Here is a 57671-nt window from a genome sequence, read left to right as displayed (position 1 = left end):
GGCGGATTCCAACCTGTTCATGTTCACGCCCGGCGCCCGCCAGGTGCTGTTCGCCCGAACGGTGACGACCGCGGACGGCAAGGCCGGACACCGGCTGTCGCTCTGGGATGGCGCGGCCGTGTCCGACGTGGCGGTGCTGGAGGGGCCACCCTACTCAAACCCGCTGTCTCCCAAGGTGCGGGACAACCCGCTGGCGCTGTACCTGACCGTGAGCCAGGGCCCGGGCGGCGCCCCGGCCGTCATCCGGGCAGCGCTGCCGTAATCCAGCGGGGCCCGACAGCGCGGAGCCATCCCCGCGGCTCCCTCTTCCGGAGGGAGCCGCCCGCGCTCTACCTGAACGGGATCGAGGGGCGGTTGAAGGGCTGAATCGCATCGACTGTCATTCAGCGCTTCGTGTGCTGAGAAGTGATGCGGTTCCCTGGTCAGGCACTGGCGTGTCTGTCATTGTGTGCGGTAGCTGGAGATTCTCTCCTATGGAACTGCTGTCCATTCCGCGGAGCCGGCCGTGGGTGTTCGCCTTTTATGGCAGAGAGGGTGCGTATGGTATTGCCTGAATGCCGTTCATTTGCCGGAAACAGCTGGAAGATGCTGGGGTTGCTGTTGCTGGGGCTGAGCCTGGCCGCATGCCGGCCGGGGCCGGGAGGGGGTGGAGACGCGGGCCCGGAGGTGGACGCAGGCACGGAAGAGGACGCGGGCACGGAGGTGGATGGGGGCACGGAGGAGGACGCGGGAACGCAGGCGGACGCGGGGGCCGTGTTTTCGACGGTGACGCAGGATGCGCGGCTGCTGGCGGTGGATGCGCGGCAGACCTACCTCATCTCGCTCCGGGCGGATGGCACCTACGCGCAGGCGCTGCCGGAAGGCGAAGCCGTGCGCATCGCGGACCGGGCGGAGGCCGTGCACGTCGCGAGCGACGGAAGCGCCGCGCTGCTGTGGAGTCAGGCGGCGGAGGGGCTGCGAAGCGTCTGGTTGTGGCGGCCCGGGACGTCCAGCGCCATCCCCCTCACGCTCCGCTCGCGGGGGGCCGTGGTCCATGACGCGGCGTTGAGCTACGCCGCCTTCCTCGAAGAGGAGGGCGCGGGCGTGACGTCCCTGTTCGTGGTGCGGACGGCGACGTGCCGGCCCGGCAACTGCGCGCCAATCCGGCCAGTCCAGGTCGAGGGCGGAGCGCCGGAGCTGCACGCGGGTGGGCCGACCCTGTTGCTCGCGGACGGGACGAAGACCTGGCTGGTGGATGCGGCGACAGGCGGGGTCACGGACCTGGGGGAGCTGCCCGGCAAGCCTTTCATCTCGCCGCAGGGCACGCGCTATGGCTGGTCCGCGGAGGGGAAGGTCCTGCTTTTTGACACGGCCACGGGCACGCTGCTGTGGGAGCAGACCTGGCAGGACGCCAAGCTGCCTCCGTGGAAACTCATCTCCACGCCCATCATGATGGATGAGGTGCACGTCTTCGTGAACATCGAGGGCCCGTATTCGGAATCGCAGCCCCCGCAGGTGCCGCTCGGACATGATCTTCATGCTTGCACCGAGCAGGGCTGCCAGCTGAAGGCAAACATCAGCACCTGCTGGGAGGCCCGGATGGGGGAGCAGCCCGTTCTCTTCTGCCGCGTGGACCCCTGCCCCGCCGTCGTGTGCCCCCCGAGCAGGGCCAACTCGTTCCGGGACGCCTCGGGCGACCTGATCACCGAAGTGCCTCCGTATGTGGGCCCCGCCTACTATACCGATCCGCCGGTCCTCACGCTGGGCCCTGCCTTCTCTGAAGGCTTCACGGATACGGCGGTCTTGATTCAGGATCCGCGGCCGCTGCCGTATCTCCATCTGGAGTGGGCTCAAAGGGGCGTCCGCCCAGGGTGGTCGCTCCTCCAGCAGGGCCCGTCTCCCGCCGCGCCAATGGTGTTCGTCCCGGGGCCCCGCCTGCTGTATCGCCTGCAGGATCATCTGGTGACGTGGGACCGCATGCAGGTCGTGGACCTGGGCGCGCTGGACGGAGTCCCGGTGGAGCATGGCGCCGCCATCGTGCGCGACCATCCGCCCGCGCTCTACCTGGACATGATGAAGCAGAACGCCGACAGGACGGTGTCGAACTCCATTCTCCGCGTTCGGCTGTAGCGCGGCCGGCCTCCCTGCCGGAAGACCCGGACGGTGGAGAGGCCGGAAGATGGACATTCGGCGGGGGCCCGCATGGCTGGCCCCTGTCGTCCCATGTCACGCTTCCACGTGCATGCGAAGCCACCGCGCAGTCCTCCTGCTGTCGGGTGCCGTCGTCGCGCTCACGGGCTGCCGGAGCGCGACGCGGACGCCTGAAGCCGAAGTCCCCGTGGCCCCGGACGCGCTGTGGCCCGTGGCGTCGTTCACGCGCATCGAGGATCCGCAGGCGCGCTCCGTGGCGCTCTTCCTGGAGGCGGGGCGGGTGATGGTCCATCCGCGCCGCACCAACGGCCACCCACCGGACGGGCGGCCCCGGCAGGGCATGGCCCAGCACGCGCACGTCCCGGCGGTGGTGGGCGGCGAGGACGGCCACGGCGCGCCCGGGCTGCCCTGCACGGCCTGTCACCAGGCGGAGAACACGCCCACGGTAGGCGCCACCGTGGCCAGCATCCCGGGCAATCCTAAGTGGGCCCTGGCTCCCGTGGAGATGGCGTGGATTGGGCGCTCGCTGGGCGAAATCTGCGAGCAGCTCAAGGACCCGAAGCGCAACGGCGGCAAGGACCTGGCGGCCATCCAGCACCACACGGCGGAGGACGTGCTCGTGGGCTGGGGTTGGAACCCGGGCCCGGGCCGTCAGCCGTTGCCCGGGACGCGGGCGGAGTTCGGCGCAATCATCCAGGCCTGGGTGGACACCGGCGCCCACTGCCCGAAGCCGTGAGCTTCAGCGCAGGGCCTTCAGCCGCTCGGCGGTGAGCGGCAGGTCCCTCGCGCGCAGGCCCGTGGCGTCGAACACCGCGTTGGCGAGCGCCGCCGCCGAGGGGCCCTGGCTCGCTTCTCCCGCGCCCAGGAATGGCTCCCCCGGCCGGTCAATGAGTTGCACGGCCACGGGCGGCGCTTCGGAGAAGGTGAGGATGGGATAGCCCTCCCGTTCACGTTCAGCGTGAAGGCCATCCGCGGGCTCCTCCACGGGAGGAGGGGAGGCTAGCAGTCCCGTCCGAGGGCTCCGGCGAAGGCGGACCGCGAACGTCCGACTCCCATCAGCACCGCGTGGACCTAGCGCACCGGCGCCACGAACTCGGAGACGCGCAGCGCCCACGCTTCCGCGGAGTCCAGCTCGGAGCGGGCATCCGCGTAGCGGTCGAACGATGCCGCTGAACCGTCCCGCGCGAAGAGGGCCGCGTTGAAGTCCTTCTGTGCCGTGGTGAGCCACTGGCTCGCGCGCAGGCGCAGCCAGTTCGCCACCTGCGGCGTGAGCTCGACCTGGTTCAGATCCAGCGAGGTGGGGTGGATTTCCGCGGCAGCTCCATCCTTCTCAAACTCTGGCGTTCCGTTCATGGACCGGATGGTTGCCACGCCCCCAGGGATGAGCACCCGGCCCGCTTGGACGAGACAAACGTCGGTCGTGAGCAGTTGCCAGCGCTGAAATCTTCGCTGATGGACGGAACGTGCGACGGGCGGGCTGCGTCAAATGACGCCTTCCCAACCGTTGTCATGGCGACGGAAGGCGTCCCGGATGGCGTGGACGGTGGGGGCCGGGAGGGGCCCCTGCTCCAGGGTGCGTGCGTTGGCGCGCAGGTTGTCCAGCCGCGTGGTGCCCACGATGCAGGTGGCCACGCCGGGCGCGAACGCGGTGAAGCGCAGCGCCAGCTCCGCCCAATCCAGGCCGTCCGTCGATAGGGCCATGCGCTGCATGCGGTCCCAGTACTCGCCCACGTCGTGCGCGTGGGGGCGGCCCGGGAAGCGCCACGGCGCGTTGGCCAGGGGGCGCTTGGCGATGACGCCCACGCCTCGCTCGCGGGCCTTCGCCACGCCGTGGTCCAGCGAGCGCTGATCAAAGAGGTTCACGGACGTCTGCACCACGGCGAACGCGCCCGTCTCCAGCGCGGCGTCCAGCCCGGCGTTGTCGCCGGAGTACGCGGCGGCGCGCACCTTGCCCGCCTCCACGGCGCGGGTGAGCGCTTCGATGAGCCCCGGGCGGTGGAGCACATCGGGTGGGCACGAGTGGAAGTGCACCACGTCCAGCACGTCCGTGCGCAGGCGCTGGAGGGCCAGGTCCACGCCGCGCGTGATGCACTCGGGCGTCCAGTCCTCCACGCCGGGCACGCCATAGCCGCACTTGGTGGACAGCACGAACTCGCGGCGGCGCGAGCCGAGGAACCGGCCGATGCGCTCCTCGGAAGCGCCGTAGCTAGGCGCGGTGTCGATGAGGGTGATGCCCGCGTCGAGCACGCCGTTCAGCAGCGCCTCCGCGGCGGCGTCGCTCAGAGATTCACTGCCCACCGGCCCCGCGCCGAAGCCGAGCGCGGACACCGTGGGGCCACTGCTTCCCAGGGGACGTTGGATCATCGGGTGGGGCCCTCTCCACGCGCGGCCAGGTCGATGAAGCCGCGGATCCAGATGAGGTTCACCGCGTCGCACGCGTCCTGCGGCGTGGGCGTGGTGGTCTCCAGCGCGGCGGCGTACGGCACGCCCTGGCGCATGTACCAGTCGGTGACGCTGCCATCGTGGAAGAAGATGAGGCCGTGCTCGTCGGCGTAGGCGTTGTCATCCACCTTGCGGCTCTTCACCACGGTGGCGTGCGCGGCGGAGGCCTCCAGCATCGGGCGGTACGCGGCCTTGTCGCCGAAGACGTACGCATACGTGGCGACGCCGCCCAGGTAGTTGTCCTGGTGGAGGTCGAGCGCGGCGTCCGGAGCAGGGAAGCGCGCCAGGTCGCCTCTCACCGCGCGCGTCTCCTTGGGGCCGCCGTCGTACAGGGCCCAGCGGAGGATGGCCGGGTCGCCCACGAGCTCGCCGCGCCACTCACCGGGGGCGACCTCGTAGCGCATGAAGTCGTTGTTGGGCTTCTCACCGCTGCGGTTGTAGCGGGTGCCGTCCTCGAAGCCGGAGGGGTTGATGCAGGGGTAGACGCGCAGGCCCACGCCCTTCGCCTTCGCGTACGCGACGATGTCCGGCAGGTGCTTCGCGAGCGTCAGCGGGCCGGCGGGCTCCTCCCCATGGAAGCCGGACGTGATGACGAGCCAGCGGTCGCCCGGGACGATGAGGCGGAAGAGGGGATAGTCGCGCCCCCCTTCGTGTACCTGGCCGTATTCAGAGAGCTCTCCCAGGGAAGCATGGGAGCGGATGGTTCGAGCGTAGTCGGTGTAATCCACCGTGCGACCATAACCGCGCGCGTCATCCCTGCCCACGAAGGTTCACGGCGATAGACGGAATGTGTCATGCGCCGCGCACCGTGGGCGGCGTTACTTCTCGCCGGAGCGTTCGCGGAAGTCGCTGACCAGCTCCTGCCGCTGGGCAGGGGTGAGCGTGCGATGGACCTCGAGCACGGCATCCACGGCCTTGTGGGCGAAGGCGCGGGCGGCGTCGACGCGCGCGTCCACCAGGGCGTGGAGCTTCGCGGCGTCGGGCGTGTCGGACGCGAGCTGGGTGACGGCCTCGGAGCGGGCGGCCTTCTGTCCCTCCATGAGCGCCTGGCCTTCGTTGAGGAGGCGGTCCTTCACGGCGTGGATGGAGGAGCGCTGGGCCTCGGTGGCGTTGAGGTCATCGAGCTTGTCGTCCAGCTTCCAGGTGATCATCTGGTTGATGCGCTCCGGGTCGGGCGAGCCGCGGTGATGGCGGCCGAAGCCGAAACCGGTGAGCAAGGTGACGGCGACGACGGCGGTACCGGCGATGACGAGCGTCTTCTTCATGGCGTGTGGCTCCAGGCGTGGGGTTGTCGTTTCCCGCTGCTTGACTGGAGCCAATATGGAAGCCGCCGGTTGCGGTGTTTTGAGCCGGCGGTGAAGAAGTGTGAAGGGCAGGGGACGGCTCAGCGCCCGTCCCAGAACTTCATGTCGCCGTACTCCCAATCCCAGGGCACACCTGCCTCGCCCAGGACGAAGCGCACCAGGTGCGGGTAGGCGGGCTCGGCGCGGACGTCGTTGCCCAGGATGAGCACACAGCGGCGTCCGCGCGGCAGGCACACGAGGGTGTTGCCGGTGCTGTCGTTATGGCCATTCTTGAAGAACCCGCGTCCCTGCGGCCCGTCGAACACCACCACGCCCAGGCCCGCCGCCAGGTCCTTGCGCCGTGACTCCGGCGGCAGTTCGTCCTGGAGGGTGGGGAACTGGCTTCGGGTGGTGATGGGCAGTTGAGGAGAGATCATCCGGGCGAAGACTTCCGGCGACAGTCCTTCACCGCTGACCAGCGCGGCCGCGAAGCGCGACAGGTCGTCGAGGGTGGTGTCCATGGACCCTGCCGCGCGCACCCTGCTGCGTTCATCGTGCGGTTCCACGCTGCCATCGGCCTTCCATCCGTCGGCCAGGTTCTGTGCGAAGTCCGGCCGCCACGTCATGCTGGTCCTGCGCATGCCGAAGCGGTCGAACACGCGCCGTTGCATCTCCGCGCCCACGTCCAGCCCGAGCCCGCGTTCGAGCACGAACTGCATCAGGATGATGCCGTCACCGGAGTAGGCGAAGCGGCTGCCCGGAGCGAAGTGGATGCGCAGCCGCTCATCGGGTTCGAGGAAGCCGAAGTTGGCGAAGCCCGCGCTGTGGGTGAGCAGCACGCGCGGAGTGATGTCCCGCCAGCGTTCGTCACCGGCCAGGTGGGACCAGGTCGAATAGCGGTCCTCGTCCGGGTAGTCCGGCAGCGGCTTGTCCAGGTACTTCGAGATGGACGTATCGAGGTCGATGCGCTTCTCGTCCGCGAGCTGCATCACGACGTAGGCGAAGACCGCCTTGGTGATGGACGCGCCATACATCACCGTGTCCGTGCGCAGCGGTTCGCCCTTCGCGTTGCGTACGCCATAGGCCCGGGTGGCCACCACGCGTCCGTTGTCGATGACCGCGATGGCCAGCCCCTTCGTGCCGGTGGCCGCCATCGCGCGCGCCGCCTCCGCGTCCAGCGCCGCCACGTCGGGAACGGGCGGTGACTCACGAACCGCTGACGTCGTGGCACAGCCGCTGACAAGCAACACACACAGGCCCCAGGTCCGCAGAGCGTTCCGCAATCGGCTCTCCTCCAGCGCGGGACGTCCGCGATGCCGGAAGCGTACTCCACGGTGTTTCGCGTGGAGGAGGGCTTCGAGTTTCCTCCGAGGGACTGCCACGGCACCAGGGTGAGCACCCACGGGGACATTCACCGCTTGAGACCTCCCAAGGTCACTCAATGGACGGCGGCTCGGGCTCCAGCAGGTGAGGGGGCTCGGACTGCCCTTCGTCTCGGAGCCTGAGCGCGCGGTCGATGCGCGCGGCGGCGCTGATGAGGCCGAGGTGGCTGAAGGCCTGTGGGAAGTTTCCCAACTGCTCACGCGTCAGCGGGTGGATCTCCTCCGCCAGCAGTCCCAGGTGGTTCGACGCCTCCGCGTGCGCGACGAAGACGTCCTCGGCCTCCTGGATGCGATTGGCCAACGCCAGCGCCTCCGCCAGCCAGAAGCCGCAGAGGATGAAGCCTCCCTCCGGACCCGCCACGCCGTCATCCATCCGGTAGCGGCGCAAGAACGGGCCCGCGCCCAGCTCCGCGCGCAGCCAGTCGAGCGTCCTCAGGATGAACGGATCCGTCCCCCGGAAGCAGCCCACGATGGGCAGCTGCAGCAGCGCGGCGTCTGGCTCGTTCCCTCCGTAGACTCCGACGAAGTGCTTGCGCGCCGGATCCACGCCGTTGCGCAGGATGTCCGCCCGGACGACGTCCGCCATGTCGGCACTGGACTGCGCCAGCGCCGTCTCCCCGAAGAGCCGTGCCATGTGCTGCCCCCGGCGCAAGGCCAGCCACCCCATGAGCTTCGAGTGGACGTTGTGCCGCATCTCCCGGCGAGGCTCCCAGATGCCGTGGTCGGGCTCGCTCCAGCGGCGGGCGGTGGTCTGGATGACCGAACGGAGCAGCCTCCAGGTACGCAGCGGCAGCCGCCCGCCGGAGCGCTCATAGAGGTACGCCGCGTCGAGCAGCGCGCCCGCGGTGTCGAACTGGAACTGGTCCCTCGCACCGTTCCCCAGCCGCACCGGCCGCGAGCCCTGGAAGCCGAACAGGTGGTCCAGCTCCCGCTCCGGTGGCACGGCGGCACCGTCCAGCGTGTACATCACCTGAAGCGTGTCACCACGCTGCAACGTGTCGCGCATGAAGTAGAAGAACTCGCGCGACTCACCCTGGAAGCCGAGGAGGTTGGTGGCGCGCACCGCCATCGCGGAGTCGCGGACCCAGCTGAAGCGGTAGTCCCAGTTGCGAGGCCCTCCAATCCACTCGGGGAGCGAGGTGGTGGGCGCGGCCACCATCGCGCCCGTGGGGCCGTACATCAGCAGCTTCAACGCCAGCGCGGAGCGCAGCACGTGGTGCCGCCACGGCCCTTCGTAGTGGAACTGGTGCGCCCACTCGCGCCAGGCCTGGCGCGTATCCCGCAGGTGGTCGAAGGGCCGGTACGCGGCGAGTGGCTCCGGCCGGTCGGAGTCCCACGACAGGATCATCCAGCGCCGCTCGCCCGGCCCCATGCGGATGCGCGTCTGGAGGCCCGTGTCTCCCCGGCAGGGTTGGCCGCGCAGCGCCTCGCAGGGCCGCCACTCCGCCTCCCCGCTGAGCACGGCGACCAGCCGCTCCCCTCCCGACCCGCGGGCGACAAGGCCGTGCTCCTCCCGCTCCACCCGCGTCCGCGACGCCCCGTAATCGAAGCGCGGGTCGAAGACGATGTTCAGCTCCACCGAGCCCTCCAGGCACTCGATGCGCCGGTGCACCTCGTGGACGGAGGAGCGCGGGTCGTTGGTCCAGGGCATGTAGTCGATGATCCGGATGGCCCCCTTGCGCTCGAAGCGGAACAGCGTCTCCAGGACGTTGGTGTCCGGGTCGTAGCGCTGCAGGCTCTCGAAGGGCCACACGACGGGAGTGATGCCGGTGATGCCCCCGTTCGCGTCATCGAGGATGCCCGCGAAGACGCTCGGGCTGTCGAAGCGGGGGAAGCAGAGCCAGTCGATGACGCCGTCCGGCCGGACGAGCGCGCAGGAGCTTCCATCGCCAATCACCCCGCGGGCGGCCAGGGAGATCTCCCGGTAGGACGCCGGGTTGGTGAACCGGAAGGGGCGGGCCATCCGCCTGGCTGCGCTGTAGAGGTCCATGGGCAGGCGTGTCGCGGGGCAGGAGCGCGACCTCCCGCCCTCGAAAGTAGCGACCCTCGCGAGGCGGCCACACCCAGCAACCCACCCACGCGGGGGGCGCCCGCCCCGCCCCCCCGTCCCGTGGACCCCTCCTGGACTCAACGGAGGGCCTGACTGCTCCCCGTAACAGCGGCCGGTGCGGCACCAGCAGCATCGGGGGACACCCCGGGCGGGGAGGGCTCCTCACCGCGTCAGAGATTGCTCTCTTCGGTGTCGGGGTCGAGGCGGACGAGATAGGGCGGGACGGTCCACTTCATGGCCTGTTCGACATCCCCCGTCCGGCTCTTGCCGAAGAGCATGACGCGGGAGAGCGCCATGCCGCTGATCAGGCCCTTGTTCTTGATGATGGCCTTGCGGAACTCGACGAGCGTGTCCTGGAGGTGGACGGTGTTGGGGCGCGACGCGATCAGCGCGTTCAGCATGCCGGCGGCGAACATCCCCTTTTCGACCAGCGCGGAGAGCGCCTCCATGTATCCGTCGTACTCCTCCTTCGTGAGGAGGGGGCGGCGGCGGAGCCGCTTGAGGAAGCGGAGCTTCGGGATCATCGGATCGGACTGATCCCGCAGGAGGCTGCCCATGAGCGGCACATTGCCGTCCGGGTCGTTGTGGAAATAGGTCTGGGTGAGGTCCATGTCTCCCAGGGAGATGTCGACATCCATGTGGATGCCTCCCACGAAGTTGAGGTACAAGAGCCGCGCGAGGTCGGAGAAGTATTTGACCTCATCCCAGTTGCGCCTCACCGCGGCGCCTCCGACGAGGGTCGCGAGCTCCGAGAGCCAGTTGCTGGAATCATCGAGCTTCTCGATGGGGACCACCCGGAAGCCCGCCAGCTCCAACCTGCGCCGTTGATTGGCGCGCGTCGGCCGCTTGTCCTCGGGCTTCGGAGGCCGCTTCGAGAAGATGAAGATGCCCTCGCTCTTCTTGAGCTCGCCTTCGAGATGACCGTCGAGCACCCGCTCGATCTCGGCGGAGTACCACAGGTAACAGGTCCAACCCGCCTTCCTGGCCCGTGCGCCGTCGGAGACCAGATCGTCGACAACCGCCGCGCTCATCGGTCCGCCGGTCCAGAAGCGGTGGATGTTCTTCGGGATCGCGTGCTTCGTCCCCATGGGCGACTTGAGGAGCTTCGAGATGATCAGCGCCTCGTCCGATTGGCTTGGATTCCAATACGTCCGGTCCTCCATGCCGCTCAGGATGCCGCGACGCGGCGTCAGCGACACCTTCGTCAGCGTGGTCGAGGAGCTGTTGGAGCGGAGCGACCGCTTGATATCGAAGATCGGAAGGGTCGTCTCGTTGACCGGCGGTCCCGAGACGCCGTGAGTCAGGCAGATCCCCATCGTGCAGAATTCACAGGTGTCGCGCACCCACTCGCGGAGGAGCGCCTCACCCCGGTGGCCGGGGTCGCAACAAATTCCCAGATCACAGAACGTACACATGGTCCGCGCCCTCGTGCGGTGGTCGAGCGGTGGACTCTCGCACTTCCCGCCCGGGATGGAAGCCCCCACGCGCAGCGGCGGTGCTGTCCTCCCGCGGCGCGGAGGCGCCCGGCGGTGCGCGCGCCCTGGAAGCGCCATCCCCCAGAAGAGGTAAAGACAGCCCGCGTCCGTCTGGACATCCTGCGCCCCGAAAACCGACCTCTTGGGGGCGTCACACAGGCATGAAGATCCATCGGATGTTGGCAGTGGTCGCGGGACTGTTCCTGGCGGGGTGCGGCGGCGGTGACGACCCGGGGGAGCCCAGCACTCCCCCGGTGACGTGCTCCGCGGCGAACTGTTCGGGCTGCTGTTTCAACAACGTCTGCCAGACAGGGAATACCGCGTCCGCGTGTGGCAGGGCCGGGGCCGCGTGCAAGGCGTGCAACGCGGCCCAGGTCTGCAAGACGGACCAGACGTGTGGCGCGGACCCGGCGGGTGTCTGGCTCGTCCAGCCCCTGTCCGCTCAGATCACGGCCAGCAACAATGGCACGGCCTGGGATGCGGATGGCTCGGCGCCGGATGTCTTCGTGGAGATGCAGTGCCCGGGGACGACGGTGGTCACCGTCACACCGGAAGTGGAGAGCTATACGCCAGCGTGGACTTCAGGCGGCTGCACCGCCACGGCGGGTCGTCTGCTCTCGGAGCCATGGGCCTTCCGCCTCTGGGACAGTGATATCAGCGTCAATGACACCATCACCGGCGTCCTCCTGTATCAGTTCAGGGAGGAGGACTTCACCGCGGGCCGCGTCACGCTCCAGCCTTCGGGGGGAATGACGTCCATCACCCTCGGAATCCGCAAGCAACCGTAGTGAAGGCAAACGCGCTTGTCGGCAGGTGAGCCGGGCAGCGGTGACGAGGTCTTTCTCCTCTCGCGGGAGCCGTGGGAGCTAACATCGTCCGCCATGGATTTCCCTTCCGAGCTGCCCTCTGCCTCCAGCCCTCCTGTTTCCGCGCCGTCCCGTCCCCGCGTATGGACGGTGCTGCTCGCATTCGTCCTTCTGCTGGTGACGTTCGTCGTCGCGAGCGCCATCATGGCCAGTATCGCGGCGGCCATTGAGATCGCGCAATCCGGCATCGACCCCAAGGACAACGCGGCCATCGCGGCGCTGGTGGAGAAGCTCAAGGTCCTTCCCTGGCTGCACGTGGTGGGCGTGATGATGTCCAGCACCCTGGCGCTCACGGTCTCACTCCTGGGGGGCTGGCTGTCTCCAACACCCCTGCGAGACCGGCTGCGCCTTCGAACCGGAGCGCCGCTGCCGACGTGGGCCTGGGGTGCCGCGCTGGTGGGCTGCTTCACGCTGGGCCAGGCGATGGAGAGTCTGACCGTGCTCACCGGTGTGTGGGATTACGCGGCGTCGCTGAAGGGGCTGCAGGCCACGAGCAAGGGTTCGTTCGCGACCTTCGCGTTGTTGCTCTTCTTCGGCGCGCTGGTGGCGGGCACGGCGGAGGAGTTCTTCTTCCGGGGTTATGTGCAGACGCGGTTGGTGGAGCGCTGGGGGCGCAATGCCGGCATCGCGGGGGCGGCGACGCTCTTCGGCCTCATGCACATGGACCCCATCCACAGCCCCATGGCCCTGGGGATGGGCCTGTTCCTGGGCTGGCTCGCGGAGCGCACGGCCAGCCTGCGTCTGCCCATCTTCGTCCACGTCTTCAACAACCTGACGTCGTTCCTGCTCTCGCGTCATGCCCCTTCCAGCGCGGAGCTACCCGCCTCCGTACATGTGACGTTGCTGGTGGTGTGCTCGCTGGCGTTCGTGGGAACAATGACGGCGCTGCGGCGGATGGATGTCCGGCCTCCAGAACCCGCTGTGCTCGCCGGGCCCTGAGACCTCATGGGCCCACGGCGCCGCGCGCATCACCGGTCGCATCCGGCAACGCCGCCGCCAGCTTCGCCCTCACGGCACGGCCTCCCAGGCCGTGCCGCCCTGGATGCCGGGTTAGAGCTGGTTCAGGATGAGCAGGCCGCGTGAGGTGTCGATGATGTACACGTAGCCGTCGCCAGGGACGCGGATGCCGATGGCGCCCTCGAAGACGTCGTCGGTGCGCTCCGGGTCCGTCTCGCGGTGCGTGTTGTAGTACGCCACCTGCCGGGGCTGCGTGGGGTTGGACACGTCCAGCACGCGCACGCCCTCCTGGTACCACGCAACGTACAGGCGCGTGCCCACCAGGAGGATGTTGTGGATGGAGGTCGTGGGCCGGAGCCTGAACTCACCAATCTTCACGATGTGCGCCGGGTCGCTGGCGTCCAGCACGCGCAGGTGCGCGCCGTGGCTCTCGCCGCCCTCGAAGACGATGGTGCGCCCGGCGAAGGTGCCCACTGCGTTGTGGTGGGCGGTGGTGTTCGGGTACGTGTAGGTCCCCAGCAGCTTCATGTCGTTCGGGTTCGCGACGTCGACGACCTTGAGGCCGCCCTCGAAGTGGCTGATGTAGAGCCTGCCCTGGTAGGCGAAGGCGTCATGGGCCCCGTCGTAGGGGCCCACCAGCGGAAACGCGAGCCGCTGGAGCAGCACGGGCTCCAGGGGCTGGGACACGTCGAACACGAGCGTGTTGCTCGCGGGCCAGAGCCCCATGCCGTAGAGCCGGTCCCCGTCCACCAGCACGGTGTGCACGGCGAGGGGGGCGCTGGATGGGACGCGGCGCACGAACTGCGGGTCCGCCGGGTTGGAGATGTCGAAGACCACGATGCCGGTGTCCTGGCTGGCGACGTACAGCGCGTCCCCCTTGGTCCACACGCTGTTCCAGAGCTGGTCGTTGGGGAGGCTGATGACCTTCTTCAGCACGGGGTGCTGGCGGTCGGTCACGTCGTAGACGGTGATGCCGCCCGGCTTGCCCGGGCGAAGGTAGGAGTTGGCGGAGACGACGTAGGCGTGGTTCTTCGCGACGTAGATGTCCAACGGGGTGCCCTGCTCGACGTACGTCTCCGACACGAGCTTCAGGCCGCCCGCGGACTCTTCCTCGCCCTCGCGCCACAGCATGCGCTGGGCATCGGCGGTGGCCCGCTCCACCACGCGGCCGTTGACGCACCGGGCGAAGCAGCCGGTGAAGTAGCGGTTGCTGGGCGCCTCGCAGCCCGCGAGCACGGTGGTGACGGTGCCCCCGTCCCGGGTCGGGGTCTGGATGTCGAGGCGCAGGCTGTCCGCGTCGCGCTCCTCGTGGGTGACCGGCGAGTAATAGAACGAGCTGGAGCCACCATCGCCGATGAGGTGCATCGTCACGGTGTAGTACGAGCCCTCCACTCCGCCGTCCGCCAGCGCTGACTCCTCCCGCAGCCGGACATGGAAGATGCCGTCCTTCGGGACGTTGGCGAGGGTGGAGGTGTTACAGGCGGACAGGTCGAAGATGGCCGGGTTGAGACAGCCTCCAGCGGGGCTCTCCCCCACGCGTGGCACGACCGCGCAGGACGAGAGCACGCCGGGGTCACCCGTGCCGTCTCCCAGTTCCTCCAGTGCGGTGTAGGTGCCGTCCCAGGGCAGCGTCCCGGAGTCGGGTGGCCCCGCGTCGGGTGTGCCCGAATCTTCGGGGACACCTGCATCGGGCGTGGGCTGGGGCGAGTCGCGGCAGCCTGGAGCGGCGGAGAGCAGCAGGCCCCAGGCGACGAAGAACAGCCAGGACGAGCGGGAGGCGGACAGCATCAGGGGACCTCAATGGGGTGACGCCACGCAGGATTGCAGGCGTCACGATCAAAGCGACTCCCCCTGTGAATGGGAATGGGGCGTGCGAGGAACGGGCCGTATTCCAAGATAGAGGATGTCGCCACGCCTCGCGCGGCAAAGACATCCAGCCCGGGACCTTTCATCAATGGTGTCGCGAGAGATACGAATTCGGGCGGGTGACGTATCGGCGGGATACCGGCGATGTCGAGGGGGGCGGGAGGGTGCGGAGGAGGGCCGCTGACGAGGCCGCGCTCGCATCAGGTGTGTGGCAGCAGACTGGGCCTCTGGGCTGTCTTGAACCTCAACGCCCCGCGGTCTGGGGTGGCCCTCGTGCCGGGGCCAACCTCGAACAGGCCGTGGGCAAGCCCTGAGCTTGCCCGGGCCGCTCCCAGTTCCACGCGCTCCTGCCGGAAAAGGCTCCATCGGGAATGCGTCATCCGGCTTGAGGGCAGGGGGAGGCGAGGGTGCCATCGCTCGGGCTTCATGCCTGGCTACGCGACGGTGCGTCGCCACGTCACATCGCACGATTCGAGGCGAAGCGAAGCGCCCTCGTGTCAATGCGTCGTGGGGAGTGTCCCTGCGAGTTCCTCCATCAGCTCGATGGTCGCGGACATGTCCTCCTGGTGGTGACGCGCTACCTCGGCGGCGCACATCTGGTCCGCCACGGCGGTGGCGGGCATGGCCACGGCGAGCCGGTGGGCGAGGGCCATGATGAGGCCGAAGTCCTTGTGCATCAGCTGGAGCGAGAAGGCCGCCGGGTACTCCTCGTGCGCAACGTTCTCCAGCTTCACGCGGTGGTTGGGCGCCACCACCGCCGTCTGCCCGAGGGCATCGAGCAGCCGTGACTTTTCGAGTCCAGCCCGCTCTCCCAGGACGATGGCCTCCGCGAGCGTCTGAAGGCTCGAGCCGAGCAATGCATTGACCACGAGCTTCATGGTGGCCCCCATGCCGTTGCCCCCCATGTGGAGGGTGGTCTTCCCAAGGACGGACAACAGGGGGCTCGCACTCTCAAGGGCTGACTCCTCGCCGCCTACGAAGATAACCAGGGAGCCGGACTCCACCTGGGGCACACTGCCGGAGACGGGGGCATCCAGCATCGCCACGTCGCGTGCCCGCAGCGCCTTCGCTATCTGTCGCGCGGTGTCGGGGGCCGCCGTGCTCAGGTCCAGGCAGAGCGTCCCCGGCGCCGCACCCTCACCCACGCCGTTGTGCCCGAGATACATACCGCGCACCGCGGCGTCGTTACTCAGGGACGAGAGGACGACGTCACTTCGCGCGGCAAGCTCTTTCGGCGTGGAGGCCCAGGTGGCGCCTTGGCTCAGAAGAGGATCGGCGCGGGCGCGGGTCCTGTTGAATACGGTGAGCGGATAGTCGGCTGCGAGCAGGCGCTGGCACATCCGGCTGCCCATCGTTCCGAGTCCGATGAATCCAAGTCGCGGCAACGCATCTCTAGGGGGCGTGGTCTCTGCTGACATGGTCTCCCTCTCCTGATGACGTGTAGGGAGCACGGTGGCCATTCGTCCTGGCAATGCAAAGGAAGGGCCCGGGAGCTGGATCTCGCTCCTGGCCGGCTGGCCGTCCCCGCAGCCACTGCGCGACCGGCTGCGCCTCCGGACAGGATCCCCGTTGCCTGCATGGTCCTGGGGCGCCGCGCTGTTGGGATGCCTCACCGTGGGCACGGCCATGGAGAGTCTCTCAATGCTTTCGGGTGTGTGGGATTGGACGGAGCCATTGAAGACGTTGCAGGCCGCGAATCAGGGCTCGTTCGCGACCTTCGCAGAGTTGCGGATCTACCCGCTTCCGTACATGTGACGTTGCTGGTGGTGCGCTCGCTGGCGTTCGTGGGAACAGTGACAGCGCTGCGCCGGGTGAACGCCCGGCGCCCGTGCTCACCGGGTCCTGAAGCCCTCATGGACGTACGGGTTCGCGAACCTCCCCCGACGCATCTGGCAACTCCGCCGCCAGCTTCGCCCTCAACGTGGCCACGACGTTTGGATTCTCGCCCGCCACGTCCCGCAGTTCCGCCGGGTCCGCCACCGTGTCGAACAACTGCACCCGAACCCCATCTGGCGTGGGCAACTCCAACAACTTCCACCGGCCCAGATAAATCCCCCGGTGCCGAGCCCGCCGCACCGGTCCCTCCCACTCCGGCTTCAGCGCAATCTCTCCCGTGTCGCTCTCCACCATCGCGATCTCATACAGCCACGGATACGGCATGCGCACCGTCTGGTACGGCTGACCATCCCGGTCGCTGAACCACACATCCGTCTCAATCAACGCCGGCAAATCCGGAAATGTCTTGGGCTCCGGTCCCGGCCGCGCGAGCGACGCCAGCGACCGCCCCCGGAATGACTCCGGCGCAGGCACGCCCAAGAGGTCCAGCACTGTCGGCGCCACGTCCAGCGACCGCGCCCGCTGCGTCACCTCCCGCCCTGACGCCACCTGCCCGGGCAGCCGCACCACGAACGGGATGCGCAGCCCCGCGCTGCCCCACAGATGGTCACCATGGCCCTGGCCCAATCCCTCGTCCTCCAGGTGCTCGCCGTGGTCCGACAGCAGCACCACCAGTGTGTCATTCCACCGGCCCCGGCGCTCCAGAGCCGCGCGCACGTTCCCCACCAGTCCGTCGAACGTGCGCACCCCCGCGTCGTAGTTCGCCCCCAGCGCCGCGATGTCTTCCGGCGTGGGCGCGGGCGCGCTCGGATCCACCTCCATCCGAGGCGTCGCCCCAAATCGCCACGGCCCCCGGTAGCCCGGCTCCACGTACTTCCCTTCCTGCGGCCACGGCGCGGCGTACGGGAAGTGCGTGGACGACGCGAACACCACCACCGCGAATGGCGCGTCCTCCGGCAGCCCATCCAGCACATACCGCACCCGCGTGTGCAGCGGGGCAGGGTCCGTCAGCTCCGGAAACTCACCCCGTTCCTTGAACAGCCCCGGCGCCAGCGCGGTCCATGGCAACAGCGCCACGTGCGTGATCAGCATCCGCTGCCGCACCAGGTCCGGGAAGCGGAAGTCCGGCGCGGACACCACGTCGAAGCCGTAGTGGAAGCGCGCGAAGTGGTCCCCCGCGTAATCCGCCACCACCGCCGTGCGGTACCCCTGCGCCTTCAGCGCCGTCGCCAGCGTGGTGAGCTTCGCCTCGCGCGCCTCGCGCCTCACCAGCGTGTGCACCACCGGATGCTCACCCGCGTACTGCGACGTGAGCAGCGTCGTCCACGACGGCGCCGTGCGCGGCACCTGCACCACCGTGTCGTTGAAGCGCGTGCCTTCCCCCATCAGCCGGTCGATGTTCGGCGACGTGGGCCGCGAATAGCCGTTGCCCGACAGATGATCCGGCCGCAGCCCGTCCGACGCCAGGATGAGCAGGTTCGGTCTCGCTCGCCCGGCCGACTCCGGCGCCGTCGCGTTCCGCGCGAGCCCCAGCCCCGTGAAGCCCACCACCGCCGCCGAGGCCGTCACACCCCCCGCCAGGCGACGCCAACGCGGTGACTCCGCCAGCCACCGCGCCACCACCGCCAGCACGCTCGACACCGGCAGCACCAGCGCCGCGAACACCCACCCCGACGGCTGCGTCCCGCTCAGCCCCCGCAGCACCGCCGCCGTCACCTCCGAGCGCGCATACAGCGTCGCCGCGTACAGGTGCGGATGGCGCGCCATGTCCCCCGCAACCAGGAACACCTCCACCACCAGGCACCCCAGGCCGCTCAGCCAGAACACCGCGCGCCGGCTCCGCTCCGCCGCCCACAGCCCGGCCCCCAACAGCGCCCCCAGCACCAGCCCCACCACGCAGTACGCGCCAATGAGCCGCGCCACCTGCCACAGCACCACGCCGCGCCATGCGCTCCAGACGTACTCCGTGACGACGCTGCTCTCATTCCCCTGGTAACCCAGTTGCATGTTCAGCAGGACACAGAGCGTGTAGAGCGCCAGGAAGACGAGCAGGCCCGCCCGGCAGCCCAGCAGGAGGGCGCGAGCGAGTGTCGGCGGTGTACGGGTGGAGGCGGGCATCCTGGGGCAGCGTGGTCACGAATCCCACGGCGGCCACCCCACGTCCGGAGGGAGTGCCCACGCCCGGACGGACGAGGGGCCGGAATTCCGCTCCCGGTGTTGTCTCCCGGGCCGGTTTTCCGGGCCCCGCACGCATCCCGAAGGCTATTCGCTGTTCTTGCTCGACCGGTTCATCCAAGGCGTGCTCGGTGCCAGCCTGGTGAAGTCCGTCTCCATCGAATTCGTCCTACAACTCGACATGTGCCACCGCTGCCGGCAGGCGGCGACGTAGTTCGAGGAGCACCACCCCTGCTCGAAAATGATGCCTGCGTCCGCGCAGAGCAAGGAGCGGATGGACGAGGACATCGTCGTCGAGGTGGCGGCCCGCTTCAAGCGGCCCCCCGTCATGAAGGCCTGGGATCCGTTCGCGCGCTGAACGCCGGGCAAACGTCACCCGCGGGCGCCCCGTGAGCACGCAGACACGGTTGAATGGAACGATGTTCGCGTCGGGAACGCGGACGCTCGACGTGGGGCCCTGGCCGCCAGGAAGCGGCACGCGCACCGTGCGGCCCAGATCCTCACTGCGCCGCAGGGGCTCGACATCACGGCGCGAGTGAGCGTTCGGCGTTCAAGGACCTGTCCTGGCTGGAGATTGGCGCCACGCACCCGCGTGCGGGGGGAAGTCACGGGCGGAGCGGACCTGCGGTTCGCTGAAGTAGACTCGCACCATCCGTGAAGAAGACAGGAGCCAACATGAAGCTGATATCGAGCAGCGCCATCGTGACGGGAGCGGGGCAGGGCATCGGATTGGGAATCGCCGCGCGTCTCATGCGGGACGGAGCCAACGTCCTCCTCTTCGGGCGGACCCCGGAGAAGGTAGAGGCGGCCGCCGGAGAGCTCAACCGGGTGATGGAGGGACACGCGCGGGCCGTGCCCTTCGCGGGAGACGTGGTTCGCGCGGAGGACGTGGCGCGAGCCATCGAAGTGGCCACGCGTGAGTTCGGCCTCCCGGGCATCCTGGTGAACAACGCCGGGTCGGCCACCCTCCGCCCGCTCCTCGAGTTGCCGGTGGAGGAGTTCGATCAGATCCTGGCCATCAACCTCAAGGGGCCCTTCCTGTTCACCCAGGCACTCGCGAAGGCGCTCGTCGCCGCGAAGCAGCCGGGCTCCATCGTCAACATCTCCTCGTTGAATCAGACGGCCGTGACGGACGGGCTCTCCCACTACTGCGCCTCCAAGGCGGGGCTCGCGAACTTCTCGAAGGTCGCGGCTTCGGAGCTGGGGCGGTATGGCATCCGTGTGAATGTCGTGGCCCCGGGAGCCATCCGCACGCCCCTGGCCGAGGGGGCCGGCCTCATGAAGGGAGCCATGGGGCGGGAGTTCCTCGCCCGCACGCCGCTCGGAAAACCGTGTGGCGAGCCGGAGGACGTGGCGAAGGTGGTGTCGTTCCTCTGCAGCGATCTCGCGTCATGGATCACCGGCGACACGCTCGCCGTCGATGGTGGCAATCACATTCGCGGGCTGCACAGCTACGCGGACACACTGGGCCTCACCCGTCCGGTGGAAGGCTGAGCCGTCCCCGGGTGCCTGCCAGCGGGTGCCCGGAAGGAGTGCCCACGCTTGGACGGACGGGGGGCTGGAATTCCGCTCCCGGTGTCTCCCAGGCCGGTTTTCCGGGCCCTGGCTCCAGCGCGGTCCAGGTGTTTGCACCTGGGCCGTCACTGGACTGGCGAGCAGGGGTTGCGGGCTCTAGTGTTCAGGCGCCTTTTTCTTCACCCGGGAGCCGGAACGCCCATGTCCTTTACCCACCTTCACCTCCACACCCTCTATTCGCTGCTGGATGGGGCCATCCGGATGAAGGACCTCATCAAGACGGTGAAGGAGAAGGGCATGTCGAGCGTGGCCGTGACGGACCACGGCAACATGTTCGGCACCATCGACTTCTACAAGAAGGCCAAGGACGCCGGCATCAAGCCCATCCTCGGCCTGGAGGCCTACGTCGCCGGGCCCAAGGGGCGCGAGGACCGCTCGGAGAAGGTGGCCCACCACCTCATCCTCCTGGCCAAGAACGCGGAGGGCTACGCGAACCTGCGCTACCTGTCCTCCACCGCGTACATGAACGGGTTCTACTACCACCCGCGCATCGACAAGCAGGTGCTCGCGGAGCACAGCAAGGGCCTCGTCGGCCTCACCGCGTGCCTGGGCGGTGAGGTGACCAGCGCGTGCTTCCGCGGCGACATGGACCACGCCCGCCGCGTGGCCGCCGAGTACAAGGGCATCTTCGAGCCGGACAGCTTCTATCTGGAAGTCCAGTCCAACGGCATGGTCGAGCAGGACAAGGCCAACGAGAACCTCAAGCAGCTCTCGCGCGACCTGGACATCCCGCTCGTCGCCACCGCGGACGCGCACTACATCAAGCGCGAGGACGCCAAGGCGCACGAGCTGCTCATGTGCATCGCCAGCGGCAAGACGCTCGCGGACAACAAGCGCCTGCGCCACTCCACCGACAAGCTCTACGTCACGAGCCCGGAGGAGATGCTCGGCTTCTTCGCGGACTCGCCGGAGGCCGTGCACAACAGCATGCGCATCTCGGAGATGTGCAACGTGGAGCTGAAGCTGGGCAAGCCCATGCTCCCCACGTTCAAGGTGCCGGACGGCCACACCCCGGACACCTTCATGTCGGAGCTGGCCTACGAAGGCCTGCGCCAGCGCTTCAAGGAGCTGGAGGGCAAGTACCCCATCGACCGCGAGCAGTACCAGGCGCGCCTCACGCTGGAGCTGGGCGTCATCCAGCGCATGGGCTTCAGCGGCTACTTCCTCATCGTCCAGGACTTCATCAACTGGGCCAAGGACCACAACATCCCGGTGGGCCCGGGCCGTGGCTCCGGCGCCGGTTCGCTGGTGGCCTACGCGCTGCGCATCACCGACCTGGACCCCATCCCGTACAACCTCCTCTTCGAGCGCTTCCTCAACCCGGAGCGCGTGTCGATGCCGGACTTCGATATCGACTTCTGCCAGGACCGGCGCGACGAGGTCATCAAGTACGTGGGCCGCAAGTACGGCGAGATGAACGTGGGGCAGATCATCACGTTCGGCTCGCTCAAGGCCAAGAGCGTGCTGCGCGACGTGTGCCGCGTCTTCGGCCTGCCCTTCAGCGAAGGCGACCGCATCGCCAAGCTGGTGCCCGAGGTCCTCAACATCACCTTGAAGGAGGCCATCGAGATGGAGCCTCGCCTCAAGGAGATGATCGAAAAGCCCCAGAACATCGGTGAGGTGGAGGGAAACCCCGTCACCACCAAGGACGTGCTCGAAATCGCGCTCGCGCTGGAGGGCCTGCACCGCCAGCCCGGCATGCACGCCGCGGGCGTGGTCATCGCGGACAAGCCGCTCTGGGAGTTCGTGCCCGTCTACCAGCCGCCGGGTGAAAAGATCCTCATCACCCAGTTCGCCAAGGACGAGGTGGAGGCCGCGGGCCTGGTGAAGTTCGACTTCCTTGGCTTGAAGACGCTCACGGTCATCCAGCACGCGCTGGACCTGGTGAACCGCAACCACGGCAAGGACATCAAGCGGCACGAGATTCCGCTGGATGACGCCGCCATGTGGAAGCTGATGGCGGACGGCGACACCGCCGGCGTCTTCCAGATGGAGTCCAGCGGCTTCACCGAAATGGTGATGAAGCTCAAGCCGACCTGCTTCGAAGACGTCATCGCCGCGGGCGCGCTCTACCGCCCGGGTCCGCTGGACTCCGGCATGGTGGACGTCTTCATCAACCGCAAGCACGGCCGGGAGAAGGTGGCCTACCCGCACCCGAAGCTGGAGCCGGTGCTCAAGGACACCTACGGCGTCATCGTCTACCAGGAACAGGTGATGCAGATCTCCCAGGTGCTGGGAGGCTACACCCTGGGCCGCGCCGACCTTCTTCGCCGCGCCATGGGCAAGAAGAAGGCCGAGGTCATGCAGGCCGAGCGCGCCGGCTTCCTCGAGGGCTGCAAGAACAACAACGTGGACCTCAAGGTCGCGGGCGAAATCTTCGACCTGATGGAGAAGTTCGCCGAGTACGGCTTCAACAAGAGCCACTCCGCGGCGTACGGCCTGGTCACCATCCACACGGCGTGGCTCAAGGCCCACTACCCGTGCGAGTTCATGGCGGCCCTTCTCACCAGCGAGAAGGACAACACCGACAAGGTGGTGAAGCACATTGGCGAGGCCCGCGAGGCGGGCACGCAGGTGCTGCCTCCGGACGTCAACCAGTCCGACCTGGCCTTCGGCGCGGTGGACGGGAAGATCCGCTTCGGGTTGGGCGCCATCAAGGGCGTGGGCGAGGGCGCCATCGAGTCCATCCTGGAGGCGCGCAAGGAAGGCCCCTTCAAGAGCCTCTTCGACTTCTGCGAGCGCGTGGACGGCCGCCGCGTCAACCGCAAGGTGCTGGAGGCGCTCGTGAAGGCCGGCGCCTTCGACTTCGAGAAGCGCCCGCGCGCGCAGCTCTTCGAGACGATTGAGCGCGCGATGAACCGCGGCTCCTCCAGCCAGAAGGACCGCGCGGCCGGGCAGAGCTCGCTGTTCGGCATGCTCGCGGGCCCGGAGTCCTCCGGCGGCGGCCTCAAGGACGACTACGCGCAGGTGGAGGAGTGGCCGGAGAAGGAGCGCCTGGCCTACGAGAAGGAGGCCATCGGCTTCTACGTGTCCGGCCACCCGCTGTACCAGTACGAGAAGGAGCTCAAGCGCTACGCGCGCCCCATCACCGCCGTGCAGCGCGCGCGCCGCGACGAGAAGCTCACCGTGGCGGGCATCATCACCGTGCTGCGCGAGCGCCCCACCAAGACGGGCAAGCGCATGGCGTGGGTCACCATTGAGGACTTGTCCGGCTCCACGGAGCTGGTGTGCTTCCCCGGCAAGGACGGCACGCGCAACGTGATGGGCAAGGACGGCAAGTGGTCCAAGCAGGGGCCCAAGCCGGGCTACGAGCACTGGGAGCACCTGCTCAAGTCGGACGACCCCATCCTCGTCACCGGCACCGTGCAGATTTCACAGCGCGACGAGAACACGCCCACCGCGGAGCTCATCGTCGAGGACATCCAGAGCCTCAAGGCCGTGCGTGAGAAGCGCACCAAGCGCCTGGAGCTGCGGCTGCCCGCGGACGTCGTCACGGAGGAGCGGCTGGCGAAGCTCAACGAGCTGGCGAAGAAGTACGCGGGCGCGACGCCGGTGGCGGTGAGCGTGCTGTTCCCCGGCGAGGCGGAAGCGCACATCTCCGGCACCACCCTCAAGGTGCAGGTGAACGACGATTTGCTCCTCGCGGTGGACCGCCTCTTCGGGCAGAAGGTCGTGGAGTTCGGCTGATTTCGAAAGGAAGCGACTCCATGGCGGACAGCGTGTTCAAGGACGGGCTGCTCAAGGGCAAGACGGCGTTCGTCTCCGGCGGCAGCAGCGGCATCAACCTCGGCATCGCCACCGCGCTGGTGAAGGCGGGCGCGAAGGTGGCCATCAACGGCCGCAACGTGGAGAAGCTGGAGGCCGCGGTGAAGGGCCTCCAGGCCCACGGCACCGCCATGGGCGTGGCCGCGGATGTGCGCGACTACGCGGCCGTGGAGAAGTCGCTCCAGCAGGTGAAGGACGCATACGGGGAGATTGACGTGCTGGTGTGCGGCGCCGCCGGCAACTTCCCCGCGCCCGCGCTGGGCATGTCCTCCAACGGCTTCAAGGCGGTGATGGACATCGATGTGCTGGGCACCTTCAACGTGTCCCGCGCCGCCTTCGAGCACCTGCGCAAGCCGGGCGCCGCCGTCATCAACATCTCCGCGCCCCAGGCCTACCTGCCCATGGCCATGCAGGCCCACGTCTGCGCCGCCAAGGCCGGGGTGGACATGCTCACCCGCGTGCTCGCCATCGAGTGGGGCGGCGCCGGCGTGCGCGTCAACGCCATCACCCCGGGCCCGATTGAAGGCACGGAAGGGATGAGCCGCCTCGCCCCTTCCGAGGGCGCGCGGCAGAAACTCGCGGAAGCCCTGCCACTCCAGCGATTCGGAACGCCGGACGACATCGCGAGGCTGGCCCTCTTCCTGTCGTCGGACGCCGCGTCCTACATCACCGGCGCCATCATGGTCTGCGACGGCGGCCAGTCCCTGCTGGGCGGTGCCGCGGTGCTCCAGGCCATCAACGGCTGATTCCAGTTGGCGTGCAAAGATCCGGTGCCGCTTCGCGGTGACCAGGGGATGTCTGCTAGAAAGCACTGCAACCCCGCGTGATGCGCATTTCGCCGCGCGGGGTCTGCTCGCTGGACGGAGACATCCATGTCCCCACGGATTGCTGTGCTCGCCCGCTGTCTGGGGTTGAGCGTGCTGTGTCTAGGCCTGTCGCTCGGCTGCACGGATTCTGGAACCTCCCCGCAGCCTCCGCCGGAGGTGGAGGGCGTGGTGGACGCAGCGGCCTCCACGGTGAAGGTGGACCGGCCCACGGGCGTGCTGGCGAACGGCGACGACGCCGCGGTCGTCACGGTGACGGCGCTGCGCAAGGCGGACGGCTCGCGGCTGTCCGGGCGCACCGTGTCGGTGACGGTGGAAGGGGATGGCGCCTCCGTCCTGGAGTCGGCGCTCGTCACCGGCATCAACGGTGAGGCGCAAGCGCACGTGAAGTCCACGGTGCCTGGCGTGAAGACGGTGAAGGCGTCCGTGAAGGACGACACCGGCAAGATGGTGACGCTCACGCAGACGGCCACGGTGGAGTTCGCGGACGTCAGCACCGTGAAGACGCTGGCGTTCCGCTCGGCGCTGCCGGACGGCGTGGCCGGCGTTCCGCTCCAGGGCCTGGTGGTGGAGGTGCACGACGGCGCCGGCGCGGTGGTGACGGACAGCAACGTGGAGGTGACGCTGTCCCTGGGTTCCGGTGGCATCGTGTTCACGGAGGGCCAGCTGACGGTGGCCGCGGTGAACGGCGTCGCGACCTTCCCGGACGTGGTGCTGAAGAAGGCGGGCGGGGGCTACTACTTCATGGCGAACGCCGCGGGCTTCGAGCCCGTGGCCAGCACCGTCTTCTCGGTGATGCCGGGGGCGGTGAACGGGCTGGGCCTGGACCACCTGCTGGAGACCGCGACGGCGGGCGTGGCCCAGGACCTGGAGGTCACGCTGGAGGACGCGTACTCCAACACGGTGACGAACTACGCGGGCACGGTGACGCTGAAGTCCACGGACGCGGCCGCGACGCTGCCGGCCGCGCACACCTTCACGACCTCGGACGCGGGCAGGTTCAAGTTCCAGGGCATCACCTTCCGCACGGCCGGGCGTCGGTTCATGACCCTCGCGGACAGCGCGGGCGCGTTCTCGTTCGAATTCGCCGTGAACGTGTCCGCCGCGGCGGCCTCGCGCCTGGCCTTCACGCAGCAGCCGGCCTCGCCCGTGTCGACGCGCGCGCCGCTGGGCACCGTGAAGGTGGCCGTGCAGGACGCCTTCGGCAACCCGGCGTCGGCGACCGGGCTGGCGGTGAAGCTGGCGCTGCCGGCGGGGGCCTTCACGCTGTCGGGCACGACGAGCGCGGCGCCGGTGGACGGCGTCGCGACGTTCACGGGCTTGAGCATCGCGGGGCATGGCACCACGCACCTGGTGGCCTCCGCGCAGGGGCTGCAGGACGTGAGCAGCGCGGACGTGCAGGTGGTGGACGACGTGCCGCCCGCGAAGCCGGTGCTGACGCAGACGGGGGCCACGGAGACGGGCCTCACCGTGCAGTGGACGGGCGTGGGGGATGACGGCGTGCTGGGCCAGCTGACGTCGCAGGAGCTGCGCTACTCGACGTCCGCCATCACCACGGACGCGGCCTTCAACGCGGCGACGCCGGTGACGGTCGCCGCCCCCGTGCCTCCGGGCGCGGTGCAGTCCGCGACCCTCTCCGGGCTGGCGGCGGGCAAGACGTACCACGTGGCGCTGAAGGTGATGGACGCGCACGGCAACTCCGCGCGCTCGGACAGCCTGGCGGTGTCCACGTCGAATCCGGCGGTGACGCAGCTGGCGTTCACGGCGCAGCCTTCGAACGGGACGGCGGGCGCGGCGCTCGCGAACGTGGCCGTGTCGCTGCAGGATGCGCGCGGTGACGTCGTCTCCACGGCCACCACGGCGGTGACGCTGACCCTCACCGGCCAGCCCGGCTTCCAGGCGGTGACGGTGTCCGCGGTGAACGGCGTGGCCACCTTCTCCGGCCTGCGCGTGGACACTGCGGGCACGTACACGTTCACGGCCACTGCGGGCGCGCTGACGAAGGTGAGCCAGTCCTTCACGGTGGGCGCTGGCGCCGCGTCGAAGCTCGTGCTGGCGGCCCTCCCGGCTTCTGTCACCGCGGGTGCCTCGAACAACGTGACCGTGTCCGTGACGGATGCCTTCGGCAACCGCGTCAGCAGCTACGCCGGCACGGTGCACTTCACGTCCTCGGATGCGCAGGCGGTGCTGCCCGCGGACGCGGTCTTCATCCCGGCGGACGGGGGCCAGAAGACGGTCTCCGGCCTGGTGTTCAAGACGGCGGGAGCGCAGTCGCTCACCGCCACGGTTCCCGCGACCCCGACCGTCACCGCGACGGTGAGCACCGAGGTGCGCGCCAGCGCGGCCGCGTCCCTCGCGGTCGTCGCGAGCGCGGGCCCCTTCGGTGCGGGCCAGACGCTGAGCTACGAGCTGGTGGCGCATGACGCCTACGGCAACGTGGCGAAGGACTACGCGTCCACGGTGACGTTCTCCTCCACGGACACGCGGGCGGTGCTGCCCGGCGCGTACACCTTCACCCTGCTGGACGAGGGCCGGCGCACCTTCAACGTGGAGCTGCGCACCTCCGGGGACCAGTCGGTCACCGCCAAGGACGTGACGGACCCATCGCTCACGGTCTCGCACACCTTCACCATCCTCCCGGCGTCCGCGGCCCAGCTGCTCTTCGCCTCCGCGCCCACGACGGGCTCGGTGCGGCAGTCGCTGGCGGACATCCAGGTCGCGGTGCGCGACGCCTTCGGCAACAACGTGACCGGCGCGTCGGTGGATGTGCAGCTGGCGCTGGTGGGCGGCACCTTCGCACAGGGCATCCCCACGCGAGCCACCGTGGGCGGCGTGGCCACCTTCAGCGGCCTCAGCATCAATGACGAGGGGACGTATCAGCTCAAGGCGAGCGCCGGCGGCCTCCAGGACATCACGTCCGCGGACCTGATCATCTCCGACACGCAGGCGCCTGCTGTCGCGGCGAACTTCCGTGCGACGGCGGTGTCTGGCGGCAGCATCCGGCTGGACTGGCAGGCCCCCGGTGACGACGGCGTCCTGGGCACGGCGGCTCGCTACGAGCTGCGCTACGCCACGTCCGCCATCACCGACGCCACCTTCGACTCGGCCACGCTCGTGACGGGCGTGCCTGCGCCGAAGACGGCGGGCACGGCGGAGTCCTTCACCGTCACCGGCCTGACGGAAGGCACGACGTACTACTTCGCGCTGAAGACGTTCGACGGCGCGGGCAACGCCAGCGGGCTGGCCACGGCGAGCTCCGCCACCACCAACCCGTGCAGCGGCTACGTGTGCACGCCGCCGGGGCCCCAGTGCGCGGAGGACGGCACGTCGCTGGAGGTCTACTCGTCGGTGTGCGAGGTGCAGAATGGCGCGCCGACCTGCGTGGCCGGTGAGACGACCCTCCAGGCCTGCCCTGGCGCGAACGCGGTCTGCTACGCGGGCGCGTGCGCCACGGCGACGCACCCGGGCGCGGGAGAGCTGGTCATCTCCGAGGTGATGCACTCGCCGCTCGCGGGCCTCACGGAGTACGTGGAGCTGACCAACACCACGACGAAGCTGCTGGACGCCAACGGCCTGGGGGTGGACCTGGTGAACAGCGCGGGCACGCCCACGTCCTTCACGGTCAACCACGGCCACGCGCTGCTGGTGCCGGCGGGCGGGCGCACGGTGCTCGCGCAGAACGCGAACTTCGCCACCAACGGTGGCGTGGCGGCGAATGACGCCTGGGGCACGGACATCTCCCTGGACAGCACGGGCTCCATCACGCTGAAGCAGGGCACGGTGACGGTGGACAGCCTGACGTACACGAGCGCGTTCCCCCAGACGCCGGGCCGGGCCATGAGCCTCGCGTCCAGCATCATCGGGACGAAGGGCAGCGCGCAGGCCTGGTACTGGTGTGACTCCACCGGCAGCCTGTCCGGCGGCAACCGGGGCACACCGGGTCAGCTCAACGACGACTGCGGCCTGAACGTGGAGAAGCCGGTGAACTGGTGCGCCATCCAGTACCCGAAGACGTTCCCGTCGGCGGACGGCGCCTACCCGGCCACCATCAACGCCAACGACAGCTACGACATCTTCAGCCAGTTCTACAGCTACGACGTCACGCAGCGGAACACGAAGGGCAACGACTTCTACCCCTTCATCGAGGCGCAGCTGGGCTACGGCACGGATGCCACAAACCCCGCGGGCTGGACGTGGAAGGCGGCGGACTTCAACCCGGGCTTCACCCCGCCGAACTCGAACAACGACGAGATGAAGGCGGTCCTCCAGATTCCCACGGCGGGCACGTACAACTACGGCTTCCGCTACCGGTTCGTTGGCGAGCCGTGGGTGTACTGCGACCAGAACGGCAAGGTGGATCCGCCCGGGGGTACCTGGGGCTCGGTCACGGTGCAGGTCGTCAAGGCTCCGCTGACGAACCACGTGGTCATCAGTGAGATCAGCGGTGGCAACGGCACTGGCGCGGCCGCGACGGATGAGTTCATCGAGCTCTACAACCCGACGAATTCAGACGTGGACCTGTCCAACTGGCAGGTGGGCTACAAGTCCGCCACCGGCACCACCTGGAGCGCGAACGTCACCATCCCCGCCGGAAAGGTCATCCGCGCCCACGGCTACTTCCTCCTGGGCGGGGCGAACTACAGCGGCACGGCCGCCAGGGACGTCGGCTACAGCTTCGACATGTCGGCCTCCACCACCGCGGGTGGCCACGTCCGTATCCAGCAGCCCGTGAGTGGGACGTACGTGGACGTGGACCTGCTGGGATGGGGCACCGGAAATAGCCCCGAGGGTGGTGCTGGTAATGCGGCCCCGGCCCATCCGGCGGTGGGCGGAAGCCTGGAGCGCAAGGCCGTGTCCACCTCCACCTCCGCCACCATGGCCGTGGGGGGCGCGGACGCCCTCCGGGGCAATGGGTACGACTCGGACAACAACAAGAACGACTTCGTGACCCGAGCCGTCCGGCAGCCGCAGGGCTCCACGAGCCCGACCGAGTTCTACTGACGTCTCCGTCTCACCCGTGAGAAGTCCCAGGAAGGCCGCCTCCGGCACGCACGCCGGGGCGGCCTTCCTCCGTTACGGGCGCACCCCTGCCATGACAGACTCCGCCCGCCGCATGCCTGCTCCGGGCGCGGGCTGTCTGGGAAGGAATGCTCATGTCTTCGCGGCGCGTGCTGCTGGCTCGGTGTCTGGTGGTGGGGCTGCTGGCCCTGGGTGTCCCCGTGGGCTGTGGAGAGGACCCGAAGGCTCCCTCCACGCTGATTGCTCCGGAGAACTGCTCGGTGGAGCTTGCCCCGGGGACGGATCCGTTGCTGGCGAACGGTCAGGACACCATGGTCGTCACGGTCACGCTGCGCAACGAGGACTCCAGGCCGCTTTCCGGACGCTTCGTGAACACGCAGGTGGGCGACGGCGAGGGCTTCACCGTCTCGCAGGAGAAAAGCTTCACGGATCGCCAGGGCCAGGCTCGAGTGGAAGTACGCGCCACCACACCGGGCAACAAGAGGCTGTATGTGTCGGCAAACGAGCTGGATGGCGGGTGGATCATCATCGGCGAGGTGACGCTCGTGTTCCGGTAGTCACCTCCGAGGTGCCCACGGGGGGCGCCGCATCGAGGCCCGCCCGTCCGCCGCCCGACGGACGGGGCGGGGGAGGGCGTCCACTGTCCGGCACCCGTGGGCGCCACGCCACACGGATGCTGCCAGGGCCAGCGGAGCGCATTAGCTTTGGGCACCTTCCCTGACACCCACGGCTTGAGAGGAGCCCACCCCGTGTCCGAGCCCCTGGTCCCCGACGCCGCCCGCCACGTCACCTGCCCACCGGAGGAGTTCCGCCGCGCGAGCGAGGAGGCCCTGACCAAGGCCCGCGACGGCATCGCGCGCCTGAAGACGCTGCCCGCCTCCACACCCTCCCAGGAGGTGCTGGACCTGTTCGACGAGTCCTCCGCCGCGCTGGATGACGCCGCCGCGCGCGCCAGCGTCGTGCGCCACACGCACCCGGAGGCCGCCCTGCGCGAAGCCGCGGAGCAGGCCGAGCAGGCCATCGAGAACCTGGCCAACGACATCCGCATGGACCGGGGCGTCTACAACGTCCTGGCGCGCGTGGACCTGTCCCAGGCGGACGCCGCCACGCGCAAGTGGATGGAGAAGGTGCTGCGCGACTTCCGCCGCGCCGGCGTGGACCGCGACGACGCCACCCGCGCGAAGGTGAAGGCGCTCCAGGAGGAGCTGGTCCGCATTGGCCAGGAGTTCAGCCGCAACATCAGCCAGGACACCCGCACGGTGTCGCTACCCCCGGCCGCGCTGGCGGGCCTGCCGGAGGACTACGTGCGCGCGCACGCCCCCGGCGAGGATGGCCAGGTGCGCATCTCCACGGACTACCCGGACCTGGTGCCCTTCCTCACCTACGCGCGCGACGGCAAGGCCCGCGAAGCGCTCTGGCGCGCCAACCGCCAGCGCGGCTACCCCGCCAACGTGGACGTGCTCCAGAAGCTGGTCCAGAAGCGCCACGAGCTGGCCACGCTCTTGGGCTACCCGCACTGGGCCGCCTACGCCACTGAGGACAAGATGGTGCGCACCGCGGACGCCGCGGGCACCTTCATCCGGAAGATCGCCGACGCGTCGGAGGCGCGCATGAAGCGCGACTACGCGGTGCTCCTGGAGCGCAAGCGCAAGGACGACCCGTCCGCCGACAAGGTGAACCCGTGGGACTCCGGCTACCTGGATGACCGCGTGAAGGCGGAGCAGTACGCCTTCGACTCGCAGACGGTGCGCCCCTACTTCGAATACACCCGCGTGAAGCAGGGCGTGCTGGACCTCACCGCGCGCCTCTTCGGCGTCACCTACCGCCCGGTGAAGGACGTGCCCGTGTGGCACCCGGACGTGGAGGCCTACGACGTCTACGAGGGCCCGACGCTCAAGGGCCGCTTCTTCCTGGACATGCACCCGCGCGCGGACAAGTACAAGCACGCGGCCCAGTTCACGCTGACCAGCGGCAAGTCCGGGCGGCGGCTGCCGGAAGGCGCGCTCATCTGCAACTTCCCCAAGCCCGGCGCGGAGCCGGCGCTCATGCAGCACGGCGACGTGGAGACCTTCTTCCACGAGTTCGGCCACCTCCTGCACCACATCTTCGGCGGCCACACGAAGTGGGCGGGCCTGTCCGGCGTGCGCACGGAGTGGGACTTCGTGGAGGCCCCGTCGCAGATGCTGGAGGAGTGGGCGCGCGACGTGACGTGCCTCCAGACCTTCGCGAAGCACTATCAGACCGGCGAGGCGCTGCCCGCGGAGCTGGTGGAGCGGATGCTCGCCGCGGACGAGTTCGGCAAGGGGCTCTTCGTGCGCCAGCAGATGTTCTACGCGGCGCTCAGCCTGGAGCTCTACCGGCGCGACCCGAAGAACCTGGACGCCACCGCGCTCGTGCGCGAGCTGCAGAGCCAGTACATCCCCTTCCCGTACCTGGAGGGCACCTACTTCCACCTCACCTTCGGGCACCTGGACGGGTACTCGTCCAACTACTACACTTACATGTGGTCCCTGGTCATCGCGAAGGACCTCTTCACGGTGTTCCAGACGAAGGGCCTGCTCAACCCGGAGCCCGCGCAGGCCTACCGCCGCGCGGTGCTGGAGCCGGGCGGCTCTGACGACGCCGCGCGGCTGGTGCACCACTTCCTCGGCCGCGACTACGACTTCCGCGCGTACGAGGCCTGGCTCAACAAGGCCGCCTGAGTGACGGCGAGGGGGCCCCGGCCGGTTCGCCGGGGCCGCCTGGGGCCTCACGTCACTCCACGTCGGTCTTCTGCACGCGCCAGATCTCCTCCGCGTACTGTTTGATGGTGCGGTCGGAGGAGAAGATGCCCGCGCGGGCGACGTTGATGATGCACTTCTTCGTCCAGGACTCCGGGTCCTTGTAGGCGCGCGCCACCTCCTCCTGCTTCGCCGCGTACGCCGCGAAGTCCGCCAGCACCAGGTAGCGGTCCTCGTTGAGCAGGCTGTCCACCAGCGGCTGGAAGAGGTTGCGGTCCTCCGGCGAGAAGAAGCCGTCGCGGATGAGGTTCAGCGCGTCGCGCAGCTCCGTGTTGGACTCGTACACCTCACGCGGCTTGTAGCCGGCCTTCTTGCGCGCGATGACCTCGTCCGCCGTGAGGCCGAAGAGGAAGAAGTTCTCGTCGCCCACCGCGTCGCGAATCTCCACGTTGGCGCCGTCCAGCGTGCCCAGCGTCAGCGCGCCGTTGAGCATCAGCTTCATGTTGCCCGTGCCGGAGGCCTCCCAGCCCGCCGTCGAAATCTGCTCGGACACGTCCGCCGCGGGGATGATGCGCTCCGCCAGGCTCACCCGGTAGTTGGGCAGGAACACCACCTGCAACCCCGTGGCGCCCGCGTCGCTGTTGACCACCTCCGCGATGCCGTTGATGAGCCGGATGGTCAGCTTCGCCAGGTGGTAGCCCGGCGCCGCCTTCGCGCCGAAGAGGAACGCGCGCGGGTGGATGACGCTGGACGGGTCGCGCCGCGCCTTCATCCACAGCGCCACGATGTGGATGGCGTCCAGGAGCTGCCGCTTGTACTCGTGCAGTCGCTTGATCTGCACGTCGAAGATGGCGTCCGGATTGAGCTGCACCCAGCGCAGGTCCTTCACGTGCTGGGCCAGCTCCTCCTTGTTGGCGCGCTTCACCTCGCGGAAGGCCTTGCGGAACTCCGGGTCCTCCGCGTGCGCTTCCAGCTTCTGGAGCTGATCCAGGTCCGTCACCCAGCCTTCACCAATGCGGCTGGTGATGAGCTTGGACAGGCGCGGGTTGCACCACGCCAGCCACCGGCGCGGCGTCACGCCGTTGGTCTTGTTGTTGAAGCGCTCCGGGTACATCTGCGCGAAGTCCGGCAGCACGTCGCGGCGCAAGAGGTCCGTGTGCAGCGCGGCCACGCCGTTGACGCTGTGGCTGCCCAGCACCGCCAGGTGGGCCATGCGGATCTTCTTCTCCGGGCCCTCCTCCACCAGGCTCATCCGCTGCTGCTTCTCCACGTCGAACGGGTAGCGGATCTGCACCTGGCGCATGAAGCGCTGGTTGATTTCGTAGATGATCTCCAGGTGCCGGGGCAGCAGCCGCTCGAACAGCGACACCGGCCAGCGCTCCATGGCCTCCGCCAGCAGCGTGTGGTTGGTGTAGCCGAACGTCTCCTGGGTGATGGACCAGGCCTCGTCCCAGAGCAGGCGCTTCTCGTCCACCAGCACGCGCATCAGCTCCGCCACGCCAATGGCCGGATGCGTGTCATTGAGCTGGATGGCGCACTTGCGGGAGAACTCGCGGAAGTCGTTGTGGTTCTTCAGGTAGCGCCGGACGATGTCCGCGATGGAGCACGCCACGAAGAAGTACTGCTGCTTGAGCCGCAGCTCCTTGCCCGCCTGGAACGCGTCGTTGGGATAGAGGACCTTGGAGATGACCTCCGAGTCGTTCTTCTCCACCACGGAGCGCTCGTAGTCACCGGCGTTGAACAAGAGCAGGTCGAACTCGGCGCTCGCGCGCGCCTGCCACAGCCGCAGCGTGTTGACGGTGTTGTTGCCGTAGCCCGCGATGGGCGTGTCGTACGGAACGCCCACCACCGTCTTGCCGCCCACCCAGCGCGCCACCGGCCGGCCATCCGCGTCCTGGTGGTGCTCCACGCGCCCGAAGAAGCGCACCGGCACCGCCTTCTCCGGCCGGACGATCTCCCACGGGTTGCCGAACTTCAGCCACTCGTCCGCGCGCTCCACCTGGTGTCCGCCCACCAGGTCCTGCGAGAAGATGCCGAACTCGTAGCGGATGCCGTAGCCCATGCCCGGGTAGCCCAGGGTGGCCAGCGAATCCAGGAAGCACGCCGCCAGCCGGCCCAGACCGCCGTTGCCCAGGCCCGCGTCCGGCTCCATCTCCAGCAGCTGGTTCAGGTCCACGCCGACCTCCTGCATGGCGGCGGCCGCGGCCTCGTACATGTTGAGGTTGAGCAGGTTGTTGCCCAGCGCGCGACCCAGCAGGTACTCCGCGGACAGGTAATAGGCTCGCTTGACGTCCTTCTCGTAGTAGGTGCGCGCCGTCTTCACCCAGCGGTCCGTGAGCCGGTCGCGCACGGCCAGCGACAGCGCCATGAAGCGGTCGTGCGCGGTGGCCGTCTCCGGATTCTTTCCGCGCGAATAGCGCACGTGTTCGAAGAAGCCGCGACGGACGCTGGCCGCGTCGAGCCCGGTGCGGCCGCTGTCTTCGGGAGCTCCCGAGGCGGAGGGCGGGGGCGATGCGGGGCGCGCGGAGGCGGGAGGAGCCATAAGTCGGTCGTCTCGAGGGTCGCGAAAAGGTGGAAGGACTGCGAAAACGCCCCGCGCGCTTGACGCGGGACGCCCATGGCGAAAGGGTACCGTGTCGCGCCAGCCCAGGGCAGGGGAAACCCACACCCCTCCCCGGGGTCGGCCGCCTCCTCCGCCAGGGAGGGAAGGTGTCCGGCGACCCGCGTGACGCGCCGCGGCCCCAGCGCCTGCGCGGGGCATGCAAGCTGCCCTCAAGGGAAGACCGGAAGTTCAAGGAAGTGCGGTACAACACTCCGCGAATGTCCCACCCCCTGGATGACCTGGAAGCGCGCATCGCCCTCACGCGGCCGGGGGACACCGTGCGGGGATTGAGCTTCGCGGCGGTGCTGCGGCTGGTGCACCAGCGGCTGGGGCGCGACGCCGCGGAGACCCTGCGCGCGCCGCTCATGCAGCGAAGCCCGGTGGACTTCTTCTCCTATCCGGCAGTGGACTTCCTGCGGCTGCTCGCCTTCGCGTCCGAAGCGCTCCAGCCGGAATACGGCGCGCGCGACGAGGCCCTGCGGGCGTGCGGGGAGGCCATCGTCGGGACGTTCTTCGAGTCCACGGTGGGGCAGACGCTCCTGCGCCTCACCTCCGGCGGCGGAGACCCCAAGCGCATGTACAGCAACGCGCCCGCGTCGTACTCCACCGCGGTGAGCTACGGGCAGCGCGAGTACCAGGCCCTGGGCGACAAGCGCGTGCGCCTGCTCTTCAAGGGCGACCTGCTGCCCGTGGAGGTCCACGAGGGCATCCTCGGCGGCGCCCTCACCGCGCTGCACCGCGAGGGCCGCGTGCGGGGCACCGAGCGGAGCCTGGGCGACTCCGAGTTCCTCATCGAGTGGACCTGACGGCCCGGCGAAAAGCGACGGGCCCCGCTCCACCGTGAAGGGGAGGGGGCCCGGGGGGCTTCAACGCCGGCGTTCGCGCTACTTCGCGGCGGCGGGCGGCGGGCCGGCCTTGCCGGCGACGGCGGCCACGGACACGGTGTCCAGCTGCTGGGCCATGTCATGCGCCCTGGCGAGGAAGTCCGCCGTCAGCTCCTTGGGCAGCGGATCCGCGCGGGGGAACTTCTGGGTGAGCGGGTTGGCGTAGGCGCCGTTGCGCTTCAGGCCGAAGTGCAGGTGCGGGCCGGTGGAGCGGCCGGTGTTGCCGGAGTAGGCAATCACCTGCTTCTGCCGCACGCGCTGGCCGGCGCGCACGCCGTCGCCAAAGCGCGACAGGTGCATGTACTGCGTCTCCAGGCCGTTGGCGTGGCGCAGCACCACCATGTTGCCCGCGGCGCCCGCGTTGCCCGCGGACACGACGGTGCCGTCCGCCACGGCCCACACCGGGGTGCCAATGGGCGTGCCGTAGTCCACGCCGTTGTGGTTCTTCACGTACTGGAGCACCGGGTGGAAGCGCGACCCGAAGCTGCTGGTGATGTGCGCGTACTTCAGCGGGCTCTTGAGGAAGGTCTTCTTCGCGCTCGCGCCGTCCTCCTGGAAGAAGTTGGCCTCGCCGTTGGGCAGCACGTAGCGGAACACGCGCTTGTTGCCCACCAGGCCGCCCTCATACGTGGCCGCCAGCACCTCGCCGTAGCGCAGCACGCGGCCCTTGGAGACGAACTTCTCCACCAGGGCCTTCGCCTTGTCGCCCTTGCGCACGTCCCGGTAGAAGTCGATGTCCCACGCGAACACGTCCGACAGCACCAGGCCGATGGACGGGTCCTCGCCCGCCGCCAGCGTCGCCTCGTACAGGGACGAGTTGATCTCCAGCGACACCACCGACACCTGCTTCTCCACGTCGATGGAGCGCTTGCTGCCGATGTACTTCTCGCCGTCGCGGCGCACCTGCCACTCGTCCACCGCGCTCTGGCGGTAGTCGAAGAAGTCCAGCTCTCCGTCGCGCATCACCAGCCGGAACTGGTCGCCCACGCGCGACTTGCGGAAGTCGAACACGCCCTCCAGCGCGGAGATGACCGCCGTCACCTGCTCGTCGGGCAGCGCCGCCTCGTGCAGCGCACCGGCCAGCGTCTGGCGCGGCTCGATGCGGCGGTTCTTGATTTCGAAGTGGGTGGCGGCTTCGGACGTCGAAGCCACGCCCAGGGCGGCGAGGCAGAGGAGGGAAGCGGTCTTCATGGGGGGCGATACAGGAGTGTAGAGGACTGTTGGCCCTCCGCCCAAATCCTGACCGCGCTCCGTCAGCCCGCCTGCCTGCTTGGGACGCCCGGCCTTACAGCTCCACTTTCTTTTCCGAGTGGTGCTGCCCGTCGTAGCGCAACAGGGTCCCCTTGCCGTCGTAGCGGGTGATGATGTTCACCGGCCGGCGCCAGAGGCTCTGGAGGTTGCGCAGCGTCTCCCGCGCGTAGTCGCCCTTCAGGTCCTGCCCGTCGTGCTTGTGCGCGAGCAGCAGCTCCGAGCGGTTCTCGTAGTTGCCGTCCACCACCTCGATGATGGGCTGCCCGAAGTTGGTGAGCGACGTGAGCAGCTTGTTCTTCACCTTGCGGAACTCACGGTCCAGGATCTCCCACGAGTTGCGCTTGTCGTTGAAGCCGTAGACGAAGAGCTTCTGCTGCTGGGCGAACTCGGCGGTGAGGAACGTGTCGATGAAGGTGATGTCGTTGTAGTGCTTGCGCACCTCGAAGATCTTCTCACGCCCCGCGCCCAGCTTCTTGTCCCAGGCCTGGCGCGCGCGAAGGTCATCGCACTCGTCCCACTCCTTGCCGAACCGGCCCTTGTTCCACCGGTCCTCGATGTCCCGCCACAGCTCGATGCCCAGCTTGTACGGGTTGATGGCGCCGGGGCGCACGCCCATGGTGCCCGAGTGGTGGTCCGCGTAGTCGATGATCTCATCGTCCTTCAGCGCCCGGCGGGTCATGATGGTGGAGTGCCAGTAGCTGGCCCACCCCTCGTTCATGATCTTCGTCTGGCCCTGCGGCGCGAAGTAGTACGCCTCGTCGCGCAGGATGGAGAGGATGTCCACCTCCCAGGGCTCCAGCGGCGCGTGCTCCAAGAGGAAGTAGAGCACGTCGCGCTGCGGGCGCTCCGGGAAGCGCTTGCGCTGCTGCTTCTCGTCCTCGGCGCGCTTGCGCTGGGAGTCCATGAACTCGGAGGGGTTGATGAAGCCGCGCATGTACTCGCGGTTCACCTTGAAGCCCTCCACGCGCTCGTTGGACTTGGCCTCCTCTTCCGCGCGCTGCGGATCCGGGTTGCGCCGGATGTGGGGCGCGTGCTGGTCGATGAGGTTCTCCAAGGACAGCGTCCGGTCGATGAAGTCCTCCACCTTCTCCACGCCAATCTTGTCCACCCAGCGCCGGACGCGGGTGGCATGGTTGGCCATGTCATCAATCATCCGGCGGTTGGTGTGCCGGAAGGAGAAGTTGTTCTTGAAGAAGTCGCAGTGGCCGTAGACGTGGGCCATCACCAGCTTCTGGTCCACCTCCGGGTTGCTCTCCATCAAGTACGCGTAGCAGGGGTCGTTGTTGATGACGAGCTCGTAGATTTTCGAAAGCCCGTACTCGTACCCCTTCGCCAGCTGCTCGTACTCCATGCCCCAGCGCCAGTGGGGGTAGCGGGTGGGGAAGCCGCCGTAGGCGGCCACCATGTTCATCTCGTCGTAGGACACCATCTCGAAGACGGTGTCGAAGAAATCCAGGCCGAACTCCTTGGCGTAGCCGTGGATTTCATCCCGAAGCGCGGCGAGTCGCGGTGAGAGGCTCTTGGGCATGGGGCGGTGGCTCCGGTGGGGGATGACAGAAGCGCTCGTCTTCAGCGCCCCTTGCCGAGGAAGTCCTTGATGGAAGCGTAGATGGCGTCCTTGTCCGCGATCTCGCTCAGCGAGACGTTGTTCGAGTCACCCACCGCCTCGCGCAGGTCCTTGATGAACTGCCCGCTGCCGTAGGGGGACTCCACCTGCCCGTAGGCGAACTGGTTCACCTGCGGGAGGATGTCGTTGCGGAGCATCTCGATGCACTGGCGCGTGTCGTCCGCGCTCCAGTTGTCCCCGTCGCTGAAGTGGAACGGGTAGATGTTCCACGCGCTCTTGGGGTAGTCCGCCTGGATGATGTCCCGGCACAGCTTGTACGCGCTGGAGATCATCGTCCCGCCGGACTCGCGGGTGTGGAAGAAGGTGTCGCGGTCCACTTCCCGCGCCACCGCGTCGTGGATGATGTAGCGCGACTCCAGTCCCTTGTACTGGTGCTTGAGCCACGTATCGAGCCAGAAGCTCTCGATGCGGACGATCTCCTTCTGCTCGTCCCCCATCGAGCCGGACACGTCCATCATGTAGATGATGACCGCGTTCGTCTCCGGCAGCTCCTGCAGCTTGTAGCTGCGGTACCTGCGGTCCTCGCGCGTGGGGATGATGACCGGCATCTTCGGGTCGTAGGTGCCGGTGGCGATCTGCCGCTTCAGGGCCTGCTTGAAGGTGCGCTTGAAGTGGCGCAGGGACTCCGGGCCCGTGGTGTTCACGCCGGTGTACTTCACCTTCTGGGTGACGATGCGCTCGTTCTGCCGCCGTTCAATCCGCGGCAGCTGGAGCTCTTCTCCCAGGATTTGCGCCAGCTCCTCCAGGGTGACGTCCACCTCCAGGGCGTGGTCTCCCTCGCCCTGGCCGGCCTGGTGCCCGTCCCCGGGCTCCACCGCCCCGGGGCCGAGCTGCTGACCCACGTCACCGTCACCCTGTCCGACGCCGCCCTGCTCCTTGTGGCCGTACTTGAAGCGCGGGATGTCGATGAAGGGGATGGGGATGCTGATGGCATCCTTGCCCTTCTTGCCCAGCATCTCGCCCTTCTGCACGTACTTGCGCAGGTTGGCTTTGATCTTCCCGCGGACGATCTGTTTGAAGCGGGAGTGGTCCTGGTGGATCTTCAAGGTCACGGTGTCACGTCCCTCTTGGACAAGGCGCTATCGCGTTACTCCTTGGCGTCACCGCGGGCGAAGATGCTGGCCACGAAGTTCAGCACGTCCGTGGAGCAGATCTCGCAGTACCCGTAGTTCTTCATCATCCGGTCCTTCACCAGGTCGATCTTCTCCTGGGTCTCCTTGTCCACGACGGACGACACCAGGTTCTTGAGCTTGATGCTGTCCTTCTGGTCCTCGAACAGCTTCAGCTCCAGCGCCTTGTGCAGCCGCTCGTTGGTCCGGTAGTTGAAGGTCTTGCCCTCCACCGCGAGCGCGCCGATGTAGTTCATGATCTCCCCGCGGAAGTCGTCCTTGCGGCTCTCGGGGATGTCGATCTTCTCTTCAATCGACCGCATCAGGCGCTCGTCCGGCACCTCGTAGATGCCGGTGTACTTGTTCTTCACCTTCTCCTTCTGGGTGAAGGCCTTGATGTTGTCGATGTAGTTGCCGCACAGCTTGCCGATGGCGTCCTCGTCAGCGCTGATGGCGCGCTGGACCTCGTTCTTGACGATGTCCTCGTACTCCTGCTTCACCGTGGTGAGCAGCTCCTTCATCCGCTTGCGCGCGTCCTCGGTGTTGATGAGCGAGTGCGTCTTGAGGCCGGCCTCCAGCTCGTTGAGCACCATGAAGGGGTTGATGCAGCCCTCGCCCTTGTCGCTCACCAGGGCGTTGCTGATCTTGTCCTGGATGTAGCGGGCGCTGATGCCCTCCAGGCCCTCGCGCACGGACTCCTTGCGCAGCTCCTTGATGTTGTCCTCGGTGAAGTTGGGCAGCGTCTTGCCGTTGTAGAGCTTGAGCTTCTGCAGGAGCGACAGGTTGTGCTTCTTGGGCTCCTCCAGGCGCGTGAGGACGGCCCACATGGCGGCCATCTCCAGCGTGTGCGGCGCGATGTGCTTGCCCTTGATGGCGCGCGAGTTGAAGTCCTTCTCGTAGATCTTCACCTCTTCGGACAGCTTGGTGATGTACGGGATGTCAATCTTCACCGTACGGTCGCGCAAGGCCTCCATGAACTCGTTGTTCTCGAGCTTCTTGTACTCGGGCTCGTTGGTGTGCCCGATGATGACCTCGTCGATGTCCGTCTGAGGGAACTTCTTCGGCTTGATCTTGTGCTCCTGCGACGCGCCGAGCAGGTCGTAGAGGAACGCGACGTCCAGCTTGAGCACCTCCACGAACTCAATGACGCCGCGGTTGGCGATGTTGAACTCGCCGTCGAAGTTGAAGGCGCGCGGGTCGGAGTCCGAGCCGTACTCGGCGATCTTCCGGTAGTTGATGTCGCCGGTGAGCTCGGTGGAGTCCTGGTTCTTTTCGTCCTTGGGCTGGAAGGTGCCAATGCCCACGCGGTCCTTCTCACTGAAGATGAGCCGGTTGACGTGGACGTGGTCCATGACCTTTGCGAAGTCACCGCCGTACTGGGTCATCAGCTCCTTGAAGACGAAGCGGCACGCGGGGCACAGCTCGCAGCCATCCGGGATGGTGTAGCCGGCGTCGGGCGGGGACAGTTCGGAGAAGATGCGCTGGCGCCACTCGCGCGGGACGAGGTTGAGGGGCTCCTCGTTCATCGGGCACTTCATCTTCTCCTTGGTGACCGAGCCGTCAGGCTGCTTCTTGTCGGTGAGCCAGGAGAACGTGTACGCGGCGCCCTCGGGCGTCTTCGAGTACTCCTCCATGCCCTTCTTGAGCAGGCGGGCGATGGTGGACTTGGACGAGCCCACGGGGCCATGCAGGAGGATGACGCGCTTCTCCGTGCCGTAGCCCTGGGCCGCGGATTTGAAGACGTTGACCAGCTTCATCAGCGGCACGTCCAGGCCGAAGATGGCGTCCCGGCCGCCGAAGCGCTCGTCGCTGAAGAAGTGGTAGCGGGTGAGCTTCTTCTTGTTGTCGATGTACTCCGACTTCCCGTGGCTGAGGATCATGTCGTAGATCCTCTGGAAGGCGGTGCGGGTGACCTTGGGGTTCTTCCGGACGATTTCGAGGTAGTCCTCGAAAGAGCCCTCCCAGTTGAGTTCCGCGTAGGTCTTCACGTCCTGGAACGCGGCGATTCTGGAGACCCACGAGCCCTTCTCAGCGTCCTTCATGTCTCTCCCTCGTAGCCTCACGGGAGGACGCGAGGGTCGCGCGCTTCCGGGGGGCCAGCATGGTGAACCTGGAGGGCTGGAAGGCCATTCCACACCCACTCCGAAGAGGTCCCAGGCGACGACAATCGCGAAGCTTCAGCCCCTTCGGGACCCCGCCGCGGAGTGGGACCGCGCGTTCGGCTCGTGTCGGAGGGAAGGCCGCCCTCCTCCACGGGGTGAAAAGGCACCTTGATTATAAGGACCGGGCCCCGCCTCGGGAGGAGCCCCCCCGGTGCGATGTGTCCGGTCCCGTCGGGCCCAAGCGCGTACTTCCCGACGATTGGACCCCTGCTGGAGGACACCCCGTCCGGGCAGGCCCTCACTGTGGGGTGGCGTCCGTGTCCGCTCCACATGTCGGCGTGACGGCCGGCGCACCGGTTCGCCCCGCCTGCCGGGGTGCGTAACGGGGCGGATCGCGCGCTGCCCGGGGAAGTGATGCCTGGAGGGCAAGGCAGGCGGGCGGGCATCAGGGAGGGGGGCGGGGCGCTGGCTTGGCTTTGAGCCCTGCCTGCGTATCCTCGCGCGCGCCATGGTTCCCGCTTCGAGTCCCGCCGCCCCTGTGTCCCCTCCCGCCGTGCCCGGCCTGTCCGCGGTGCCCGCGCCCCGGCCCGAGCCGTCCACCCGGTGGTTGGTGGGGCTCTTGCTCGTGGCGGCGCTCCTGCCCCGGCTGGGGGTGTTCTTCATCAACGAGAACCTCTTCGGGGACGCGGTGGTGCGCACGGAGCTGGCGGAGCGCTGGCTGGCCGCGCCCCACGTCATCACCTCCTACAAGGACGGGACGTTCCAGTTCGGCCCGCTGCACGTGTACCTGGTGGGCGCGGTGCTGTCGGTGTTCGAGCGCGACGTGGCGGGCCGGCTGGTGAGCCTGGTGTTCGGCGTGCTGTCGGTGGTGCCGCTGTTCGCGCTGACGCGGCGGCTGTTCGGCTGGCGCGCGGGCGTGGCGGCGGGGCTGGCCTTCAGCGCGTGGGGCATGCACCTGCAGTTCTCCACCACGGCGGGCAGCGAGGCGGTGTCGCTCTTCTTCATGCTGGCGGTGTTCGCGCTGGTGGCGGAAGGGGTGGAGGAGAACCGCTTCCAGCCGCTGTTCTGGGGCGCGGTGCTGCTGAACTTCGCGTGCGCGCTGCGCTACGACGCGTGGCTGTACATCCCGCTCATCACCGCGGCGCTGGTGTTCAGCAGCGAGGACCGGGTGGCGTCGCTGACGCGCGCGGTCGGCTTCGGCCTGGTGTGCCTGCCGTTCCCGCTGTTGTGGATGCAGGGCAACGAGCTGGCGCACGGAGACCCGTTCTTCCCCATCAACGCGGTGGAGAGCTTCCACAAGCAGTGGGTGGCGGACTCCGGTGGGGCAGGCGGGGCGATTGGCTGGCGGCTGCAGCAGCTGGGGTTCTGGCCCGCGGTGGCGCTCTTCACGCTGACGCCCGGCGTGGCGCTGTTGGGCGGGGTGGGCATGGTGCGCGCGTGGAAGGAGCACCCGGAGACGCGCTGGCTGGTGGTGATGGCGGTGCTGCCCGCGCTGTACTTCACGTTGCGCGCGGCGGTGCTCCTGAGCTTCGTGCCGCTGGCCCGCTTCACGGTGACGCAGCTGGTGCTCCTGCCGGTGTTCATGGCGCCGGGCCTGGCGGCGGTGGTGGGCAACCGCGGTGACCTCGCGCGTCGCGCGGTGGTGGGCGTGAGCGCGGTGCTGGCGGTGGTGATGCCGGCGGCGTTGGGCATCTACACCTTCCGCACCGAGGGCGGGCTGCACGACTCGCTGCGCCCGGTGAGCCCCACGTCCACGAACCCGGTGGCGGTGATGCAGGTGGCGCGCTTCCTCAAGGAGGAGGTGGCGTCGAAGGGCGGCGCGGCGGCCATCGACGACGACCCGCGCTACATGGACCTGCAGGTGGCCTTCTTCTCCACGCTGCCGGAGATGCGCATGGCGCGCGTGCGCTGGGACACCTTCCGCCAGCGCATGGCGGATGCCCGGCCGGACGTGCTGGTGCGCTTCGACGGGGGCAACCTGGTGAAGGACCCCGGCGTGAAGCTGGACGGGCGGACGCTGACGCTCGACGGCGTCGCGTACGAGGAGCAGGACGGCTTCACCGCGCCGCTCCACGTGTACCGGCGTCAGCCGTAGTCCGCCGTCGGGAGCCCCCGGAGGTGCGGCTCAGCCCTCCGGGTCGTAGTCGTCGTCGTAGCCGGTGTCCGCGGGGCGGTGCGCGTCCAGCCAGCCCTGCAGGATGAACTGCGCGGCGAGCTGATCAATCACCTCCCGCCGCTTCTCCCGGCGCACGTCCGCCTCCAGCAGGGTGCGCTGGGCGGCCACGGTGGACAGCCGCTCGTCCCACAACTCCACGGGCAGTCCGAGCGCGCTCTCCAGCGTCTGCGCGAACTTGCGCGTGGCCTCCGCGCGGGGCCCCTCCGAACCGTTCATGTTGAGCGGCAGCCCGAGGACGAAGCGCGTCACCTCGTGCTCCTTCACCAGCCGGGACAGCTCCGCCAGGTCCGCCTTGAGCGACGTGCGCCACACGGTGGTGACCGCCTGGGCGGTGAGCCCCAGTCCATCCGAGACGGCCACCCCGATGGTCTTGGTGCCGTAGTCGAGCCCGAAGGTGCGCATGGGCGCGGGACTCTAACCGCAATCCTCCGGGACGGACCGCCCCGTCCGCGAGCGGGGACGCGGCAGGACGGCCCCTGCCGCCAACCCCGCGTTTCGACTCGCCCCGCGCTCGGGCGCGCCCGGCACCGCCGCTGCAATGCCTGACCGCGTCCGAAGAGACGGCGCGCGGCACCCGGCAGCACCCACTTCCACCCGTCGCGCGGGAGTACTGATGCTCGACATCCTGAAAGGCGTGGCGAACCTGCTGGGCGGTCCGATGGCCGCCGTGACCGACCTGGCGGGGGGCGCCCTGGGACTTCCCCCCGTCCTCACGAACTCCATCAAGACGGCCGCGGGGGTGATGAGCGGCAACGTGATGATGGCGGCCAGCGGCGCGCTGGGCGTGGCGGATGAGCTGAAGAAGAACCCGTCCGCGAAGACGGAGTACTGCGCGCCCCGGGACGCCGCGAAGGCGGGCGCGGGCTACTCCAGCGGCTCCGTGTCGCAGGGGACGGGGGGCGCGTCCGGGAGCCGCAGCCCGCTGGACCCCAAGCTGCTGGACTACGCGGACTCGCTGCGCACGCTGGAGGCGAACTTCGGCTACCTGGACCTGCTGGACGGCAAGAAGGACGGCACGCTGTCGCACGCGGACCTCCAGCGCATCTCCCAGGACCGGAACGTGTCGCCCTCGCTCCGGGACGCGGCGAAGTTCCTGGTCGACAACCGGTCGTTCTTCGAACAGGTGGACACGGCGAAGCAGAAGCTGCTCCTGCTGTCGCTGCCGGGCCTCAACGATGACCGCTTCGACGTGAGGTCCCTCCAGCAGGAGTCCAAGCGGGTGGCCGCGGAGTTCGCGAAGTACGGGCGTCCGGAGCGGCCGGGCCGTCCGTCTCCCTCGCCCTCGGACTGTGTGCCCCCGCCCCTGGACTGCGCGCCGCCCGCCACCGGTGGCGGTTCCGGGCCGGGGCCGGGAAGCGGAGCAGGGCGGCCGGGCAGCGGCACGGGAAGCACGGACGGAGGCGTGTCGGGCCGGCCGGGGCATGGCGGCGGGAGCACCGGGGGCACGGGGCGGCCGGGGCACAGCGGGGGCTCGGGGGCGGCGGATCCGGACCTCGCGGAGTACGCCGACGCGCTCAGGGTGCTGGATGAGAACTGGGACACCTTCGACACGGCGAAGGGGACGAAGGACGGCAAGGTGACGATGGCGGACCTGGCGGCGGTGCTGGACAGCCCGGCGGCGTCCTCCACGCTCAAGCGCGCCGCGCAGTTCTTCAAGGACCACCCGGAGTACTGGAACCGCCTGGAGATGGCGGCCAGCGGCGGCCGGGACGGCGTCACCCGCTGGCAGGACCTGGACGCGGAGCTGGCCTCGGTGGCGAAGCGGCCGGGTGGCAGCGGCCGGAGCACGGGGGGCTCGCGGGCGCGGGACATCGTGGACAACCCGAACATGAGCATCGAGCAGAAGGTGCAGGCCCTGCTCATGGGCATCACCGAGGACACCGACGACGAGCTGCTGGGCGTGATGAACCAGATGGCGAGCGCCCGCGAGGATCGCGCCACGCTGGGCACCAGCGACTCGGACAAGGCGCGCGGCGCGAAGCTGGACACGAGCATGCAGGAGCTGGAGCTGCGGCTTCAGACGCTGATGGAGAAGCGCAAGGCCATGTTCGACCTGATGAGCAACATGTCGTCGAAGTTCAACGAGATGGCGAAGACGGCCATCTCCAACCTGCGCAGCGCGTGAGGGCCGCCATGGGACGCATCATCAAGCACGAAGGCGGCGAGGGACGGACGATGGAGCGCGGAACGGCGCGCAGGCTGAAGGCGTTCGCGCGAGGGGAGACGACCTGGGCGGAGGTGGAGGGGATGACCTTCGAGGAGGCGAAGGCCATCGCGCAGGTGGGCTGCGACCTGGCGGCGGCGGGCCGGCTGGAGGAGGCGCGCATCCTCTTCGAGGGGCTCGTGGAGGGGAACCCGAAGGACTCGGCGGCGCACGCGGCGCTGGGCACGGTGTACCAGAAGCTCGGGCGGGTGGAGGACGCGCTCACCGAGTACACGCACGCGCTGACCGGAGATCCGCGCAACCCCGTGGCGCTGACGGGCCGGGGTGAGCTGCACCTGCGCCGGGGCGAGCGGCAGGGCTTCACGGACATCGCCAACGCGGTGGAGGTGGATCCGCACGGGGAGACGGCCGCGGGGCGCCGCGCGAAGTCCCTGGTGAAGGCCATCACCCTGGTGGCGGTGGAGAAGCTGAAGGAGGGCGCACCGACGTAGCGCCTCCTCGCGTGCGGCCCGCCGTCAGGAAAGGGGGGCGCCGCACGAGTGGGGCTGAAGGGGGAGTCGTCTCAAGACGGTTGTGCCGCCGGACAGTTGGGGAGCGGTCCGGGGGCGGCCGCCGGAGGGTGGGCCTGGATGGCGAGGGGGCGGAGTGGAGGTCCATCCACCGGCGGCTTCTTGAGAAGCGCTCAGGGCGCGTCGAGCGCGGCGAGCCGCTCCCCGATGGGGGGGTGGCTCATGCCCTGGAGGACGACCCAACGAGGGGGCTCGGGGTCCATCTTGTTCACCCGGGCGGCCTTCACCAGCATGCGGCGGAAGGCGCCGGCGTCGCCGGTGAGCGCCAGGCCGTAGCGGTCCGCCTCGCGCTCGCGCTGGCGGGAGAGCGCCCCGGACACGGGGGCCGTGAGCAGGATGAGGACGAAGACCGCCAGCGACACCAGCGGCAGGGTGCGGATGTCGCCTGCGCGCTCGACGCCCCACCAGCCCCGGCGGGCGGAGAGGCGCAGCAGTTGGTCGATGAGGAAGAGCAGGGCCATCAGCGCCCCCGAGGACGCGATACGGGCAGGCCAGCGGGGCTCGTTCACATGGCCCGCCTCATGGGCCACCGCGGCCAGGATTTCATCCTCGGAGAGCTCCTTCAGGATGACGTCGTTGAGGACGATGGTGCGCGTGGGGCCCTGCCCGGCGAAGTACGCCTGGATGCGCTTGGACATCACGGACGTCTTCTCCACCACCACGTCGGAGAAGGTGATGTCCGCCTCGCGCATCAGCGCGGTGATGCGCGAGCGCAGCGGCCCCTCCGGCAGGGGCGTCTGGTCGAAGTAGAGGCGGGCGCGGTACGGGTCCAGGGCGGAGGACACCAGCATCAGCAGGGCCACGGGCACGCCCAGCACCAGCCACCAGCGGCGCACGCGGCGGGCCAGGCCGTACAGGCCCACCACGAGGGCCGTCAGGGCGATGGCGCCCACGAGGCCGCCCTTGAACCAGGTCCACGCGAAGGTGGCGGGCGTGTCGTTGGACAGGCCGTGCCGGTGCTCCAGCACGTAGAAGAAGTACACGTTCGCGGGGGCGTAGAGCAGCTGGGTGGCCAGGTCGATGAAGAGCGCGAAGAGCAGCGCGGTGCCCCAGCCGGGCTCGCCCCACAGCCGGTCCATGGCGCTGAAGACGGCGCGGCTCACCGGGGCCCTGCGCAAGCGCTGGCCGAACCTGCGCTCCAGCGCCGCCGCCGCGGCCGCGGCCCCCCGGTACACGGGCCGCACGAGCACGGCCAGGATGAGCGCCGACAGGGCCAGCCGCGTCAGGGGCTCCACCGCCGCCCGGATGTAATAGGGCTGGTGGTAGGCGTGGATGTCGGCGAGCTGCTCCGGCGTGAAGAGCGGTTCCATGGCCGGTGGAGCGCTCGCTCAGCGGCGCTTCGCGCCCGCGTTGGAGGCGGGCATGGGCACGGAGACCTCCTTCGACTCCGCGCCGCTGCCGTCCGCGTCCGCGTCCGCGAGCAGCAGCGACTTCACCTTCTCCAGGCTCTGGCGGGTGCGGTCCACGAAGGCGTTCTGCGAGCCGATGCGCTCGGCGGCCTCCAGCGTGCGCTCGTAGATGTTGATGGCCTTGGTGAGCAGCACGCGGATCTTCTTGCGCAGCTCCTGGCGGTAGACCTCCGCCTCCTCGGCGTTGAGCTCCGGGGGCGTGGGCGAGTTCACCATGTGCTCGTAGAGGTTTTCATACAGGGCGCCAATCTGCGCGCCCGCGGCGGTGGCCCAGTAGCCGTTGCCCACGCGGATGGAGCGCAGGTAGTGGCCCTGCGCGGACAGGAGCAGCTCCGCCTTGTAGTTGAGGTCCTGCGCCAGCCCGTCGCTGCCCCGGCTGGCCTCCAGCTTCACGGCCTCGTAGTGCAGCCGGTAGATCTCCCCCACGAAGAAGTGCGCCTGCGCGGGGAAGTAGTCCTCCACCTCCGCCTTGTCCGGCAGGGCGTCATACGCGGCCAGCGCCTTGCGCAGCGTCCCTTCCGCTTCGTCCGTGCGGCCGGCCTCCACCTGGCAGATGCCCTGCTGCACCTGGGCCTCGATGCGGCGGCCCGGGGGCAGGTCCTCGCGCGCGGCCAGCGTGCCCAGCAGCTTCACCGCCTCCTCGTAGCGCTCCAGGTGGTAGAGCGTCTCCGCCAGGCGGAAGGACGCGTCCAGCGCGTCGCCCTGGCCCTTCTGAGGCTCCGCCAGGTCGGAGAAGCGCCCGTAGGCGTCGTCCCACTCCTTGAGGCGCTGGTGCGCGAGCCCCGCGTTGTAGAGGGCCTGCCGCCGGTGCGGGCTGTTGGGGTGGAAGTCCGCGAGCCGGCCGAAGTAGCGCGCCGCCTGCTTGAAGTCGTTGGCGGCGAAGGCGGAGGTGCCGGCCGCGAAGAGCTCCTCGTCGTTGAGCTTGTCCAGCTCCAGGTCCGCCGTCACCGTGACGGGGTCGAACTCCACGACCTGCTTGTTCGCCGTGCCGTCCGGCTTCGCCGCCGCGCCCGTGGTGCGGCAGCCCGTCAGCACCAGGCCCAGGCCCAGCACGCCCGCCCACAGCCAGGTGGCTCCGGCTGACTCCATCCGCTTCCTGCCGTGCATGCAGCTCACTCCCATCCGGGCGCCCACGTCACCCGGTGCGGCCCCGGACATCGACACCCCGGAGACCCGACGGGTTCCCGGGAGTGCTTTCCAAGGCCGCCACTCTAATGCGGGCGGACCTCCGGTGCTCTTCCGCCAGGCATGAACGCCCCCGCGCGCCGGAAATGCCCGGCGCATCACGCGGGGTGGGGGCGGGCGCTCAGGCGAGGACGTCGTCGCCCAACAGGTAGCGGCCGGTGCCCCACAGCGCGACGAGGTCGTGCACGTCCAGCCCGAAGCGGGGCACCTGGATGAGGGGCGTGCCCGGACAGGCCGCGCGCAATTGCGCCATGCCCTCCAGGTCCTGCTGCGCCAGCACCTGGAGTTCGCGCAGCGTCTCCTCCACCTTCGCGCGCCGGGTGGGCGTCAGCGTGGCCGCGTCCGCCCACTCCGCCTGCGTGGGCAGCGGGTGCACGCGGTTCACCACGATGGCCGTCATCTCCATGCGGTTCTGCCGCAGCAGCTTGTGGAAGTGGATGGCCTCGTCCAGCCGCTCCGGGTTGGGGCTCGTCACCAGCACGAAGCCCGTGGACTTGTCCTCCAGCAGCTCGCGCACGCCGCGGGCGCGCTCGCGGAAGCCCTCGTTCATGGAGGAGAGCGTCAGCATGAAGGAGGACAGCTCCTGGAGCATCTCCGTGCCGGTGAAGCGCGACAGCGCGCGCGTCACGTAGCTGCCGCCCAGGTTGAAGAGGGACAGGCCCACCTTGCCCGCCTTCAGCGCGGGCGTGAGGAGCCACTTGGCCGCTTCGTTGTCCAGGAAGTCCAGCACCCGGTTGGGCGCGTCCAGGAAGTCCAGCGCGTGCGCGGTGGGCGGCGTGTCCAGCACCACCAGCTCGTAGTCCGTGCGGCGGCGCAGGTCCCAGACCTTCTCCATGGCGATGTACTCCTGGCTGCCCGCCAGCGCCGTGGAGAGGGATTGGTAGAAGCGGTTGGCGAAGATGCGCTCGCGCTGCTCCGGCGGGGCCACGCGGGTGATGAGGTCGTCCCAGGTGGCCTTCATGTCCAGCATCATCGCGTGCAGGGCCGCCTTGGGCGTCACGCCCAGCGGCTCCAGCGCCGACGCGGGCACCTCCGCCTCCGTGTTGCCCAGGCCGGACAGGCCCAGGGAGTTGGCCAGGCGCTTCGCCGGGTCGATGGTGCACACGATGCTGGGCCGGCCATCCACCGCCGCGCGCAGCGCGAGCGTCGCCGCCACCGTCGTCTTGCCTACGCCGCCAGAGCCCACGCAGATGAGCACGCGCTTGTTCGCGAGCGCCGCTTGCAGCGCCGTCATGCTCCCGTGCCTCCGGTCACCAACGCGTTGAGGTGCCCCATCACCGTCTCCACCGCTTCCCGTCCGAAGCTCGGCACGAACAACCTGGGCACCGTGTACACCGGCGCGTGGAGGTTGCGCTCCAGCTTCGTGCCCGCGAGCACCGCCTGCGACGCGCGGTCATGGTGCGCCTGGGCCACGCGCTTGAGCTCCGGGTGCCCCGCGAGCGCCTCCAGGTCCGCCTCCGTGAAGCGCTGGGGGAAGGCCTGGTTGAGCACCGCCGCGTGCGTGCGGATGTGCACCCGGTCCTTCAGCGCGGCGTGCAGCTCCAGCGCCTCGTTCACCGGCATCTCCTCCGGCAGCGCCACCAGCACCGCGGCGGTGACGGTGGGGTCCACCAGGAGGTCTCGCATCTTCAAGGCCTCGCGCGTCATGGGGCCCGGCGGCACCGTCTGCAGGAGCACCTGCGGCACGCTCAGGAACGAGATGGCGTGGCCGGTGGCGGGCGCGTCCAGCACCAGCGTGTCGTACTTCCAGCGGCCGTCCGGCAGCTTCTCCTGGAGGTGGAAGAGGATCTTCCCCAGGAGCACCAGCTCCTGGAGCGACGGGATGAAGCGCAGGAAGTAGCGCACCAGCCGGTTCTCGAAGACCGTCTTGTAGAGGGTCTCGAAGCGCAGGACCATCAGGCCGTACTCGCGCATGGCCTCCTGGGGGCGCACGTCCACCGCCCAGAGGTTCTCCTCCAGGAGCTTCACCTCCGGGCCCGCTTCGGGCCGCTCCAGGAGGCGGCTGACGCGCTCCTGGGTGTTCACTTCACACACCAGGGTGCGCCGGCCGGCGCGCACCGAGGCCAGGGCCAGGGCGGCGGCGACGGTCGTCTTCCCGACGCCCCCCTTGCCAGAGACGATCCACAGGCGTTTGTCGAGCAGTCCGGCCATAGAGGGCGCGCGAACCGTAGGGATGGCCCCCCGGAGAGTCAACGAGAGTCCACGAGTGGAAATCCCCATTGTTCCCCTGCTTGACACGTCGCGTCGCCCACTTCCAGAGTGCGGCGTCCTCTTCCTGACGTCCCGCCTGTCCCGGCGGCCTCCAGTGGCCTGACTCGCGGCGGGCCGGACCTGAACGGTTTTGAAGCCATGCTCAAGAACAACCCGGTGATGAAGAAGCTCGTGGAGACGGGCGAGGAGCGCGTGGGCAAGCTCGCGCAGCAGCTGCTCTCCAACGAGAAGTTCGTGGCGGCCGTGCAGACGCTGGTGTCGCGCTCGCTCGCGGCGAAGGGGACGCTGGACTCGGCGCTGCGCACGGCGCTGTCCGCCATGAACCTGCCGTCCACGGCGGACCTGGAGCAGCTGCGCTCGAAGGTGGACGACCTGGAGAAGCTGCTCGCGTCCGTCGAGGGCAAGGTGGACACGCTGGTGTCGAACGCGTCCTCGAAGAAGAAGGCGTAAGCGGCGCGCGACTTTCCGCTTCCTCCGGAGGGGCCATGCGGCGCATCGCGTTCATCAACGAGAAGGGCGGCACCTGCAAGACGACGCTCGCGGTGAACACCGCCGCGTGGCTCGCGCTGGAGCAGCGCCGCCGCGTGCTGCTGGTGGACCTGGACACGCAGGGCCACGCGGGCAAGTCGTTGGGCGTGGACGTGCGTACGCTGCCGCGCAATGTCTTCCACCTGCTCACCGACGCGGCCGTGTCCCTGCCTTCCGTGGTGCGCCCGACGGGCGTGCGCGGGCTGGACGTGGTGCCCGCGTACAAGGAGATGGCGGACTTCCCGGTGGTGGTGGCGCAGGACCCGCGGCGCGCGCACCGGCTGGCGGACCGCATGCGCGAGGCGGAGGCCGCGGGCTACGACGTGGTGCTCTTCGACGCGCCTCCGTCCATGGGGCTCACCACGCGCAACATCCTGGTGGCCGCTTCAGAAGTGGTGGTGCCGGTGGCGCTGACGTACCTGGCGCTGGACGGGTGCGCGGAGCTGGCGGAGACGGTGCGCCAGGTGGGCGAGGCGGAAGGGCGCCAGGACCTGCGCGTCACCAAGGTGGTGCCCACGCTGTACCGCAAGACGGCGCTGGCCACGGCCATCCTGGAGCGCCTGCGCGCGTACTTCCCCGACGCGCTCGCCGCCACGCCGCTGGGCTACAGCGTCAAGGTGGACGAGGCGCAGAGCCACGGGAAGACCATCTGGGAGTACGCCCCCCAGAGCCCGGGGGCGCGGATGCTCGCGGCCATCGCGGCGGAGATTGACGGCGGGGCCCCTCCGGGGAAGCGCAAGCGGGCCCGGTCGCAGGTGGCCTGAAGCGCCAGGCGCCCGCGTCCTCGGGCGGGCGCCGCGACGTTCAGGCCACGGGCGCGCTCAGGCGTCCTTCTTGTCGCCCTTCTCCACGGCGTCGAGCTTCTTCTCCAGCTCCTCCAGCCGCTGCGTGAGCGCCTGCATGTCGCGGCCCAGGGCGGGGAGGTTGCCGGTGAGGTTCTCCACGACCTGCTTCACGCGCTCGTCGATGCGGCGCTGGAAGTCCTCGAAGGCGCGCTGGCTGGCCTTGAGCAGCTCCGCCGGGTTGAGGCTCGCGGTGTTGGCTTCGGCCTGCGCCGCGGGCGCGGGGCTGGCTTCCGGAGCGCCCTCCTGCGGGCTGCCGTCCTCGCGGCGCAGCAGCTTGTCCAGCCGCTGCTCGGCCTCCTCGCGGATGGAGGCCACGCGCGGGGTGACCTCCTTCTGGATGAACCCGGAGATGGACTCGCCGGGGTGGCGGATGATCTCCCGCAGCACCGACAGCGGCATCTGGTTCTTCTTCTTCTCCTCCTCGAAGATGATCTGCGCGAGGGTGACGGAGGTCAGGTCTTCCTTCGTGCGGTTGTCGACAATCCGCACCTCGGTGCCCTCCTTGATCATCGCGGCGATCTCATCGAGCGTGACGTACCGGCTCTCCACGGTGTCGTAGAGCTTCCGGTTCGTGTAGCGCTTGATGATCTTCGGCTCCTTGGAGTTGCTGGGAGCGTTTGCTTGCTCGGCCTCGCTCATGTCTGTCGTCTCCGACCCCGGCTGCGCCTTGGCATTTACTGGCTTACTTCTTCATTTCCAAAGGGGCGAACCTCGTATCAAAGGGGTCGGAAGCGAGCAAGTTGCCCGGGTCCGACTCGCCGCCGTTGCCGGGTGGGCCTATGCTCTGAGTCCCTCCGACCCGACCCCATGATCGTCCAGTGCGAACAGTGCCAGACGCGGTTCAAGATCCCCGACGAGAAGGTGACGGAAAAAGGGGTCAAGGTCCGCTGTACCAAATGTCAGAACACCTTTCGGGTGGCGCGTGAGCCAGCGCCCGCGCTGAGCGCCCCTCCGCCAGCCGCCCCTCCGGCCGGGCAGGCGGACCCGTTCCAGGCGTTTGGAGATGCCCCGGAACCCACCGGTGAGGTCACCCGGCCGGGCCCGGCGTACTACGCGCCCGGTGCTCCGGAGGTGAAGTCCCAGATGCGGTCCTGGGGCGACGTGGACGTGGACATCGACGTGGAGGCCCCGGCTGCCTCGCCGGGCACCGGTGGGCCGACGATGCCCTTCGACCCGCCCACGCCGCTTCCGGGCGTCGCGTCCCGGCGTCAGGCGGCCCCCGCGCCCCTGCCGTCGCCCACGAACCTGTCCGGGCTGGACCTGGAGGACCCGTTCGCGGACTTCATGGTGGATGCCCCGGCGCCGAGCGCCCCGGCCGCCGCGCCCCCGCAGGCCGTGGCGCCTCCCGTGGCCGCGGCCTCCCGTCCGGTGCCTCCGGGGGCCTTCGCGCCTCCTGGCGCCCGGGCCGCGCCTCCCGGGGCGTTCCCAGCGGGGCCCGCGGGTGGGGCCCGACCGGCCGCCGTGGCCCCGAGCGGACCCGGGGCATTCTCCGCGGAGGCCGCGCCCCTGGAGAGCCCTCCTGGCGCGGTGGGGCCAAGGGGCCCTGTTCCCCCCGGGGCGGTGGCTCCGGCGCGTGCGGCGCCTCCCGTTGGGGCAGCGGCCCCGGCGCGTGCCGCCGCGCCTCCCTCCGCCGCCCATCCGGCGGGGGCGGGCGCGCCTCAGGCTCGTGCGGCCATGCCTCCGGCGGCGGCCGCTCCGGCGCGCATGGGGCCGCCTCCCGGGCCCGGGGGGACGTCACGTCCCGGGAGCGCCCCTGTCGCCTCCCCAGCCCTGGCCGCCGCGGGCTCGGTTGAGCCCGCGCAGGATCCGCTCTTCGACTTCCCCATCGACGCTCCCTCCGCTCCGGACGCGGCGTCCCTGCGCCATGCCGCGGACGTCGCCGCGGAGCCCTCGCCGAGCGGCGCCACGGCGGTGGGACCGATGACTCCCGCGCCGGGCTTCGAGAGCGACGACCCGTTCGCGTCCATCGACATGGCCGCTGCGCCCCCGCGGGATTTGTCCGCCGCGCCGGGCGACATGGGGCCTGGCCCGGAGCCCATGGGCGACCTGTTCGACTTCTCCGGCACGGGCGCTTCCGGCGAGGAGGGCGTGGCCGCCTCGGACACCGGCCGCGCCGCGCTGCTGGGGGACGTGCCCGCCGAAGCGGACGCGGGGGCGCCCGGCGGCATCTCGCTGCTGGGCGACGTGCCGGCGTACGACGACGGCGACCCGTTCACGCTCACCACGCCCCGCCGCGAGGTGGTGGACCTGGCCAACATGCGCTCGGGGCCCGCCGTCACCGTGGCCAAGCCCTCCGCGCGCATCGAGGACGTGGGCATGCCCCAGCGCCGGATGCCCGGGCGCGCGCGGAAGCTGACGGGGCTGGTGCTCAACGTCACCATCGCCACCGGGCTGGTGGTGGCCCTGGGCGCGCTGGGCACCGTGTACCTGCGCGACGGCAAGGTGGACCCCGCCACGCTGTCCCCGGACCGCCTGCGCACGCTGGTCATGCCCGCCTCGCGCCCGTTCATCGCGAGCGACGTGTCCAACGGCCTCTACGAAACGCGCGACGGCCGCATGCTCTTCGTCGTGCGCGGCGAGGCGGAGAACCGCACCAGCACCGCCGCGGCCGTGCGCGTCCGCGCCGCGCTCTTCGAAGGCGACCAGCGGGTGCGCTCCACCGAGGGGCTCGCGGGCGCGCTGGCCACGCCGGAGGACCTCCACGGCGTCACCACGCGCGAGGCCGCCACCGCGCTCCGCCAGCGCATGGACGCGGCGTCGCTCCCGGTGCCGCCGGGCGGCAAGGTGCCCTTCCTGGTGCTCTTCCAGGAGTTCCCCGCCGACCTCACCGGCTACCGGCTGGAGGTGACGCTGGAGCCCATCCCCACCGAACCCACCGCGGACCGCACGGGAGGCTGAGACGTCATGCCCTCGCTGGATGAGGCCCGGGCGCTCGCGCGCCACCTGCACGCCCTGGGCGGAGGCGCCATCGTGCGCCGCAAGGCCGCCGCGCGGGAGCTCGCCCGGCGCGAGCCGTTCGATACCAACGAGCTCATTGGCCACCTGCTGACGCTGTCTCGCGCCGGGCAGGCCCCCGCCACCTGCGTGCTGTCGGACTTCCTGGCCGCGTTGGACCAGGAGGCCGAGCACATCCCCCACGTGGAGGCGCTCCGGCGCATGGCCCACGTGCAGTCGCTGGAGGCGGTGGCGGACCTCTTCGCCCAGGGCCCCGCGCGCAAGGAGCTGGACGCGGACGCCGCCGCCCGCGCGGACGCGCAGGCCGCCAGCCAGTCCCTGGGGCACCTGAAGCAGCAGGCCCGCCTCACGCGTGACCCGGACGTGCTGTCGCGCCTGGCCACCGTCAGCAACCCGGCCGTGCTGCGCAACGTGCTCATCAACCCGCGCCTCACCGAGGACCTGGTGGTGCGCATCGCCGCGCGCAGGCCCGCGCGTCCGGAGCCGCTCGTCGAAATCTGGAAGTCGCCGCGCTGGTCCGTGCGCCCCAAGGTGCGCCGCGCGCTCGTCTTCAACCCGTACCTGCCGCCGGAGGTGGGCGCCAAGCTGGTGCCGCTGCTCAGCACCCTGGACCTGCGCGAGCTGGTGGAGGACACGGGGCTGTTGCCCGCGCTGCGTCAGCAGGCCGCGCGCCTCCTGCTCGCGCCAGCGCCCGGCAGCCCGCCCGGTCCCCTGGTGCTGCCGACAGGGGAGGAGTTCTAGGAGCGCCGGTCCTTGGGCGTTTCCGTGAAGTCCGCGTCGGTGTGGCCCCGGCGCGAGTGGGGCAGGTGCTTCACGTCCACCAGGTCCTCGCCGCGGGACGCCTTGCGGAACGAGTAGACGAACTTGCCCACCGCGTTGCCCAGCTGCCCCATCCGGGCGGCCGAGAAGACCACCAGCAGGATGAAGCCGAGGACGATGATCTCTCCGAGGCCCAGCATGCGTTGGACACTGCAATAAAGCCCCCCGCGTGGCAAGTCGCGCTCGCGTCCACCCCTGGACGCGCCCGCCACGTGGGCGCTGCGCCCGGGGGCCCTTCCAGCGCACACTGCGCCCCCATGCTCCTGCTCGCTCACCGTGGTGCCAGCGCCGACGCCCCCGAGAACACCCTGGAGGCCTTCGCGCAGGCCGTGCGCCAGGGCGCGGACGGCGTGGAGCTGGACGCCATGGTGTGCGGCTCCGGGGAGGTGGTGGTGTGCCACGACGAGCGCCTGGACCGCCTCGCGGGGCAGCCGTGGGAGGTGCGCACCACGCCGTGGTGGAAGCTCTCCCGCGCGGACGTGGGCACGCCCCTGGGCTTCGCCCCCGCGCGCATCCCGCTGCTGGAGGCGGTGCTGGACGCGCTGCCGGAGCACTTCCTCGTCAACATCGAGCTCAAGTGCGACCGCTTCGACGACGGCGGCCTGGCGGAGGGCGTGGCCCGGCTGGTGCGCGAGCGGGACCTGGCGGGCCGCGTGGTGGTGTCCAGCTTCAACCCGCTGTGCCTCTTCCGGCTGGCGGCGGCGGCGCCCACGCTGCGCCGGGGCTTCCTCATCGACCCGGACAAGCCCTGGGCGCTGCAGGCGTACGCGCTGAGCCCGCTGGTGTCGTCGCACTCGGTGCACCCGTTCCACGAGGCGTGCACGCCGGAGCGGGTGGCCGCGTGGAACGACGCCGGGCTGCGCGTGGCGG

The 57671-nt window shown here is 69.3% G+C and carries 43 protein-coding genes and 1 pseudogene (2 of these 44 running past the window's edge); 21 read left to right on the top strand and 23 right to left on the bottom strand.

Annotated elements, in window-relative coordinates; all coding sequences use genetic code 11:
* The 3 genes from KYK13_RS30875 to KYK13_RS30865 all read left to right on the top strand — a co-directional run.
* On the top strand, positions 1–262 hold the 3' portion of the coding sequence (locus KYK13_RS30875; protein WP_223637019.1) for a hypothetical protein. It extends 1184 nt beyond the left edge of the window; only the last 262 of its 1446 coding nucleotides appear in the window; its start codon lies beyond the left edge, outside the window; it ends in the stop codon at positions 260–262.
* Positions 263–585: 323 nt separating this feature from the next.
* Entirely contained in the window at positions 586–2109 is a 1524-nt protein-coding gene (locus tag KYK13_RS30870; protein WP_223637016.1) for a hypothetical protein, read from the top strand.
* A gap of 112 nt (positions 2110–2221) precedes the next feature.
* Entirely contained in the window at positions 2222–2866 is a 645-nt protein-coding gene (locus KYK13_RS30865) for an Isoquinoline 1-oxidoreductase subunit (RefSeq protein ID WP_223637013.1), read from the top strand.
* Between the two features lie 3 nt (positions 2867–2869).
* On the opposite strand, the gene KYK13_RS30860 is transcribed toward KYK13_RS30865, so the two are convergent.
* The 8 genes from KYK13_RS30860 to KYK13_RS30825 all read right to left on the bottom strand — a co-directional run bounded on the left by KYK13_RS30860 (position 2870) and on the right by KYK13_RS30825 (position 10702).
* A complete protein-coding gene (locus KYK13_RS30860; protein WP_223637010.1) occupies positions 2870–3034 on the bottom strand; it encodes a hypothetical protein in 165 nt (54 codons plus the stop codon).
* A gap of 167 nt (positions 3035–3201) precedes the next feature.
* The gene (locus tag KYK13_RS30855) at positions 3202–3483 is read right to left on the bottom strand and encodes a FruA-associating protein, FapA (protein ID WP_223637008.1); all 282 of its coding nucleotides are present in this window, start codon (positions 3481–3483) and stop codon (positions 3202–3204) included.
* Between the two features lie 129 nt (positions 3484–3612).
* Positions 3613–4494 (bottom strand): aldo/keto reductase, encoded by an 882-nt coding sequence (locus KYK13_RS30850; protein ID WP_223637006.1) that lies wholly within the window; start codon positions 4492–4494, stop codon positions 3613–3615.
* A complete protein-coding gene (locus KYK13_RS30845) occupies positions 4491–5300 on the bottom strand; it encodes a hypothetical protein (RefSeq protein ID WP_223637004.1) in 810 nt (269 codons plus the stop codon). Before KYK13_RS30845 ends, KYK13_RS30850 begins: the two co-directional genes overlap by 4 nt.
* Before the next feature lie 90 nt (positions 5301–5390).
* Positions 5391–5837: a Spy/CpxP family protein refolding chaperone gene (locus tag KYK13_RS30840; protein WP_223637002.1), complete on the bottom strand. Its 447-nt coding sequence runs from the start codon at positions 5835–5837 to the stop codon at positions 5391–5393.
* Between the two features lie 119 nt (positions 5838–5956).
* Positions 5957–7138, bottom strand: coding sequence for a serine hydrolase (locus KYK13_RS30835; RefSeq protein ID WP_223637000.1), 1182 nt, complete (start codon positions 7136–7138; stop codon positions 5957–5959).
* A gap of 151 nt (positions 7139–7289) precedes the next feature.
* The gene (locus KYK13_RS30830) at positions 7290–9200 is read right to left on the bottom strand and encodes a glycoside hydrolase family 15 protein (protein ID WP_223636998.1); all 1911 of its coding nucleotides are present in this window, start codon (positions 9198–9200) and stop codon (positions 7290–7292) included.
* 257 nt (positions 9201–9457) lie between these two features.
* Entirely contained in the window at positions 9458–10702 is a 1245-nt protein-coding gene (locus KYK13_RS30825; protein ID WP_223636996.1) for a hypothetical protein, read from the bottom strand.
* Positions 10703–10938: 236 nt separating this feature from the next.
* Between KYK13_RS30825 and KYK13_RS30820 the strand changes: the two genes are divergently transcribed.
* Together KYK13_RS30820 and KYK13_RS30815 are read left to right on the top strand one after the other, a co-directional pair.
* Positions 10939–11550 carry a hypothetical protein gene (locus KYK13_RS30820; RefSeq protein ID WP_223636994.1) on the top strand — a complete coding sequence of 204 codons (612 nt, stop codon included), beginning with the start codon at positions 10939–10941 and terminating at the stop codon, positions 11548–11550.
* A gap of 93 nt (positions 11551–11643) precedes the next feature.
* Positions 11644–12567 (top strand): CPBP family intramembrane glutamic endopeptidase, encoded by a 924-nt coding sequence (locus KYK13_RS30815; RefSeq protein WP_223636992.1) that lies wholly within the window; start codon positions 11644–11646, stop codon positions 12565–12567.
* 111 nt (positions 12568–12678) lie between these two features.
* On the opposite strand, the gene KYK13_RS30810 is transcribed toward KYK13_RS30815, so the two are convergent.
* The 3 genes from KYK13_RS30810 to KYK13_RS30800 form a co-directional block, all read right to left on the bottom strand.
* A complete protein-coding gene (locus KYK13_RS30810) occupies positions 12679–14373 on the bottom strand; it encodes an LVIVD repeat-containing protein (protein ID WP_223636990.1) in 1695 nt (564 codons plus the stop codon).
* Positions 14374–14948: 575 nt separating this feature from the next.
* Positions 14949–15869, bottom strand: coding sequence for an NAD(P)-dependent oxidoreductase (locus tag KYK13_RS30805; RefSeq protein WP_223636988.1), 921 nt, complete (start codon positions 15867–15869; stop codon positions 14949–14951).
* Positions 15870–16302: 433 nt separating this feature from the next.
* Entirely contained in the window at positions 16303–18405 is a 2103-nt protein-coding gene (locus KYK13_RS30800) for a sulfatase (protein ID WP_223636985.1), read from the bottom strand.
* A gap of 732 nt (positions 18406–19137) precedes the next feature.
* On the opposite strand from KYK13_RS30800, the gene KYK13_RS30795 reads away from it, so the two are divergent.
* The 6 genes from KYK13_RS30795 to KYK13_RS30770 all read left to right on the top strand — a co-directional run bounded on the left by KYK13_RS30795 (position 19138) and on the right by KYK13_RS30770 (position 32347).
* Positions 19138–19956 (top strand): SDR family NAD(P)-dependent oxidoreductase, encoded by an 819-nt coding sequence (locus KYK13_RS30795; RefSeq protein WP_223636983.1) that lies wholly within the window; start codon positions 19138–19140, stop codon positions 19954–19956.
* Between the two features lie 222 nt (positions 19957–20178).
* Complete coding sequence (gene dnaE / locus KYK13_RS30790; protein WP_223636980.1) at positions 20179–23724, top strand: DNA polymerase III subunit alpha; 3546 nt, start codon at positions 20179–20181, stop codon at positions 23722–23724.
* Positions 23725–23744: 20 nt separating this feature from the next.
* Positions 23745–24548 (top strand): SDR family oxidoreductase, encoded by an 804-nt coding sequence (locus tag KYK13_RS30785; RefSeq protein ID WP_223636977.1) that lies wholly within the window; start codon positions 23745–23747, stop codon positions 24546–24548.
* Between the two features lie 126 nt (positions 24549–24674).
* A complete protein-coding gene (locus KYK13_RS30780) occupies positions 24675–29627 on the top strand; it encodes a lamin tail domain-containing protein (RefSeq protein WP_223636974.1) in 4953 nt (1650 codons plus the stop codon).
* A 152-nt stretch (positions 29628–29779) separates the two neighbouring features.
* A complete protein-coding gene (locus KYK13_RS30775) occupies positions 29780–30202 on the top strand; it encodes an Ig-like domain-containing protein (RefSeq protein ID WP_223636971.1) in 423 nt (140 codons plus the stop codon).
* 192 nt (positions 30203–30394) lie between these two features.
* Positions 30395–32347, top strand: coding sequence for a M3 family metallopeptidase (locus tag KYK13_RS30770; RefSeq protein ID WP_223636968.1), 1953 nt, complete (start codon positions 30395–30397; stop codon positions 32345–32347).
* Positions 32348–32399: 52 nt separating this feature from the next.
* Here the strand turns inward: KYK13_RS30770 and KYK13_RS30765 are convergent, their stop codons facing one another.
* Positions 32400–34907, bottom strand: a complete 2508-nt coding sequence (locus KYK13_RS30765; RefSeq protein WP_223636965.1) for a glycogen/starch/alpha-glucan phosphorylase — start codon at positions 34905–34907, stop codon at positions 32400–32402.
* Between the two features lie 278 nt (positions 34908–35185).
* Between KYK13_RS30765 and KYK13_RS30760 the strand changes: the two genes are divergently transcribed.
* Positions 35186–35773, top strand: a complete 588-nt coding sequence (locus tag KYK13_RS30760) for a DUF2378 family protein (protein WP_223636962.1) — start codon at positions 35186–35188, stop codon at positions 35771–35773.
* A 78-nt stretch (positions 35774–35851) separates the two neighbouring features.
* Here the strand turns inward: KYK13_RS30760 and KYK13_RS30755 are convergent, their stop codons facing one another.
* From KYK13_RS30755 to KYK13_RS30740, 4 genes are all read right to left on the bottom strand, one after another.
* Entirely contained in the window at positions 35852–37042 is a 1191-nt protein-coding gene (locus tag KYK13_RS30755) for a peptidoglycan DD-metalloendopeptidase family protein (protein ID WP_223636960.1), read from the bottom strand.
* A gap of 94 nt (positions 37043–37136) precedes the next feature.
* On the bottom strand, positions 37137–38630 hold the full coding sequence (locus KYK13_RS30750; RefSeq protein ID WP_223636958.1) for a SpoVR family protein: 1494 nt from the start codon (positions 38628–38630) through the stop codon (positions 37137–37139).
* A gap of 41 nt (positions 38631–38671) precedes the next feature.
* Positions 38672–39781, bottom strand: a complete 1110-nt coding sequence (locus tag KYK13_RS30745; RefSeq protein WP_223636956.1) for a DUF444 family protein — start codon at positions 39779–39781, stop codon at positions 38672–38674.
* A gap of 35 nt (positions 39782–39816) precedes the next feature.
* On the bottom strand, positions 39817–41880 hold the full coding sequence (locus tag KYK13_RS30740) for a PrkA family serine protein kinase (protein WP_223636954.1): 2064 nt from the start codon (positions 41878–41880) through the stop codon (positions 39817–39819).
* Between the two features lie 568 nt (positions 41881–42448).
* Between KYK13_RS30740 and KYK13_RS30735 the strand changes: the two genes are divergently transcribed.
* Positions 42449–44035: a glycosyltransferase family 39 protein gene (locus KYK13_RS30735; RefSeq protein ID WP_223636951.1), complete on the top strand. Its 1587-nt coding sequence runs from the start codon at positions 42449–42451 to the stop codon at positions 44033–44035.
* 30 nt (positions 44036–44065) lie between these two features.
* On the opposite strand, the gene ruvX is transcribed toward KYK13_RS30735, so the two are convergent.
* On the bottom strand, positions 44066–44518 hold the full coding sequence (gene ruvX / locus KYK13_RS30730; protein ID WP_223636948.1) for a Holliday junction resolvase RuvX: 453 nt from the start codon (positions 44516–44518) through the stop codon (positions 44066–44068).
* A 211-nt stretch (positions 44519–44729) separates the two neighbouring features.
* Between ruvX and KYK13_RS30725 the strand changes: the two genes are divergently transcribed.
* Both KYK13_RS30725 and KYK13_RS30720 read left to right on the top strand, forming a co-directional pair.
* A complete protein-coding gene (locus KYK13_RS30725; protein WP_223636945.1) occupies positions 44730–46241 on the top strand; it encodes a hypothetical protein in 1512 nt (503 codons plus the stop codon).
* 8 nt (positions 46242–46249) lie between these two features.
* A complete protein-coding gene (locus KYK13_RS30720) occupies positions 46250–46771 on the top strand; it encodes a tetratricopeptide repeat protein (protein WP_223636943.1) in 522 nt (173 codons plus the stop codon).
* Between the two features lie 191 nt (positions 46772–46962).
* On the opposite strand, the gene KYK13_RS30715 is transcribed toward KYK13_RS30720, so the two are convergent.
* From KYK13_RS30715 to KYK13_RS30700, 4 genes are all read right to left on the bottom strand, one after another.
* Complete coding sequence (locus KYK13_RS30715; protein ID WP_223636941.1) at positions 46963–48159, bottom strand: M48 family metalloprotease; 1197 nt, start codon at positions 48157–48159, stop codon at positions 46963–46965.
* Between the two features lie 18 nt (positions 48160–48177).
* On the bottom strand, positions 48178–49365 hold the full coding sequence (locus KYK13_RS30710) for a tetratricopeptide repeat protein (protein WP_223636939.1): 1188 nt from the start codon (positions 49363–49365) through the stop codon (positions 48178–48180).
* A 199-nt stretch (positions 49366–49564) separates the two neighbouring features.
* Positions 49565–50677 carry an ArsA family ATPase gene (locus KYK13_RS30705; protein WP_223636936.1) on the bottom strand — a complete coding sequence of 371 codons (1113 nt, stop codon included), beginning with the start codon at positions 50675–50677 and terminating at the stop codon, positions 49565–49567.
* The gene (locus tag KYK13_RS30700) at positions 50674–51594 is read right to left on the bottom strand and encodes an ArsA family ATPase (protein ID WP_223636934.1); all 921 of its coding nucleotides are present in this window, start codon (positions 51592–51594) and stop codon (positions 50674–50676) included. The genes KYK13_RS30705 and KYK13_RS30700 overlap by 4 nt, the downstream gene beginning before the upstream one ends.
* 198 nt (positions 51595–51792) lie before the next feature.
* Between KYK13_RS30700 and KYK13_RS30695 the strand changes: the two genes are divergently transcribed.
* Together KYK13_RS30695 and KYK13_RS30690 are read left to right on the top strand one after the other, a co-directional pair.
* Entirely contained in the window at positions 51793–52104 is a 312-nt protein-coding gene (locus KYK13_RS30695; protein ID WP_223636932.1) for a hypothetical protein, read from the top strand.
* 35 nt (positions 52105–52139) lie between these two features.
* Positions 52140–52946: a ParA family protein gene (locus KYK13_RS30690; protein ID WP_223636929.1), complete on the top strand. Its 807-nt coding sequence runs from the start codon at positions 52140–52142 to the stop codon at positions 52944–52946.
* Between the two features lie 57 nt (positions 52947–53003).
* Here KYK13_RS30690 and KYK13_RS30685 read toward each other — a convergent pair whose 3' ends face one another.
* Positions 53004–53666 (bottom strand): polyhydroxyalkanoate synthesis regulator DNA-binding domain-containing protein, encoded by a 663-nt coding sequence (locus KYK13_RS30685; RefSeq protein WP_223636926.1) that lies wholly within the window; start codon positions 53664–53666, stop codon positions 53004–53006.
* 168 nt (positions 53667–53834) lie between these two features.
* Here KYK13_RS30685 and KYK13_RS39380 point away from each other — a divergent pair.
* From KYK13_RS39380 to KYK13_RS30675, 3 genes and pseudogenes are all read left to right on the top strand, one after another.
* Positions 53835–53933: pseudogene (locus KYK13_RS39380) on the top strand (zinc-ribbon domain-containing protein); the annotation flags it as partial.
* Between the two features lie 9 nt (positions 53934–53942).
* A complete protein-coding gene (locus KYK13_RS30680; RefSeq protein ID WP_255654055.1) occupies positions 53943–55925 on the top strand; it encodes a hypothetical protein in 1983 nt (660 codons plus the stop codon).
* A 6-nt stretch (positions 55926–55931) separates the two neighbouring features.
* On the top strand, positions 55932–56723 hold the full coding sequence (locus KYK13_RS30675) for a hypothetical protein (RefSeq protein WP_223636920.1): 792 nt from the start codon (positions 55932–55934) through the stop codon (positions 56721–56723).
* Here KYK13_RS30675 and KYK13_RS30670 read toward each other — a convergent pair.
* Positions 56720–56941: a twin-arginine translocase TatA/TatE family subunit gene (locus KYK13_RS30670; protein WP_223636917.1), complete on the bottom strand. Its 222-nt coding sequence runs from the start codon at positions 56939–56941 to the stop codon at positions 56720–56722. The genes KYK13_RS30675 and KYK13_RS30670 overlap by 4 nt on opposite strands.
* A gap of 117 nt (positions 56942–57058) precedes the next feature.
* Between KYK13_RS30670 and KYK13_RS30665 the strand changes: the two genes are divergently transcribed.
* A protein-coding gene (locus KYK13_RS30665; RefSeq protein WP_223636913.1) for a glycerophosphodiester phosphodiesterase family protein crosses the window boundary here: on the top strand, positions 57059–57671 show its 5' portion. It continues 104 nt past the right edge of the window; only the first 613 of its 717 coding nucleotides appear in the window; it begins with the start codon at positions 57059–57061; its stop codon lies beyond the right edge, outside the window.

Origin of the sequence: Corallococcus sp. EGB (genome assembly GCF_019968905.1) — a bacterium.
In the GTDB taxonomy this organism is placed as follows: Bacteria; Myxococcota; Myxococcia; order Myxococcales; family Myxococcaceae; genus Corallococcus.
This window is presented reverse-complemented; position numbering and strand designations above follow the sequence as displayed.

What these genes read in the sequence shown, in the direction of transcription:
- KYK13_RS30870 (WP_223637016.1), top strand. Translation starts at nt 586, where the DNA reads ATGCTGGGGTTGCTGTTGCTGGGGCTGAGCCTGGCCGCATGCCGGCCG.
- KYK13_RS30865 (WP_223637013.1), top strand. Translation starts at nt 2,222, where the DNA reads ATGCGAAGCCACCGCGCAGTCCTCCTGCTGTCGGGTGCCGTCGTCGCG.
- KYK13_RS30855 (WP_223637008.1), bottom strand. Translation starts at nt 3,483, where the DNA reads ATGAACGGAACGCCAGAGTTTGAGAAGGATGGAGCTGCCGCGGAAATC.
- KYK13_RS30850 (WP_223637006.1), bottom strand. Translation starts at nt 4,494, where the DNA reads ATGATCCAACGTCCCCTGGGAAGCAGTGGCCCCACGGTGTCCGCGCTC.
- KYK13_RS30840 (WP_223637002.1), bottom strand. Translation starts at nt 5,837, where the DNA reads ATGAAGAAGACGCTCGTCATCGCCGGTACCGCCGTCGTCGCCGTCACC.
- KYK13_RS30830 (WP_223636998.1), bottom strand. Translation starts at nt 9,200, where the DNA reads ATGGCCCGCCCCTTCCGGTTCACCAACCCGGCGTCCTACCGGGAGATC.
- KYK13_RS30825 (WP_223636996.1), bottom strand. Translation starts at nt 10,702, where the DNA reads ATGTGTACGTTCTGTGATCTGGGAATTTGTTGCGACCCCGGCCACCGG.
- KYK13_RS30820 (WP_223636994.1), top strand. Translation starts at nt 10,939, where the DNA reads ATGTTGGCAGTGGTCGCGGGACTGTTCCTGGCGGGGTGCGGCGGCGGT.
- KYK13_RS30815 (WP_223636992.1), top strand. Translation starts at nt 11,644, where the DNA reads ATGGATTTCCCTTCCGAGCTGCCCTCTGCCTCCAGCCCTCCTGTTTCC.
- KYK13_RS30810 (WP_223636990.1), bottom strand. Translation starts at nt 14,373, where the DNA reads ATGCTGTCCGCCTCCCGCTCGTCCTGGCTGTTCTTCGTCGCCTGGGGC.
- KYK13_RS30805 (WP_223636988.1), bottom strand. Translation starts at nt 15,869, where the DNA reads ATGTCAGCAGAGACCACGCCCCCTAGAGATGCGTTGCCGCGACTTGGA.
- KYK13_RS30800 (WP_223636985.1), bottom strand. Translation starts at nt 18,405, where the DNA reads ATGCCCGCCTCCACCCGTACACCGCCGACACTCGCTCGCGCCCTCCTG.
- KYK13_RS30795 (WP_223636983.1), top strand. Translation starts at nt 19,138, where the DNA reads ATGAAGCTGATATCGAGCAGCGCCATCGTGACGGGAGCGGGGCAGGGC.
- dnaE (WP_223636980.1), top strand. Translation starts at nt 20,179, where the DNA reads ATGTCCTTTACCCACCTTCACCTCCACACCCTCTATTCGCTGCTGGAT.
- KYK13_RS30785 (WP_223636977.1), top strand. Translation starts at nt 23,745, where the DNA reads ATGGCGGACAGCGTGTTCAAGGACGGGCTGCTCAAGGGCAAGACGGCG.
- KYK13_RS30780 (WP_223636974.1), top strand. Translation starts at nt 24,675, where the DNA reads ATGTCCCCACGGATTGCTGTGCTCGCCCGCTGTCTGGGGTTGAGCGTG.
- KYK13_RS30775 (WP_223636971.1), top strand. Translation starts at nt 29,780, where the DNA reads ATGTCTTCGCGGCGCGTGCTGCTGGCTCGGTGTCTGGTGGTGGGGCTG.
- KYK13_RS30765 (WP_223636965.1), bottom strand. Translation starts at nt 34,907, where the DNA reads ATGGCTCCTCCCGCCTCCGCGCGCCCCGCATCGCCCCCGCCCTCCGCC.
- KYK13_RS30760 (WP_223636962.1), top strand. Translation starts at nt 35,186, where the DNA reads ATGTCCCACCCCCTGGATGACCTGGAAGCGCGCATCGCCCTCACGCGG.
- KYK13_RS30755 (WP_223636960.1), bottom strand. Translation starts at nt 37,042, where the DNA reads ATGAAGACCGCTTCCCTCCTCTGCCTCGCCGCCCTGGGCGTGGCTTCG.
- KYK13_RS30750 (WP_223636958.1), bottom strand. Translation starts at nt 38,630, where the DNA reads ATGCCCAAGAGCCTCTCACCGCGACTCGCCGCGCTTCGGGATGAAATC.
- KYK13_RS30740 (WP_223636954.1), bottom strand. Translation starts at nt 41,880, where the DNA reads ATGAAGGACGCTGAGAAGGGCTCGTGGGTCTCCAGAATCGCCGCGTTC.
- KYK13_RS30735 (WP_223636951.1), top strand. Translation starts at nt 42,449, where the DNA reads ATGGTTCCCGCTTCGAGTCCCGCCGCCCCTGTGTCCCCTCCCGCCGTG.
- ruvX (WP_223636948.1), bottom strand. Translation starts at nt 44,518, where the DNA reads ATGCGCACCTTCGGGCTCGACTACGGCACCAAGACCATCGGGGTGGCC.
- KYK13_RS30725 (WP_223636945.1), top strand. Translation starts at nt 44,730, where the DNA reads ATGCTCGACATCCTGAAAGGCGTGGCGAACCTGCTGGGCGGTCCGATG.
- KYK13_RS30720 (WP_223636943.1), top strand. Translation starts at nt 46,250, where the DNA reads ATGGGACGCATCATCAAGCACGAAGGCGGCGAGGGACGGACGATGGAG.
- KYK13_RS30715 (WP_223636941.1), bottom strand. Translation starts at nt 48,159, where the DNA reads ATGGAACCGCTCTTCACGCCGGAGCAGCTCGCCGACATCCACGCCTAC.
- KYK13_RS30710 (WP_223636939.1), bottom strand. Translation starts at nt 49,365, where the DNA reads ATGCACGGCAGGAAGCGGATGGAGTCAGCCGGAGCCACCTGGCTGTGG.
- KYK13_RS30705 (WP_223636936.1), bottom strand. Translation starts at nt 50,677, where the DNA reads ATGACGGCGCTGCAAGCGGCGCTCGCGAACAAGCGCGTGCTCATCTGC.
- KYK13_RS30700 (WP_223636934.1), bottom strand. Translation starts at nt 51,594, where the DNA reads ATGGCCGGACTGCTCGACAAACGCCTGTGGATCGTCTCTGGCAAGGGG.
- KYK13_RS30695 (WP_223636932.1), top strand. Translation starts at nt 51,793, where the DNA reads ATGCTCAAGAACAACCCGGTGATGAAGAAGCTCGTGGAGACGGGCGAG.
- KYK13_RS30690 (WP_223636929.1), top strand. Translation starts at nt 52,140, where the DNA reads ATGCGGCGCATCGCGTTCATCAACGAGAAGGGCGGCACCTGCAAGACG.
- KYK13_RS30685 (WP_223636926.1), bottom strand. Translation starts at nt 53,666, where the DNA reads ATGAGCGAGGCCGAGCAAGCAAACGCTCCCAGCAACTCCAAGGAGCCG.
- KYK13_RS30675 (WP_223636920.1), top strand. Translation starts at nt 55,932, where the DNA reads ATGCCCTCGCTGGATGAGGCCCGGGCGCTCGCGCGCCACCTGCACGCC.
- KYK13_RS30670 (WP_223636917.1), bottom strand. Translation starts at nt 56,941, where the DNA reads ATGCTGGGCCTCGGAGAGATCATCGTCCTCGGCTTCATCCTGCTGGTG.